Annotated in this window: 59 protein-coding genes, 2 tRNA genes and 1 pseudogene (2 of these 62 running past the window's edge); 26 read left to right on the plus strand and 36 right to left on the minus strand. The window is 28.6% G+C overall.

Features of this window, described 5'->3' with window-relative positions; genetic code table 11:
• The 11 genes in view from CVOLT_RS02430 to rpmH are tightly spaced (at most 14 nt apart) and all read right to left on the minus strand, a layout consistent with a single transcriptional unit that may run on beyond the window.
• Positions 1-494 carry the beginning of a methyl-accepting chemotaxis protein gene (locus CVOLT_RS02430; protein ID WP_390621657.1) on the minus strand. Its footprint begins 853 nt before the window's first position, so only the first 494 of its 1,347 coding nucleotides appear in the window; the start codon lies at positions 492-494; the stop codon falls past the left edge of the window.
• Entirely contained in the window at positions 491-739 is a 249-nt protein-coding gene (locus CVOLT_RS08205) for a hypothetical protein (protein ID WP_069106938.1), read from the minus strand. Before CVOLT_RS08205 ends, CVOLT_RS02430 begins: the two co-directional genes overlap by 4 nt.
• Positions 740-749: 10 nt before the next feature.
• A complete protein-coding gene (gene purH / locus CVOLT_RS02435; protein ID WP_039665281.1) occupies positions 750-2,282 on the minus strand; it encodes a bifunctional phosphoribosylaminoimidazolecarboxamide formyltransferase/IMP cyclohydrolase in 1,533 nt (510 codons plus the stop codon).
• Positions 2,283-2,284: 2 nt separating this feature from the next.
• Positions 2,285-3,058, minus strand: a complete 774-nt coding sequence (locus CVOLT_RS02440) for a molecular chaperone DjiA (RefSeq protein ID WP_039665282.1) — start codon at positions 3,056-3,058, stop codon at positions 2,285-2,287.
• A gap of 3 nt (positions 3,059-3,061) precedes the next feature.
• A complete protein-coding gene (purL, locus tag CVOLT_RS02445; RefSeq protein ID WP_039665283.1) occupies positions 3,062-5,239 on the minus strand; it encodes a phosphoribosylformylglycinamidine synthase subunit PurL in 2,178 nt (725 codons plus the stop codon).
• Positions 5,240-5,253: 14 nt separating this feature from the next.
• On the minus strand, positions 5,254-6,582 hold the full coding sequence (mnmE, locus tag CVOLT_RS02450; RefSeq protein WP_039665284.1) for a tRNA uridine-5-carboxymethylaminomethyl(34) synthesis GTPase MnmE: 1,329 nt from the start codon (positions 6,580-6,582) through the stop codon (positions 5,254-5,256).
• Complete coding sequence (locus CVOLT_RS02455) at positions 6,579-7,418, minus strand: Jag N-terminal domain-containing protein (RefSeq protein ID WP_039665285.1); 840 nt, start codon at positions 7,416-7,418, stop codon at positions 6,579-6,581. The genes mnmE and CVOLT_RS02455 overlap by 4 nt, the downstream gene beginning before the upstream one ends.
• Positions 7,402-8,985: a membrane protein insertase YidC gene (gene yidC, locus CVOLT_RS02460; RefSeq protein WP_084059201.1), complete on the minus strand. Its 1,584-nt coding sequence runs from the start codon at positions 8,983-8,985 to the stop codon at positions 7,402-7,404. The genes CVOLT_RS02455 and yidC overlap by 17 nt, the downstream gene beginning before the upstream one ends.
• Positions 8,949-9,329, minus strand: coding sequence for a membrane protein insertion efficiency factor YidD (gene yidD / locus CVOLT_RS02465; RefSeq protein ID WP_084059202.1), 381 nt, complete (start codon positions 9,327-9,329; stop codon positions 8,949-8,951). The genes yidC and yidD overlap by 37 nt, the downstream gene beginning before the upstream one ends.
• Positions 9,317-9,643: a ribonuclease P protein component gene (gene rnpA / locus CVOLT_RS02470; protein WP_039665287.1), complete on the minus strand. Its 327-nt coding sequence runs from the start codon at positions 9,641-9,643 to the stop codon at positions 9,317-9,319. The genes yidD and rnpA overlap by 13 nt, the downstream gene beginning before the upstream one ends.
• On the minus strand, positions 9,640-9,774 hold the full coding sequence (rpmH, locus tag CVOLT_RS02475) for a 50S ribosomal protein L34 (RefSeq protein ID WP_039665288.1): 135 nt from the start codon (positions 9,772-9,774) through the stop codon (positions 9,640-9,642). The genes rnpA and rpmH overlap by 4 nt, the downstream gene beginning before the upstream one ends.
• A 139-nt stretch (positions 9,775-9,913) precedes the next feature.
• Here rpmH and CVOLT_RS02480 point away from each other — a divergent pair, with 139 nt between their 5' ends.
• From CVOLT_RS02480 to CVOLT_RS02490, 3 genes are read left to right on the plus strand one after another with little or no spacing between them, the layout of a single operon-like run.
• A complete protein-coding gene (locus tag CVOLT_RS02480) occupies positions 9,914-10,384 on the plus strand; it encodes a GNAT family N-acetyltransferase (protein ID WP_039665289.1) in 471 nt (156 codons plus the stop codon).
• On the plus strand, positions 10,384-10,995 hold the full coding sequence (locus tag CVOLT_RS02485) for a uracil-DNA glycosylase family protein (protein ID WP_039665290.1): 612 nt from the start codon (positions 10,384-10,386) through the stop codon (positions 10,993-10,995). The genes CVOLT_RS02480 and CVOLT_RS02485 overlap by 1 nt, the downstream gene beginning before the upstream one ends.
• Positions 10,992-12,200 carry a hypothetical protein gene (locus tag CVOLT_RS02490; RefSeq protein ID WP_039665291.1) on the plus strand — a complete coding sequence of 403 codons (1,209 nt, stop codon included), beginning with the start codon at positions 10,992-10,994 and terminating at the stop codon, positions 12,198-12,200. Before CVOLT_RS02485 ends, CVOLT_RS02490 begins: the two co-directional genes overlap by 4 nt.
• Here CVOLT_RS02490 and CVOLT_RS02495 read toward each other — a convergent pair.
• The 4 genes and pseudogenes from CVOLT_RS02495 to CVOLT_RS02510 form a co-directional block, all read right to left on the minus strand.
• A complete protein-coding gene (locus CVOLT_RS02495; protein ID WP_039665292.1) occupies positions 12,187-12,567 on the minus strand; it encodes a YbgC/FadM family acyl-CoA thioesterase in 381 nt (126 codons plus the stop codon). The two genes, CVOLT_RS02490 and CVOLT_RS02495, sit on opposite strands and share 14 nt — an antisense overlap.
• A gap of 11 nt (positions 12,568-12,578) precedes the next feature.
• Positions 12,579-14,153, minus strand: a complete 1,575-nt coding sequence (locus CVOLT_RS02500; protein WP_039665293.1) for a bacteriocin-associated integral membrane family protein — start codon at positions 14,151-14,153, stop codon at positions 12,579-12,581.
• Between the two features lie 10 nt (positions 14,154-14,163).
• A complete protein-coding gene (locus CVOLT_RS02505) occupies positions 14,164-15,948 on the minus strand; it encodes a pentapeptide repeat-containing protein (protein WP_149104684.1) in 1,785 nt (594 codons plus the stop codon).
• Positions 15,948-16,151: pseudogene (locus CVOLT_RS02510) on the minus strand (hypothetical protein); the annotation flags it as partial. The pseudogene CVOLT_RS02510 and the gene CVOLT_RS02505, both read right to left, overlap by 1 nt.
• 278 nt (positions 16,152-16,429) lie before the next feature.
• Between CVOLT_RS02510 and CVOLT_RS02515 the strand changes: the two are divergent.
• Positions 16,430-17,080: a thiol:disulfide interchange protein DsbA/DsbL gene (locus CVOLT_RS02515; protein ID WP_052243159.1), complete on the plus strand. Its 651-nt coding sequence runs from the start codon at positions 16,430-16,432 to the stop codon at positions 17,078-17,080.
• Between the two features lie 86 nt (positions 17,081-17,166).
• Positions 17,167-18,996: an aryl-sulfate sulfotransferase gene (locus tag CVOLT_RS02520; RefSeq protein ID WP_390621658.1), complete on the plus strand. Its 1,830-nt coding sequence runs from the start codon at positions 17,167-17,169 to the stop codon at positions 18,994-18,996.
• 22 nt (positions 18,997-19,018) lie between these two features.
• On the opposite strand, the gene CVOLT_RS02525 is transcribed toward CVOLT_RS02520, so the two are convergent.
• A complete protein-coding gene (locus CVOLT_RS02525; RefSeq protein ID WP_039665296.1) occupies positions 19,019-20,416 on the minus strand; it encodes an anaerobic C4-dicarboxylate transporter in 1,398 nt (465 codons plus the stop codon).
• 119 nt (positions 20,417-20,535) lie between these two features.
• On the minus strand, positions 20,536-21,804 hold the full coding sequence (locus CVOLT_RS02530) for a M20/M25/M40 family metallo-hydrolase (RefSeq protein WP_039665297.1): 1,269 nt from the start codon (positions 21,802-21,804) through the stop codon (positions 20,536-20,538).
• Positions 21,805-21,848: 44 nt separating this feature from the next.
• Between CVOLT_RS02530 and CVOLT_RS02535 the strand changes: the two genes are divergently transcribed.
• Both CVOLT_RS02535 and CVOLT_RS02540 read left to right on the plus strand, forming a co-directional pair.
• Positions 21,849-22,379 carry a thermonuclease family protein gene (locus CVOLT_RS02535; RefSeq protein ID WP_039665298.1) on the plus strand — a complete coding sequence of 177 codons (531 nt, stop codon included), beginning with the start codon at positions 21,849-21,851 and terminating at the stop codon, positions 22,377-22,379.
• Position 22,380: 1 nt separating this feature from the next.
• The gene (locus CVOLT_RS02540; protein ID WP_084059203.1) at positions 22,381-22,575 is read left to right on the plus strand and encodes a hypothetical protein; all 195 of its coding nucleotides are present in this window, start codon (positions 22,381-22,383) and stop codon (positions 22,573-22,575) included.
• On the opposite strand, the gene CVOLT_RS02545 is transcribed toward CVOLT_RS02540, so the two are convergent.
• From CVOLT_RS02545 to abc-f, 8 genes are all read right to left on the minus strand, one after another.
• Positions 22,543-23,106, minus strand: coding sequence for a hypothetical protein (locus CVOLT_RS02545; protein ID WP_039665299.1), 564 nt, complete (start codon positions 23,104-23,106; stop codon positions 22,543-22,545). The genes CVOLT_RS02540 and CVOLT_RS02545 overlap by 33 nt on opposite strands.
• 1 nt (position 23,107) lies before the next feature.
• Positions 23,108-23,983, minus strand: coding sequence for a tRNA 5-methoxyuridine(34)/uridine 5-oxyacetic acid(34) synthase CmoB (gene cmoB, locus CVOLT_RS02550; RefSeq protein WP_039665300.1), 876 nt, complete (start codon positions 23,981-23,983; stop codon positions 23,108-23,110).
• Between the two features lie 36 nt (positions 23,984-24,019).
• Positions 24,020-24,769 (minus strand): flagellin, encoded by a 750-nt coding sequence (locus CVOLT_RS02555; RefSeq protein ID WP_039665301.1) that lies wholly within the window; start codon positions 24,767-24,769, stop codon positions 24,020-24,022.
• Between the two features lie 28 nt (positions 24,770-24,797).
• On the minus strand, positions 24,798-25,268 hold the full coding sequence (locus tag CVOLT_RS02560; protein WP_039665302.1) for a DUF4149 domain-containing protein: 471 nt from the start codon (positions 25,266-25,268) through the stop codon (positions 24,798-24,800).
• A gap of 34 nt (positions 25,269-25,302) precedes the next feature.
• Positions 25,303-26,103 (minus strand): HemK/PrmC family methyltransferase, encoded by an 801-nt coding sequence (locus CVOLT_RS02565; protein ID WP_039666250.1) that lies wholly within the window; start codon positions 26,101-26,103, stop codon positions 25,303-25,305.
• Complete coding sequence (locus CVOLT_RS02570) at positions 26,103-27,290, minus strand: M48 family metallopeptidase (protein WP_039665303.1); 1,188 nt, start codon at positions 27,288-27,290, stop codon at positions 26,103-26,105. The genes CVOLT_RS02565 and CVOLT_RS02570 overlap by 1 nt, the downstream gene beginning before the upstream one ends.
• 110 nt (positions 27,291-27,400) lie before the next feature.
• Positions 27,401-29,539: an autotransporter outer membrane beta-barrel domain-containing protein gene (locus CVOLT_RS02575; protein WP_039665304.1), complete on the minus strand. Its 2,139-nt coding sequence runs from the start codon at positions 29,537-29,539 to the stop codon at positions 27,401-27,403.
• A 114-nt stretch (positions 29,540-29,653) separates the two neighbouring features.
• Positions 29,654-31,585: a ribosomal protection-like ABC-F family protein gene (gene abc-f / locus CVOLT_RS02580; RefSeq protein WP_039665305.1), complete on the minus strand. Its 1,932-nt coding sequence runs from the start codon at positions 31,583-31,585 to the stop codon at positions 29,654-29,656.
• A 69-nt stretch (positions 31,586-31,654) separates the two neighbouring features.
• On the opposite strand from abc-f, the gene CVOLT_RS02585 reads away from it, so the two are divergent.
• Both CVOLT_RS02585 and CVOLT_RS02590 read left to right on the plus strand, forming a co-directional pair.
• Positions 31,655-32,785, plus strand: a complete 1,131-nt coding sequence (locus tag CVOLT_RS02585) for a metallophosphoesterase (RefSeq protein WP_039665306.1) — start codon at positions 31,655-31,657, stop codon at positions 32,783-32,785.
• Positions 32,786-33,595: a phosphatidylserine decarboxylase gene (locus CVOLT_RS02590; RefSeq protein WP_039665307.1), complete on the plus strand. Its 810-nt coding sequence runs from the start codon at positions 32,786-32,788 to the stop codon at positions 33,593-33,595.
• Here the strand turns inward: CVOLT_RS02590 and CVOLT_RS02595 are convergent.
• Genes CVOLT_RS02595 through CVOLT_RS02625 form a run of 7 tightly spaced genes read right to left on the minus strand, consistent with a single transcriptional unit; the run spans position 33,570 to position 39,429 of the window.
• On the minus strand, positions 33,570-33,860 hold the full coding sequence (locus CVOLT_RS02595; RefSeq protein ID WP_039665308.1) for a FlhB-like flagellar biosynthesis protein: 291 nt from the start codon (positions 33,858-33,860) through the stop codon (positions 33,570-33,572). The two genes, CVOLT_RS02590 and CVOLT_RS02595, sit on opposite strands and share 26 nt — an antisense overlap.
• 2 nt (positions 33,861-33,862) lie before the next feature.
• A complete protein-coding gene (locus CVOLT_RS02600) occupies positions 33,863-35,890 on the minus strand; it encodes a flagellar hook-length control protein FliK (protein ID WP_039665309.1) in 2,028 nt (675 codons plus the stop codon).
• Complete coding sequence (locus CVOLT_RS02605) at positions 35,880-37,076, minus strand: MFS transporter (protein ID WP_039665310.1); 1,197 nt, start codon at positions 37,074-37,076, stop codon at positions 35,880-35,882. Before CVOLT_RS02605 ends, CVOLT_RS02600 begins: the two co-directional genes overlap by 11 nt.
• The gene (locus CVOLT_RS02610) at positions 37,070-37,558 is read right to left on the minus strand and encodes a hypothetical protein (protein ID WP_052243160.1); all 489 of its coding nucleotides are present in this window, start codon (positions 37,556-37,558) and stop codon (positions 37,070-37,072) included. Before CVOLT_RS02610 ends, CVOLT_RS02605 begins: the two co-directional genes overlap by 7 nt.
• Positions 37,542-37,814 (minus strand): AtpZ/AtpI family protein, encoded by a 273-nt coding sequence (locus tag CVOLT_RS02615; protein WP_039665311.1) that lies wholly within the window; start codon positions 37,812-37,814, stop codon positions 37,542-37,544. The genes CVOLT_RS02610 and CVOLT_RS02615 overlap by 17 nt, the downstream gene beginning before the upstream one ends.
• Positions 37,811-39,088, minus strand: coding sequence for a glutamate-1-semialdehyde 2,1-aminomutase (gene hemL, locus CVOLT_RS02620; protein WP_039665312.1), 1,278 nt, complete (start codon positions 39,086-39,088; stop codon positions 37,811-37,813). The genes CVOLT_RS02615 and hemL overlap by 4 nt, the downstream gene beginning before the upstream one ends.
• Positions 39,088-39,429 carry a c-type cytochrome gene (locus CVOLT_RS02625; RefSeq protein WP_039665313.1) on the minus strand — a complete coding sequence of 114 codons (342 nt, stop codon included), beginning with the start codon at positions 39,427-39,429 and terminating at the stop codon, positions 39,088-39,090. Before CVOLT_RS02625 ends, hemL begins: the two co-directional genes overlap by 1 nt.
• Before the next feature lie 81 nt (positions 39,430-39,510).
• Here CVOLT_RS02625 and folD point away from each other — a divergent pair, with 81 nt between their 5' ends.
• From folD to CVOLT_RS02650, 5 genes are all read left to right on the plus strand, one after another.
• Positions 39,511-40,359, plus strand: a complete 849-nt coding sequence (folD, locus tag CVOLT_RS02630; protein WP_039665314.1) for a bifunctional methylenetetrahydrofolate dehydrogenase/methenyltetrahydrofolate cyclohydrolase FolD — start codon at positions 39,511-39,513, stop codon at positions 40,357-40,359.
• Positions 40,356-41,204: a signal peptidase I gene (gene lepB, locus CVOLT_RS02635; protein ID WP_039665315.1), complete on the plus strand. Its 849-nt coding sequence runs from the start codon at positions 40,356-40,358 to the stop codon at positions 41,202-41,204. Before folD ends, lepB begins: the two co-directional genes overlap by 4 nt.
• Positions 41,205-41,362: 158 nt before the next feature.
• Positions 41,363-42,529 (plus strand): pyridoxal phosphate-dependent aminotransferase, encoded by a 1,167-nt coding sequence (locus tag CVOLT_RS02640; protein WP_039665316.1) that lies wholly within the window; start codon positions 41,363-41,365, stop codon positions 42,527-42,529.
• Between the two features lie 72 nt (positions 42,530-42,601).
• Positions 42,602-43,723: a tRNA guanosine(34) transglycosylase Tgt gene (gene tgt / locus CVOLT_RS02645; protein WP_039665317.1), complete on the plus strand. Its 1,122-nt coding sequence runs from the start codon at positions 42,602-42,604 to the stop codon at positions 43,721-43,723.
• Positions 43,717-44,484, plus strand: coding sequence for a CorA family divalent cation transporter (locus CVOLT_RS02650; RefSeq protein ID WP_039665318.1), 768 nt, complete (start codon positions 43,717-43,719; stop codon positions 44,482-44,484). Before tgt ends, CVOLT_RS02650 begins: the two co-directional genes overlap by 7 nt.
• Here CVOLT_RS02650 and CVOLT_RS02655 read toward each other — a convergent pair.
• Positions 44,485-44,561 (minus strand) — tRNA-Arg (locus CVOLT_RS02655).
• A 115-nt stretch (positions 44,562-44,676) separates the two neighbouring features.
• Between CVOLT_RS02655 and CVOLT_RS02660 the strand changes: the two genes are divergently transcribed.
• The 6 genes from CVOLT_RS02660 (at position 44,677) to CVOLT_RS02685 (ending at position 50,137) form a co-directional block, all read left to right on the plus strand.
• The gene (locus CVOLT_RS02660) at positions 44,677-46,119 is read left to right on the plus strand and encodes an acetyl-CoA carboxylase subunit A (RefSeq protein WP_390621656.1); all 1,443 of its coding nucleotides are present in this window, start codon (positions 44,677-44,679) and stop codon (positions 46,117-46,119) included.
• Complete coding sequence (locus CVOLT_RS02665; protein WP_039665320.1) at positions 46,119-46,382, plus strand: hypothetical protein; 264 nt, start codon at positions 46,119-46,121, stop codon at positions 46,380-46,382. Before CVOLT_RS02660 ends, CVOLT_RS02665 begins: the two co-directional genes overlap by 1 nt.
• The gene (locus CVOLT_RS02670) at positions 46,379-47,095 is read left to right on the plus strand and encodes an arginyltransferase (RefSeq protein ID WP_039665321.1); all 717 of its coding nucleotides are present in this window, start codon (positions 46,379-46,381) and stop codon (positions 47,093-47,095) included. The genes CVOLT_RS02665 and CVOLT_RS02670 overlap by 4 nt, the downstream gene beginning before the upstream one ends.
• Before the next feature lie 18 nt (positions 47,096-47,113).
• Positions 47,114-47,920, plus strand: a complete 807-nt coding sequence (locus CVOLT_RS02675) for an adenylosuccinate lyase (protein WP_039665322.1) — start codon at positions 47,114-47,116, stop codon at positions 47,918-47,920.
• 107 nt (positions 47,921-48,027) lie between these two features.
• Positions 48,028-49,191 carry a putative lipid II flippase FtsW gene (gene ftsW, locus CVOLT_RS02680; protein ID WP_039665323.1) on the plus strand — a complete coding sequence of 388 codons (1,164 nt, stop codon included), beginning with the start codon at positions 48,028-48,030 and terminating at the stop codon, positions 49,189-49,191.
• A gap of 187 nt (positions 49,192-49,378) precedes the next feature.
• On the plus strand, positions 49,379-50,137 hold the full coding sequence (locus CVOLT_RS02685; protein WP_039665324.1) for an amino acid ABC transporter, permease/substrate-binding lipoprotein: 759 nt from the start codon (positions 49,379-49,381) through the stop codon (positions 50,135-50,137).
• On the opposite strand, the gene CVOLT_RS02690 is transcribed toward CVOLT_RS02685, so the two are convergent.
• On the minus strand, positions 50,138-51,403 hold the full coding sequence (locus CVOLT_RS02690; protein WP_039665325.1) for a cysteine sulfinate desulfinase: 1,266 nt from the start codon (positions 51,401-51,403) through the stop codon (positions 50,138-50,140).
• 225 nt (positions 51,404-51,628) lie between these two features.
• Between CVOLT_RS02690 and CVOLT_RS02695 the strand changes: the two genes are divergently transcribed.
• From CVOLT_RS02695 to CVOLT_RS02715, 5 genes are all read left to right on the plus strand, one after another.
• A complete protein-coding gene (locus CVOLT_RS02695; protein ID WP_235362406.1) occupies positions 51,629-52,312 on the plus strand; it encodes a DUF234 domain-containing protein in 684 nt (227 codons plus the stop codon).
• Between the two features lie 2 nt (positions 52,313-52,314).
• The gene (locus CVOLT_RS02700) at positions 52,315-53,331 is read left to right on the plus strand and encodes a fla regulon two-component system sensor histidine kinase FlgS (protein WP_039665327.1); all 1,017 of its coding nucleotides are present in this window, start codon (positions 52,315-52,317) and stop codon (positions 53,329-53,331) included.
• Positions 53,332-53,378: 47 nt separating this feature from the next.
• Positions 53,379-53,455, plus strand: a tRNA-Arg gene (locus CVOLT_RS02705).
• A gap of 86 nt (positions 53,456-53,541) precedes the next feature.
• Entirely contained in the window at positions 53,542-54,771 is a 1,230-nt protein-coding gene (locus CVOLT_RS02710; RefSeq protein WP_039666252.1) for a restriction endonuclease subunit S, read from the plus strand.
• A 24-nt stretch (positions 54,772-54,795) separates the two neighbouring features.
• Positions 54,796-55,263, plus strand: a complete 468-nt coding sequence (locus CVOLT_RS02715; RefSeq protein ID WP_039665328.1) for a tRNA (cytidine(34)-2'-O)-methyltransferase — start codon at positions 54,796-54,798, stop codon at positions 55,261-55,263.
• Here CVOLT_RS02715 and CVOLT_RS02720 read toward each other — a convergent pair.
• Together CVOLT_RS02720 and CVOLT_RS02725 are read right to left on the minus strand one after the other, a co-directional pair.
• Positions 55,260-55,988, minus strand: a complete 729-nt coding sequence (locus tag CVOLT_RS02720; RefSeq protein ID WP_039665329.1) for an amino acid ABC transporter ATP-binding protein — start codon at positions 55,986-55,988, stop codon at positions 55,260-55,262. The genes CVOLT_RS02715 and CVOLT_RS02720 overlap by 4 nt on opposite strands.
• Positions 55,981-56,733 (minus strand): amino acid ABC transporter permease, encoded by a 753-nt coding sequence (locus tag CVOLT_RS02725; protein WP_039665330.1) that lies wholly within the window; start codon positions 56,731-56,733, stop codon positions 55,981-55,983. Before CVOLT_RS02725 ends, CVOLT_RS02720 begins: the two co-directional genes overlap by 8 nt.
• A 227-nt stretch (positions 56,734-56,960) precedes the next feature.
• Between CVOLT_RS02725 and CVOLT_RS02730 the strand changes: the two genes are divergently transcribed.
• Positions 56,961-57,671, plus strand: the beginning of a protein-coding gene (locus CVOLT_RS02730) for an alanine/glycine:cation symporter family protein (protein ID WP_039665331.1). It continues 732 nt past the right edge of the window; only the first 711 of its 1,443 coding nucleotides appear in the window; it begins with the start codon at positions 56,961-56,963; its stop codon lies off the right edge, out of view.

Raw genomic sequence — 57,671 nt, forward strand, 5'->3', positions numbered from 1 at the left:
TTTTCGATAAATTGGTTGATATATCCGCAAGCTTGACCTATCTCATCTTTGCTTTTTATGTTAATTCTTGCTCGTAAATCTCCATCGCCACTTGCTAGTTCTTTTGCGTGTTTTAAAAGATTATTAACAGGGGTTCCAACTACTAATTTTAATATATAAAGCACTGCAAAAACAGTAAAAATCAATGCAATGGTAAATATCACAATATAAGTTTTAGCAGAATTTCTTAAGTCATCATCAATGTATTTTAAGTCATTATACATATCCATAACCCCTAAAACATCACCTTCTTTTGCATTAGCATGACACGCAAGACAAGATTGATCAGCCACTAAAGGCCTAATTAGTCTTAAATAATGACCATTTGTATCAGTAATTTCTAGTGTTTTAATACTTGGATTTGAAAATTGTTCGAGTATAACTTGTTCATTACTTTTTGCAAATTTTTTAATCTCAAAAAGCTCTATGGTTTTATCAGATGGATAAATTTTTATACTTTTAACCCTTGTATTTGTCCAGCTTCTTTAATGGCTGCTTCTATGATGCCTGGATCACCTAAATTCATAGCCATTCTTAGTGTTTGGAAAATAGAAGTACTAAGTGTGTCTAAATTTGCTCGACTAATTCTATTGGTTGTTTCTTGAGAATCTTTTTGCAGTATCATTTGCATGATGATAAAACTTATTAATAAAGTCAAAACCATTGCTAATGATATTTTTACACCAATGCTTTTAAACATCCTTAACTCCTTAATGTAGAAAATGTCTTACGCCACTAAAATAAAGTGCTATATTGTGTTCATTTGCAGCTTTTATCACTTCATCATCTCTTATGCTTCCCCCAGGTTGCACGATAGCTTTTACTCCTATTTTGCTTGCTTCATCTATACTATCTCTAAAAGGAAAAAAAGCTTCACTTGCTAAAACACAACCTTGTAAATTAATTTTCATTTCTTTGGCTTTAGCAATAGCAGCTTTAGCAGCATCAATGCGACTTGTCATACCCATACCAATTGCGACCATAGCTTTGTTTTTAACATAAACAACATTGTTTGATTTGGTAAAAGCTGCTATTTTTAGAGCGATTTTAAGATCTTGTAATTCTTCTTTGCTAGCTTGTTTTTGACTTTTTAGTGTTAAATTTTCAATTTCTACATCACTAATTTCATCGCTATTTTGATAGACAAAGCCCCCATCAATATGTTTAAAATCATATTTATCATAAGCTTTAATTAAAAATGGAGATTTTTGAGTGAAAATTTTTATACGCTTTTTGTCTTTAAAAACCTCTAAAGCTTGTTCATCGACATTAGCTGCTATGATGACTTCAATATAAATTTCATTAATTTTTTTTGCAAGTTCTTCATCTAATGTCCCATTAATGGCCACTACGCCTCCATAAGCACTTACACTATCGCATTTTAAGGCTTCAATATAGCTTTGTAATAAATTTTCTTTTATAGCAAAACCACAAGGATTACCATGTTTTATAATAGCAACAGCTGGAGCTTGATCAAAAGCACTTGCTAAATTTAATGCTGCATTGATATCGGTTAGATTATTAAAACTTGCTTCACCTTTTAAAGCGATGAAATTATTGGTAAAAAAATCATCAAATTCATATAAAGCTCCATTTTGATGAGGATTTTCACCATATTTAGTATCAAAAACTTTGCGTCCTACTATGAATTTATCATTTCCAAAGCCATTATTAAATCGTTCATTCATATAATTTGCTATATAAGCATCATAGTTTGCTGTATGCTCATAAGCTTTTATCATCAAATTTAAGCGAAATTGTTCATTATTTTTATGTTCTTTTAAGGCTAAAATTATATGTTCATAATCATTTGGATCACACACGACTATCACATCTTTGTAATTTTTAGCAGCACTTCTAATCATAGCAGGACCACCAATATCGATATTTTCAATGATTGTATCAAAATCATCACTCATTATGGTAGTTTTTTTAAAAGGATATAAATTTACACACACTAAGTCTATGCTTAAGATATCGTGTTCTTTAGCTTGTTGGATATGGTTTTCATTGCTTCTTTTGTGTAAGATTGCTCCATGAATTTTTGGATGTAAAGTTTTTACGCGTCCTTCAAAAAGTTCAGGGCTTTTTGTAAAATCACTAACTTCTGTTGCTAAAATACCATTGTCTTTTAAAAGTTTAAAAGTTCCACCTGTTGATAGAATTTCAAAGCCTAAATTTTGAAGTTCTTTAGCAAATTCGACTATACCTTCTTTTTCGCTTACACTTAGTAATGCTCTCATAATCATCCTTTTTCTAAATATTTTTTAATTTTTTCATACGCTTTGTTAATTTTTTGAAATTTTTCTACGCCTTGTTTTATTTCTTCTTCACTGACATTGTTTGCATTTAAGATATCAGGATGGTATTTTTTGGCTAATAATCTATATTGTTTTTTAACTGCATTTAAATCAGCAGTATTTGAAAGCTCTAAAATGCCAAAAGCCTCATCAAGACTCATTTCTTTTTTTGAAGATTTTAAGTTAGATAAATTTTGTATAAAAGAGATAAGCTCAGCTTTTGCTATGTCAAAAGCTTTGGCGATTTGTTCTAAAATTTCTTGTTTTTTTGGAGTTAGTTCTCCATCAATTAATGCCATAAAAACAAGCACCCTAAGCACATTAAATCTTTCGCTTTTTGGAAGCGGAACTTCTTTTATAAAATCTTTTGCTACATAAAAAGCATCATTTAAATTTTCTTTGTGTTCGTTAAAGCTGGTTTTTAAAAATTTTCTTTCTCTATCATCTTTAGCATTTGCATCTAAAATTTGACTGATCATATCAGCTTCTTCTTCACTAACGCGTCCATCGCTTTTAGCTATTTTAGCCAAAAGTGCTATGGTGTAATAATTCATTTTTCTTTTAATTTCTTCTATTCTTTCTTCCATCATACCGCGAGCAAAACCTTTTGCAAAACCCTTTGCTCCACGACTTGCTGAATTTAAAAAATCTTGTTTACCCCAAGTTTTATAATACCAATAAAACACCAAAATTGCTAAAACTAAAATCACAAAAATCATTTTTTATCCTAAATACTCTTCAAATTTTTTAAAATAAATTTCTTGTAGTTTATCTAAAGAAATTTTTATATTATCTAAAATAAATTCTTTTTCGTTGATATTTCCGAGTTTGTTTATTTTAAGATTGAAATGTTTTATAAATTCTAAAAATTGCACTTCATTTTTCACGCCCACTATCACACGAGTTGGACTTTCTTCAAAAATAAAACTTTCATCATTAAAATAGCTTTTTGCATCGATGCCTAAATTTGCTTTTGCACTCATTTTGGCCAAAGTTATAGCAATGCCACCTATACCAACACTATTAGCACAATCTAATAAATTCAATTCATTAGCTTTAAATAAAAAATCCCATAAAGTTAATTCTTTACCAAAATCAATTTCATCAAGTTTTCCTGCTACTTTTTGATCTAAAACTTTTGCGATTAAAGAGCCGCTAAAATTTCCTTTAGTATCACCTATGAGATAAATTGCTTGAGTGTTTTTGCTAAAAAATGACTTTAAAACTTTATTAGCATTTTCATTAACCCCCGCACAAGCTATAGTCGGACTAGGAAAAATACTAATTTTATCAGTTTCATTATATAAAGATACATTACCGCTTACAACAGGAGTGTTAAGTTTTGCACAAGCTTGTTTTATACCTTCACAGCCCATTGCAAATTGCCACATAACTTCGGGATTTTGCGGATTACCATAATTTAAACAATCACTAATTGCTAAAGGCTTTGCACCCGAACATGCTACTTTTCTACCAGCACTTGCTACGGCCGCTGAAGCTCCTATTTTAGGATCAACATAGTTTAATCTTGAATTACATTCAATTGCTACTGAAAGCAAACATCCATTTTCTTTTACTCTTATGCAGCTTGCTCCAAGTGCTCCATCGCTTTTTAAGGTATTTGTTTGCACGCTAGAGTCAAATTGCTCATAAATATAAGCCTTATCGCTTACATTTTCATTAGCAAGTAGTTTTTCAAAAGCTTCTTGAGCGGGAATTTTTAATTTAAATTGATAATTTTGAATTTCTTCTAAATATTTTGGTTTGGCAATAGGTCTATTTAATATAGGTGCTTTTTGACTTAAAGGTTCAATCGGTATTAATCCTACTAAATTTCCATGCCAAAAAAGCTCCATTTTTCCTGTGTCGCTAACTTCTCCTATAATAGCTGCATCAAGCTCCCATTTTTTAAAAATTTTAATAACTTTTTCTTCGCAACCTTTTTTTGCACAAATTAGCATTCTTTCTTGAGATTCACTTAGCATGAGCTCATATGGAGTCATTCCTTCTTCTCTCATAGGGGTTTTATCTAAGAAAAGTCTCATTCCACTACCTGTGCGTCCTGCCATTTCAAAAGAACTTGAAGTAAGCCCAGCTGCACCCATATCTTGAATACCTATAATATAATCAGTTTTAAAAAGCTCTAAACAAGCTTCCATTAAAAGTTTTTGAGTAAAAGGATCGCCAATTTGCACTGTAGGTCTTAAATTTTTATTAGCTTGATTGAAACTATCACTAGCCATCACAGCTCCACCAAGTCCATCTCTACCGGTTTTTGAGCCTACATAAATTACAGGATTTCCCACGCCTTGAGCTTTTGCATAAAATATATCTTTTATTTTGCAAGTACCAAGCGCAAAAGCATTGACTAAAATATTACCATTAAAGCATTCATCAAAAGCACATTCTCCGCCTATGGTCGGCACTCCCATGCAGTTTCCATAGTGTGAAATTCCTTTTACCACACCTTTAACTAAGTATTTTTGATGTTTGGCAATTTTTTCATCATGGATATTTCCAAATTTTAAAGAATTAAGTCCTAGTACAACCCTTGCACCCATAGTAAAAACATCACGCAAAATTCCACCCACACCTGTTGCAGCTCCTGCAAAAGGCTCTATAAAACTTGGATGATTATGGCTTTCTATTTTAAAAACTGCCCCCATACCTTTACCTATGTCGATAACTCCTGCATTTTCTCCAGGTCCTTGTACCACCCAAGGAGCTTTTGTGGGAAAACCACTTAGGTATTTTTTGCTTGATTTATAAGAGCAATGCTCGCTCCACATAGCAGAAATAACCCCAAGTTCGAGCAAATTTGGTTCTCTTCCTAAGATATTTAAGATTTGTTCATATTCTTCATCGCTAAGTTTGTGTCGAGCAATAATTTCTTTGTCCATACTTTTTCCTTTTTTTATTTACCTAAACAAAAATTACTAAACATTTCTTCTAAAATTTCATCTCTTTCAAATTTGGTTGTAAATTTGGATATTTCTTCTATGGCTAAATTTAACTCAAACGCAAAAAGCTCCAAAGAACTTTCTATGAGTAAATTTTTAGCTCGTAAAATTGCTTCACTTGCGTTTTTGCAAGCGTTTAAGATTAAGGTGTTGCTTATTAGCATATCATCTCCATCTAAAGTATTTAGATAATCATTTAAAGCATCTTTTATAGCTGAGCTTGATTGCTTTGCGCAAATTTTTATACACGAATTTTTAATTTCATGATCGAATTTATATTCTAAATCGCTTTTATTTAAAACATAAAGAATTTTTTTATCAGTATTTTTTAAAGCTTTTAAAATTTGCTCATCTTCATCATCAAATTTTCTTGATCCATCAAAAACTACTATGATAATATCTGCTTCATTAATGCTTTCATAGCTTAAATTTACGCCTATTTTTTCTATCTCATCGCAAGTGTTTCTAATACCTGCTGTGTCGATTATTTTGATTAAATGAGAACCGATTTTTAAATTTTCTTCTATGCGATCTCTTGTGGTTCCTGCTATGTTTGAGACTATGGCTCTATCGTAAGCTAATAATGAATTTAACAAAGAGCTTTTTCCTGCGTTGGGTTTTCCAATGATCGCTATTTTAAAACCTTCAATCAAGCCTTTTTTTCGCAAGGAAATATCTACAATTTCGCTCAAAAGTGTTGAATTTTTTTCACACATTAAGATGATTTGATCTAATAAATCCTGCGGCAAATCATCATCTGCATAATCAATGCTAGTTTCTACAAATGCTAAAGTTTTAACCAAATCAACTCTTATAGTATTTAAAAATTTATGCAAATCACCTTTTAAATTTTTTGCGATAATACTAGCAGCACTTGCTGATTTTGACATGATAAGTTCTTGTGTGCTAATAGCTTTTAAAAGATCCATTTTTCCGTTTAGACAAGCTCTTTTACTAAATTCTCCAGGTTGTGCTAAACGGATGTTTGAGTTAATTAGTTCATCTAGTAAAATCTCACTCAATGCAAAACCACCATGTAGATGAAATTCTACTACATCTTCACCTGTAAAAGAAAAAGGAGATTTGAAATAAAATACTAAAGCTTCATCCAAAAATTCGCCATTATTTTTGTAGATTTTACACAAGTGTGCATAACGCGGAGTGAGTTCTTTTTTATGAGTAAATGCAAGAGCAATTTCTAGTGCTCTTTGCCCGCTTACTCTAATTATACTAATAGATCCTAAGCCATGTGCTGTAGCTATGGCTGCTATGGTTTCATTCATTCATTTTTCTTCAAGAAATCATTAACAATGATATATCTTTGCTCATCGTTATTTTTAATCGCCACATATTTATCAGGGAAGCGTTCTCTAAGTTTTTCTAGTATAAGTTTTAACCAAATTCCTTCAAGTGGTTTTGTTTGAACTCTTCCTGTGTTTTCTACTTTTTCTATGAGAATTTTTAAGTAATTTTCTATAGCTTGGGTTTGATTTTCTAAAAATTGTGCAATTTCAAGCCTTGGTTGAATTTTGTATTTTAAATTTAGCCAATTATAGAGCAAATAAGAAAAAGCTTTGTATCTATGAGCTTCCTTGCCTATAAGCAAAGCTGCATCTTGTCCATCTAGTTTTATCAAAACACAATTTTCATCCCAAACACTCACTTCAATCACTTTAATATCAAAATCAAAAGTAGAAAGTAGTTTTTCAAGTGAAATTTTTATCTCATCAATATACAAAGATATATCTTTTTTTTCATTAGCTTCTTTGTGAAAAGAAGTAAAGATGTCATCGTCTTTGACTTTATAGTGCTCTTTTTGTGGAGTTTGATGAGGTTTTGTAGAAACAGTTTCTTTGTATTCTTTTTTTATTTCATTTTTTTCATAATTTTTATTGTGAGTGTGTTTAGTTTTTTCATTAAAATTTTTCTTATTTTTATAATCTTGTGAAGGGCTTTTTTTATGACCTTTGACAAAAATCACTGCATTTTTTTTAAATAAGCCAAAAAATCCAGTTTTAGAATGCTGAATTACTTCATATTCTAAGTCTATGACAGAGCACTCAAAGTGTTTAGATGCTTCTATGAGTGCTGTTTGTAAATCTTTAGCTTCTATGTTCATGTTTAGCTATTCCCTCTTGTTTTTGGTTTTTAAAAAGCTTATTAACAATTACTTGTTGGATTAAAGAACAAATATTATTTACACACCAATATAGTGTTAATCCAGCAGGGAAAGTTAAAAAGAAAAATGTGAAAATCAAAGGTAAAAATTTCATAATTTTTTCTTGCATAGGATCTTGTATGGCCATTGGAGTTATGAGTTGTTGCAAGAACATTGTAAGTCCCATAAAAATTGGCAATATAAACCAAGGATCCATCACTGATAAATCTGTAATCCAAAAAGCCCAAGGAGCAGCTTTTAATTCTATAGCGTTAAGTAAAACTCTATAAATAGCAAAAAATATTGGAATTTGTATCAATATAGGCAAACATCCACTCATAGGATTAGCGCCGTGTTTTTTATATAGTTCCATCATATGTAAATTCATTTTTTGTGGATCGCCTTTGTAGCGTTCTCTGATTTCTTTCATTTTTGGAGCTAAATCTTTGAGTTTATTCATAGATATCATTGATTTATAAGTTAATGGGAAAAGAATAATACGCACAATCAAAGTCATAACTACTATAGCCCAACCCCAATTTCCCATATATCCATGCAAGAAATTTAAAAATTCAAACATAGGCTTTGCTATAAAAGTAAACCAGCCATATTCAACCACATCATCTAATCTTGGATCAATACTTCTTAAAACATCATGTTCTTTTGAGCCTATGTAGCCACTTGCTTTAAAATCCCCATTAGCACTTGCAAAAACGATAGAATTTTCATTGCTATCTTTTGTTACTACTGCATTGAGTGGATTTTCGAAATTGTAAAAGAAAGCACTATAATAGCGATCAAAAGCTGACATTAAAGTAACATTTGAAAAACTTTCGTCATTTTCTACATCACCATCTTCTAAGATGGTTATTTTGTCTTCTTTATTAAGGATTAAAGCACCATGGACAGTGTAGCTATCTACTGCTATATTTGGACGATAACCAGGGGTTATAAAATATGGTATTTCTTTGCTTAATTGCACTTGTATATCGTAATTTCCATATTTATAAAATGTAAGTTTTTTAGTAATTATCACATCATTTAAATGCTGAGTTAATATAAGAGTATTATTTTCATCACTTACTTGAATTTGTTTTTGATTTGCTGTATAGGAAGTGTTAAAAGCTTCTTGGTTGATTTTGCTATCGCTAAATCTTATTTCTAATGGTAGTGGTGATAAAGAAGTATCTACTAAGTTGATATTGTTTCCATTTTCATCTTTATATTTTTCATCACTTAAATAAAATTTAGCAATTCTACCTAAAGAATCAATGTGCGCTTCAAAATGCTCACTTTTAACAACAGCTATTTGTTCTTTTTGATTGACGCTTAATTCTGTTTTTGGTGTTTGTTTGGCACTGGTATTAACCGAAGCTTGTGGGGCTGAATTGTTTTGTTCTATTTGTGTTGTATTTTGTTCTACGATAGGAGTTTTTGGGATGAAAAAATAATCATAAACTACAAAAAATAAAAATGATAAAACGACAGCAATTAATATGCGTTTTTGTTGAGATAAATTGTCTGACACGGATTGTCCTTTGAAAATATAATCTTAATGAGAAAAAATTGATTATCCTTACAAGGGATATATAAATATTTTAGTTGTTTTAAGGCATTGATTTTAGGTTTGAAGCAAATACCTGAGTCAAAATGTTTGCTAATCTTTGGATAATCAATGCCACCTTTAAAAAACGGATTACATTTTAAGATTCTTAAACAAACTGCACCAAAAGCTTTGAAGATATTATTTTTTTTAAACTGCCATAAAGCATATTCAGAGCAACTAGGATAATACCTACAACATCTTGGTTTTAAAGGGCTTATGAAGAGTTGATAAAATCTGATGAGTTTAATACAAATTATTTTATGCATCCTATTTTTTTAAAACCCCATTTTAAATTTTTTTCCAATTTCGAAAAAGAAATCTCATCAATACCTGTTTTAGCAACAAGTATGTATTTTCCGTTTTCAACTTGATTTCTAAGCTGAAAAAAAGCTGATCTTAGCAGTCTTTTAGCTCTATTTCTTACCACAGCTTTTCCAACTTTTTTACTAGCTACTACAGCGAATTTTTTTTCTAGGCTAGGGATATAAAAGATAATCACACCCTCACAATGCCACTTTTTACCATCTTTATAAATCGCTGCAAATTCGCCTAAGCTATTAATACTTAGAAAATTTTTTATACAGCTAATCTTTTTCTACCTTTAGCGCGTCTAGCATTGATAACTTTGCGTCCGTTTTTTGTTTTCATACGCACACGAAAACCGTGAGTTCTTTTTTTAGGAGTATTGTGCGGTTGGTATGTTCTTTTCATATTTTTTCCTTAAACTTAAATTAAAAACAAATAATAAAGCTCATATGCTATCAAATTCTTACTTAAATCTGCTTTTAATTAAGAGTTGTTTTTAAAAGTTTTTGATAAATTTTTGCGTTTATTTTTTGGAGGTTTGAAAATGGGATTTGAAATTTGTGAAAGCAAAAAAGAAGATTTAGAGCAAATTTTAGAGCTAATCAAAGAGCTTGCAATTCATGAAAATATGCTTGAAGATGTAAAGTGTAGTGTAAAAGATTTAGAGCAGTCTTTTTTTGAAAATAACTATGCAAAGGCTTTAAGTTTAAAAGTAGATGGAAAAATCATAGGCTATGCAATGTATTTTTATACTTTTTCATCTTTTTGGGGTTTTGGTGGATTGTATTTAGAGGATATTTATATACAAAAAGATTATAGAAAAAAAGGTTATGCAAAGGCTGTATTTAAGTATCTTGCAAAAATTTGCAAAGAAAAAAATCTCAAACGCTTAGAATGGGTATGTTTAAATGATAATGATTTGGGTATAAATTTTTACACAGCTTTAAATGCTAGACATATGAACCAGTGGAGAACTTATCGTTTAGAAGGAAAAAATTTAGAAGCTTTATTTTGATGGATAAAAGAAATTTACATTATCTTAAAGCCTTTGGTTTTGAGTATATAGAAGAAATTAAAGATATTGAAAGATTAAATTTAAGTTTTAAGCAATTGCAAAATGCAGTTAAAAAATGCACTCTTTGTAATTTTTCAAAATTAAGAAAACATTCTTTAATGGAAAAAGAAGTTAAAAAGGCTAAAATTTTGATTTTTCAAAATTATGCCGATAAAGAAGAAAATGAAAGTGGAAAGCTTTTTGCTTCCAAGCTAAAGCAGGATTTTTTGCATAATTTTCAAGAAATTTTAAATTTAAAAGAAGAAGAAATTTATTTTTCTTATATGTTAAAATGCTTTAGTAATTTTAAATTTGATGAAAATGCTGTGAAATTTTGTTTGCCGTATTTTTATAATGAGCTTGAAATTATAAATCCTAAGATGATTTTTTGTTTAGGCGAAGAAGCTTTTTTAAGTTTGGGATTTGAAAATTTTAAAGTGCATATTGGACAATGGATTAGGTTTAATCGATATTTTATCATGCCACATTATGATTTAAATTATTTGAGTAAAAATCCTAGTTTGTATGCAAATTTTATAGAAGATATTAAGAAAATTAAGGGTTGTTTATGAAAAGAATTTTTCTTTGTATGATGGTGAGTTTTACGCTAGTTTTAAATGCTTTTTCAAAAGAGCAAAAACTTTCTTTTGTGGAGCCAAGTGAGGCGTTTTATCCGAATTTAGAATTTCAAAATTGTGATAATGAGTGTTTATTTACCCTTTTAGAATCAGGGCTTTATTTTAATTTTTTATCAAGATTTAACTCACAAATTAACAATGAACTTTTGGTAAATATCTACACAAAACTTTTAAATTCCATTGTTGATTTTGAAAAAAAGATTCAAAAAAGTGCAAGCATAAAACTTGCTATCATCATACCTGAACAAACTATAAAAAGCTACTCAAATACCATTATAAATTCAAGTATAGCTTATCTTTTAAGACAAAGAGCACAGATTAAAGTCAAGGTATTTTTAATAGGCACTGAAGAAGATGGCAAAATCGCAAAAGCTTTAGATGAAATTCAAAGCGAAAAATTTAATTATGTCATCGCAGGTTTTACAGAAAAAGGAGCAGGTATCTTGCTTAAGCAAGATTTGCCAATAAGTATCAAATTTTTCATCCCTACAACCCATAAAAAATACTTTGATACACAAAAAGAAAATGTTTATTATGGAAGCATAGATTATCAAAAACAAATTCAAAAACTTTTAGAGTATTCTAATGGTAGAAATATCATTTTTTCAGATGGCACTAATCTTGCAAATCGTCTTGATGAAGAGGTTTTAAATGCAGGAAATGGTAATGAAAAAATTTACACTGTAAATACTTCTAAATTTGATTTTAGAAGTGTATTGCATAGAAATAAAAGTTTTAACAATGCAAGTGTATTTTTAAATACTTCCTTGATTAAAACAGCTTTGATTAGCTCTCAAATTCGAAGCTATGATTTAGAACCTTATGTGCTTTTATCTACTCAGATAAATTATAATCCTGTGTTATTAAGCTTAACTCAGATTAATGATAGAAAAAAGCTTTTACTAGCTAATTCTATATCTAATGAAGATCAAACCTTGTCTTATCTAAATGAGCTTTTTTCGCAAAATATTAATTATAATTGGATAGCTTATGCAACTAGTGTAGGGCTTGATTATTTTTATACACAATTTTTAGAAAAAGACGCTCAAAGCATTTTTGAAGAAAAGCTTAATGAAAATCAATTTGACTATAAAGTAAAAATCATTAGCTCTAAAGGATTAGGTTTTAATCCTTTATAAAAGCACTTAGAATTTTTATAAATTTATCTTCGATGATGGCTACTTTACCAGCTTTGATAAAAGCAAGAGTAAATTCAGCTTCGAAGATTTTGTCTTCATTTTTGTAAATTTCTTGTTTGATGATCATAGAAGCTTTTTTTAGTTTGACAAGATGGGTTTTTACTTCTAAGATATCACCTAAAAAAGCTGATTTTAAAAAATTACAATTAGCCTTTGTCAGCAAAAAGTGCCCTAAATCTTTGTCAAAAATTTGCGTATCATTTTGAAAAAAAATCTCACTCCTAGCCCTTTCACAAAATTTTAAATAATTACTATGATAGACTACTCCACCTGCATCGGTATCTTCATAATATATGCGTATTTTCATAAAAACTCCTTTTATTTTGGAATGATAGTGTTTTTTCTAGCAGTTTTTTGCAATGAAAAAATCACCAAAATAACAAATACAAAATACATCACCGAAAAACTAAGCATTAAAGGATAGTCTCCTTTGATATTTTTTTCTAATAAATTTCCAAAAATTGGTATTAGCAAACTAGCTTTAGTCAGTAGTATAAAAACAAAACAAATATAAGCACAAAGCACAACAAAAATTCTTGTAAATTTTTCTTTGTTCTCATCAAGCATGGCAAAGGTCAAAATAAAAGCCATTAAAAGAATTATCATCAAAATATGTGCAAACAAGCTTGATAAATTTAAAAAATCAAACACTAAAAAGCATACATTGCTAAATAAAAATAATTTCACAAAAATATCAAAACGCATTAAAATCATCAAAAAAATCAAAGCACTTATAACAAATGTATTTATAAAAATTTTATTTTTTAAAAAGAATTCTAAATTGGTAAAATCTTTTCTTATGTCAAAATTCAAAAAATTATAAGTGGTTTTGTTTGCGTCTTTGATAAGATATGTTGTTTCATTAGAGATGGTGCTGATTATGTTGTATTTGGTTTGTTCTTGGGGTGGTGGGGTTTTAAAATGATTAAGTGTAAAAGAAAAAATTCCAAAAAGCATAAAAACTATCAATAAATTATGAAAAACTTTTAATAAATCTGTGTGATGATCACAAAGTTTTCTATAAAACACTAATTGCAATAAGTCTATTTTTTCTTTTGAGGTTTTGTCTTTTTTGGCTAAAAGTTCTATTTCTTTGCAATAAAGCTCATATTTGTGAAATTTGGAAGCATCTAGGAGATTGTTATCTTTTATGAGAGCATTTTTAAAGGTTTTAAAAGAATCTCTAAAATCATTAGCTCTATACTCGATTTTAGAATTTAAATGGATATTGTTTTGATTATAGATATTTTCTTGTAGTTTATCAAAGGTAAAATCTAAATTAGTATTTGTAGTGTTTAAATTTTCTTTGATATTGTTTTGAAAAAAAACAAAGCATTGTGAAAATATACAATTATAAAAAGATAAAGATTTTTCAAAAGAATTTTTAAAAAATACACATTCTTTCTCAAAATTATTTTTTGCAAAATAGGCATTTTCTTTGAAGATATTGTTGTAAATGCTAGTATTTTTTACTTTATTTTCTTCAAAACAAAAATTTAAAAATTGATTTTCAAATATAGAAACATTTTGGAAGTTATTTTGTCCGATGTATATTTTGTGTAAAGGTTTTTCTACCCATAAAATTTGAAAGTCTTTGTAAAATATACTATCTTTTATGATTACGCTACCACTGAAATTTTTCCTTATCAAAAAGCTATCTTTAAATTCGCAAAGTTTAAATTCTATAAAGTGTATAGGGTTTTCTAAAATGAAATTTTGTATTTGGCAATTATAAAAAAATAAATGATATTTTTCAAAAATTTCTATGTTTGTTTTTTTGATAGCACAATTTGTGATTTGATATAAATCAGAATGTTCTATATATGAAATTTCATTTTTAGATATGTCTAATTTTTGTGCGATTTCTTCTTTGATTTGCTCGTGATTTTGCATTATTTTCCTTTTAGTTTGGCATGATGGAATTTTTTCGTGCGGTTTTTTGGAGTGAGAAAAGGATTAAACCAACTATTATAGTATAAATCGTAATCAAAAGATTTTCGTAAATATTATAGTTGTTATCGCCAATAAGATTTGCAATACCAAAAATTATTTTAGGTTTATAGCAAATCACCCAAAAAATGATTATTAGATTGACACACACAAAGGCTTTCATTTTTTCTAAACATTTAAAAAAAGCTAAGACAAATAAAAGAAAACAGCCTAAAGAACTCGCATATATCCCATAAGTGTTAAATATATCTAGTATGTTAATTCCGTATTTGTTTATTTTTATTATGAGAAATATACTTGCAAAAATGCCTAAGGTTATCACTAGCCATTTTAAATTTAAAAGCAAATTGGTATGATGATCGCAAAGTTTGCGATAAAAGAAAAGTTGCCATTTGTCCATCCACTCTTTAGAAAACATTTTAGGCTTTTTCTCTTCTAACTCTATCTCTTTACAATAAAGTTCATATTTATGAAAATTTGAAGCATCTAAAGCATTATTATCTTTTACCAAAGTGCTCTTAAAAACTCTAAAAGAATCTCTAAAATCATTTGCAAATTCATCCAAAGGTTTTTTATCTTGTTTTTGCGTATTTCTATTAAAATCTTTATATTCTTTTTCTATTTGCACTTTTAAATCGTCAAAATAAAAATTTGAAGTAATATTTAAAGCATTAAAATTATCCTTTAAAACAACTTGAGAAAAATTTGGAGCTTTATCAAATGTAACCCCATAAAAACAAGCTGTTTTTTCAAATTCACACGCATGAAAATCAGCATAATCTTTGAAATGAGAATTAGTAAAATAAACACCATTGATAAATTTAGAGTTATGAAAATCAACTCTATTTTTAAAAATACAATTTTCAAATATGGTATTTTGTTCATTATTATAATACTTACTATCAGGTAGTGGTGAGCCTGATACAAATCGTTTAAAATTTATTTCATCTTCAAAAATACAATTTGTAAAATCTATACCATTAAAAAAGGTAATTATATTATTGCTACCATCTATACGATGTAAAGAAACTTTGGATTTGAATTCGCAATTTGAAAAATATAATCTTTCAAAACAACTATAGTTTATATAAACTTCTTTTTTAAAAATACTTTTATAATTTTTTCCTTCATAACCGTAATCATTTTTTAAATTTTCTAATTCAATTTTAGGAATAGTGGCAACATCCCCTATTATCTCATAAGAAAAAAAGCAATGAGACAAAAAAGCTTTCGCTTCTTTTAATTTTTTTAATTTTTTTAATTTTTTTAATTTTTTTAATTTTTTTAATTTTTTTAATTTTTTTAATTTTTTTAATTTTTTTAATTTTTTTAATTTTTTTAATTTTTTTAATTTTTTTAATTTTTTTAATTTTTTTAATTTTTTTAATTTAATCGTATCTATGTCTTTTTGTATATTTCCTATAAAAGCATGCAATATTAATCCAAAATTAAAATTATAAATAATATTATTTTCATCTTCTACTTTCTCTATAATTTTTATGCCATTAAAGTTATTTATGTGATTTTCTTCTAAAGTTTTGTAAATAATATATGGATTTAACGGTTTAGCTAATTCTCCAGCATCTAACTTATCACCTAAAGATATTATTTTATCTCCATAAATTTGAATAAACCTAGCCAAATCTAAAGAAATAGTTAGTTTTTCATCATCTAAACCCTTTATAAAAATACCACTATTTGGTATCTCTAGTTCGATATTATGTATATTTCTTTTCATTACTTTCCTTCAATGATTTTTATTTCTTCTTCAGTTAAATTGTAAAGTTTATAAACTATAGAGTTTATTTTGTTTTCTTGTTCTTGGGTGTTTGCGTTTTTGTTTTGCCCTTTGGCTTTTAAAATTTCATCGACTAGACTTACTAGCTCATTTGCTAATTTTTCATTTTTGGAATTTATTTTTGGTATAGGAAGTTTTTCTAAAAATGCTTTTTTATATATAAACCCATCTATGGTGTTTTTTGGTGGAATTTTTATAGAGTATTTTTTGATGAATTCTTTGAGTGTTAAACGATTAAAATGCATAATTTTCCTTGATTTAAATCAATAAATATTTTATCTAAAATGCTATAAGAAAATCATAAAATTAATTTTATTTAGAAATATAGTTTAAATTTTATTTATTTTAGTTTATTTTGTGGAAAAATTTCTATGATATGTTAAAATTATATTTTTATTAAATTTTTTAAGTAAGGAAAGCAATGAAAATGTTTAAATTTTGTTTTAAATTTGTGGCTATTTTGGCTTTTGTTTTTAGTGCGAGTGCTCATGCACTTAGCGAGGGTAAAGAATATATAGTGCTAAAAAATCCTATACCAAATGCACAAAATTCTTTGATAGAAATTTTTTCTTATCGCTGTGTGTATTGTTACAATCATCATCAGTTTAATACCCTAGCTCAAGTGAAAAAAGCTCTTCCAAATTTAAGATATGAAGTGTTTTCGGTAAGCTCTATGAGTGAAAATGGCGAGGCTTTAAATGAGATGTTTGCTTTGGCTTCTTCTAAAGAAAAAGCTTTAGGTAAAGATAGTGGTAGCGATGATAGTTTGACTCATAAATTAGCTGATGTGTATTTTGTAAGTCATTTTGAGCAAAAGCAAAATTTAAGCGATGTGGAATTTTTTTACAAATTAGGCTTAAATGCAATTGGTGCAAGCAAACAAGAATTAGATGAGTTTTTACAAACACAAGAGGCTAAAGAAATCTTAAATGCCTATGCTTTAGCAAATGAAATTTCAAGAAATTATGGAACTCCCGCATTTGTAGTAAATGGAAAATATCAAATCAACCCTGAATACATCACTTCTTTAGAAGAACTCGTTAAAATCGTAAAAGAACTCTCTGCTAAATAATACCCTTAATTTTAAGGGTATTTTCGAAATTTTTATTATAATTTATTTTTAAATTTCCAAAAAGGAAAAATATGAAAATATCTAAAATGTTTAATACAAGCTTGATTGTAACTACTATAATGATACCTAGTGTGGTTTTTGGGATAGGCGGAGCTAGTGGGACTAAAACGGATTGGCAAATTCAAGGACAAATTGGGGCTGTTAAGTTAAATCCTTATGGCAAGGCTCCTTTAACTGCGGTTATTTTAGATGGTGGTTATGTTTTAAGTGATGTTAGAGTAAGTGTATTGTCAAAAGATAAAATTAGCGAACTTAGCTATAAAGTAGATGATAATAAACTTAAAACTTATGGCGGGATACCAATTTTTGGTTTATATCCTTCATATTTAAATACAATTAAGGTAAGTTATACTAAAAGCCTTTTTGGAAAAAGTGAAAAAGTTGAAAATGAATATTATAAAATCGCTACTTCTGGAGTAAATATAAGACCAAGTGGTAATACTCTTCAAAGAGGTATTCCGTTTGAAAAAATAGAAATTTTAAAAGTAGAAAAAGAATTTGAAGATAGACTTTATTTGATCAATAACGCACCTGGTAAATTTAATGGCATAAGCTCTTTAGCTGTATGGAATAATCCTGTAGGCGGAGCTTTAGAATGGGATGAGAGTTCTAATGCTTTTATCATTGATACCAAAGGTGAAATTCGTTGGTATTTTGATAGTGATAAATTGATGGATTATGATAATATTTATAATCGTGGTATTATGATGGGCTTTCGTCAAAATAATGATGGTGCTTTGACTTGGGGTTTTGGTCAAAGATATGTAAAATATGATTTAATGGGAAGAGAAATTTTTAATCGTATTTTACCTTCTTCTTATATAGATTTTTCTCATTCTATGGATAATATGCAAAATGGAAACTACCTTTTAAGAGTAGCTTTGGCTAATGTTAAGCGTCCTGATGGAAAAAATGTGCGTTCTGTGCGTGATGTGATCGTTGAAGTGGATAAAGATGGAAATGTAGTTGATGAGTGGAGACTTTTTGAAATTTTAGATCCATATAGGGCTAATGTTATCAAAGCATTAGATCAAGGTGCTGTGTGTTTAAATGTAGATACTTCTAAAGCTGGTCACACTTTAAGTGATGAGGATTTAGTTAAAATGGATACAAGTGATATTTTTGGAGATATTGCTGGAACTGGAGTAGGTCGTAACTGGGCTCATGTAAATAGTGTTGATTATGATCCTAGCGATGATAGCATTATCATTTCAAGTCGTCATCAAAGTGCTATCATAAAAATAGGGCGTGATAAAAAAGTTAAATGGATCTTAGGAGCTCATAAGGGTTGGGGTGATAAGTATAAAAAAGCCCTTTTGCAACCTGTGGATAAAAATGGTAAAAAAATTATATGTAAAGATGAATATAGTAAGTGCGATGTAAGCACTAATGGTGGGTTTGATTTTCCTTGGACTCAGCATACTGCTTTTAGAATAGATGAAAAATCTAGTAAAAGATATATTTATATTAGTGTTTTTGATAATGGCGATGCAAGAGGATTAAGTCAACCGCCTTTTGCAAATTTAAAATACTCAAGAGCAGTGGTTTATAAAATAGATCAACAAAATAAAACAGTAGAGCAAATTTGGGAGTATGGTAAGCAAAGAAAAAATGAGTGGTTTTCGCCTATTACTTCCTTAGTGGAGTATCATAAAGATAAAAATTCTATTTTAGTTTATAGCGCAAGTGCTGGTATGAGTTTTGATTTAAATAAAGGCATTGCTTTAGGGGAGCCAAAACCTGAAATAGATGAATTTAAATGGGGCGCTAAAGAACCATCAGTGCAAATTAAATTTAGTGGCGGTGGAGTAGGGTATCAAGCTATGCCTATAGATTTGAAAAAAGCGTTTGAGTGAAAAAGGGCTTTAAGCCCTTTTATTATAAATATCCTGCGCTTAAAGCTAAGAAATATCCTGCTATACAAGATACCACAACTCCTATTAAGCCTGGTAATATAAAACTATGATTGATTACATATTTGCCTATTTTTGTAGTGCCTGATCTGTCAAATTGTATAGTAGCTAGATCGCTTGGATAAGTTGGTAATATATAATAACCATAGCAAGCTGCTGCAAAAGCTATAATAATACCTGAATCTACACCAATGCCTAAAGCAAGTGGCACAAAAGCTGATATAGCTGCTGCTTGAGAATTTACAAATTTAGATATAAGCAAAAGCATCAATGCATAAGTCCAAGGATGTTCTTTTACAATATCCCCTAAGGCTTGTTTCATCATAGGTGTATGCACTGCAAACATAGTATCTGCCATCCATGAAATTCCAAAAACCGCAACAAGTGCTATCATGCCTGATTTGAAAATTTCATTTTTAGCGATTTTACTAGGATCTAATTTTGTAAAAATTATTAAAGCTGAACCTGCTAAAAGCATAAACATTTGTATAGTAGCAACCATACTCATAGGTTTAGTTACGCCTTTTGCGTCTGTAAATTGCGGTCTAAGTTCTGAAAATGCACCCAAAATAGCTACTACAACAATAGCACCTAAAAATATCCACATAGCAAGCCATTGAACTTTAGGTAATTGTTGCCCAAGTAAGGTTTTGCTTTCTCCATAGATGTATTTTTTAGTTTCTGGATTTTGTAATTTAGCTAAAAATTCTGGATCCTTATCTAAATCTTTACCCCTAAACCATGAAAAAATTCCAATAGCCAAAACCCCAATTAGCGTAGAAGGTATAGTAATAGCTAGTAAATCCACATATCCATCAAATCCTGCCAAAGGGTGTTTGTTGATTTCTGGATTTAAAAGTAGGGCTGTCAAGCTAACAACTGCTACTGAAACTGGACTTGCTATGATACCAAGTTGGCTTGAGATGCTTGAAGCTGCCATTGGTCTTTCTGGGCGAATTCCGTTTTTAATAGCTATGTCATAAATAATTGGCATCATGGTATAAACTACATGGCCTGTTCCACAAAGCATAGTCAAAAAGCAAGTGGTAAATGGTGCTAGGATGGTTAAAAATTTTGGGTTTTTTCTCAAAACTTTTTCGGCTATTTGAAGCATCACATCTAAACCGCCGCTTGCTTGTAAAGTTGCACTTGCAACAACTACTGCTAAAATAGTAAGCATTACATCAATAGCAGGCTTTCCTGGTGCCACAGCAAAACCAAAGCTTAGTATCAATAACCCTATACCGCCTAATAAACCCAAAGCAATTCCACCTTTTTTTGCTCCATAAAAAAGGCAAATCAAAACAACAGCTAGTTGAATGCTAAATTGCATACCCTCGCTAAGACTAGTTAGCACTTGCATTTTTACTCCTTGACTTGAAATGAGTTAAAGTATAATGCAAGAAATATTAAGAGTAAATAAAATATAAATTATTTTAAATATATATTTACCAATATTTATGATAAATATTGGTAAAAAAGTTATTGGTATTTTTTTAGGATATTTTTTAGAATTTTATCGATCTTTTCAATTGATGCTATTTCGCATTTTTCATCTGTAGAATGAGGGCTAAAAATATTTGGCCCTATGGAGCAACATTCTAAAGGTTGTTTAGTGCTTAATATACCACATTCTAAACCCGCATGGATGGAATAAAGTTTAGCATTAACATTTTCTTCTTCAAAGCATTTTAAAATTTCTTCAGCAAATTTAGTGTCTGTATTTTCCCAAGGAGGGTAAAAATTTGCACTGCTGATTTGACAATTTTGCATTTTAAAATAAGTTAAGGTTTCAAATTCTATATTTTTTAATTCTTCAAGATTGTTTGATCTTGCAAAAAGTTCAAAATGAAATTTACCTTCTTTTTCATAAGCTAAAGAAAGATTAATACTAGTTTGAACTAAATTTAATTGAGAATTAAAACTCCTAACACCTTGTGAAAAAGCATTGATGAGGTTTAGAATATCTTTTGAATTTTTGTAGAATGTTTTTTTGATTTTTCCTAAATTTTTGATTTTAAAATGCTCATTTTCTTGTGGTTGATTTTTAAAAAATGCAACAGCTTTTGTGTGTTTTGGGATGGAATTAATTCTTTCTCCACCACTAAATTCACAAATTTCACCATCATTTTCACTAATAAATTTAGCCATTTCTTTTATGGAATTTTTTATATTTTTGACTATATCAATTCCTGAATGCCCACCTTTAAAATTAATCGCTTCAATCTCATAGCAATTTTCTTCTTTTTCATCAAAAATGATGGCTAAATTTGCAAAAATATCCACTCCACCAGCACAAGAAATGACGATTTCGCTATCGTTTTCATGATCTAAGTTTAAAAGTTTTTTTGAAAGGAGTTTTAATTCTAAATTATTTGCCCCATTTAGCCCAACTTCTTCATCATTTGTAAAAAGACATTCTATATTTTCGCAATCTTTTAAAGCTTGCATCATCAATGCTACGCCTATGCCATTGTCTGCCCCAAGACTTGAATTTTTTGCTTTTAAAAATCCTTGTTCTTCATAAACTTCTACATTAGGTGCTTGTCCCATACACACCATATCATAATGACTTTGTAAGCAAATTTGTGGTTTGCCTTTGTAAGCTTGGATGTTACCCGCTTTATCTACATTGACAATACAATTTTGCTCTTTTGCATAAGAAATTAAAAAATCTTTCAATTGTTCATTTTCATAGCTACAATGTGGTATTTTAGAGATTTGCTTAAAATTTTGTATAATTTGCGTCATATTTTCTCCTTTTTTGGATATTATGACATATTTTTGGATATAAAATGAAAATTTCAAAAAAACAATTAAAGCTTATATTGGATTTTGCAAAAGATCCTAAAAAATTTTTAATTATAGTCTTTTTGGCTCTTTTTTCTTATGTATTAAATTATGATCCAAATTCATATATAAATGCAAAAATTATCAAGGTTATTGATGGTGATACTATTGAAGTGAAAACAAATGATAAAGAAATTATTGTGAGATTGTTTGGTATAGATGCACCAGAAAAAGATCAATCTTATGGTCAAATGTCGCAAAAATTTTTAAATGCTATTGTTTTAAATAAAGAAGTGGTTTTGGGTGTGAAAGATGAAGATAAATATGGTAGAATTTTAGCCATAGTTTATCTTAATGATAGAGATATTAATCAGGTTATGGTTGCAAATGGTTATGCTTGGGCATATGAGCACTATAGTGATTTATATGTTAAGGATCAGCAATTAGCTCAAAATGCTAAAAAAGGATTATGGGAAGAAAAAGATCCTATAGAGCCACATAAATGGCGTAAGCAAATAAGATTTAATCAGGAATGAGATGCTAAAAATAAGTTTGTTGGTAGTGATTGGGTTGTTTTTAAGTGGATGTTTTGTTAATGAAAGAGGTATTTCAAATCGTTTTTATGATGATTGTAAAGAATACTATGATGCTAGTGGGACATATCATAAAGAATGTCCGCAAAATTGGGTTGATTTGCCATTAACCCCCGAGGCTCTTAAGGACGGCATTTAATTCTGCTTGAGAAGGGTCTTGCTGAGGAGCTTCTTGGGCTTGTTGTGTGCTAGTGCTTGAATTTGTTTGGGTTTTTAGTTTAAAAATATGCTCTTCGGTGGTGATTACTTGAAAAGAAGCATCAAAGATTTTAATTTCATTAACAAAACCGACTACTTTTACTTCTCTTTTTTTAGAATCATCGCTAAATAAAGCACTTGCTTCAAGATTTAAAATATCTCCGACTTTTAAAGGTGCATAAAAAAAGCTTCTTGAGCCTATTAAAACACTAAATTCTTTATTTATCGCAGCTTGTGCGATATAGTTTGCAGCATTAAAAACAAAACCACTATGAACCAAACCAAGCTCATCTACAGCCATATCTCCAGTAGTGATCAATATACCTTTGGCAAAATTTTTTTCTATATGAGATATACTTCCTGCTAGGTTATTATTAATACTTGGACAAGTAATGAGCTCAGTTTTGATACGATTTAATTCTTCAGGATCTATTAATTCTTCTATATTAACTATACTTGCACTTTTTGCCATTTTAAACCTTTAATCTTACATAAATTCTTTTGGGTGCTGGATAGCCTTCGCAAGTTAAATTTGAATCTTTTTCATCTAAAAACTGATCTAAAGAATAAGAATCAATCCATTGAGTTTTTCTTTGTTCTTCTAAATCTGTTTGTTTAGTAGCTAAAATTTCAAATTCGCTAAAACCAGCCCTTTGGCACCAATTTCTTAAACCCAATATCGACGGAATGAAAAAAATATTTGGTATTTTTGAGTAAGTTTTTTTAGGAATGAGTGCAATTTCTCTTTCATCTTCTATATACATAGTGTCTAAAAAGACTATGCCATTTTTATTTAATGATTGTTTGAGTTGTTTAAGCATCATTATAGGATCACTTCTGTGATAAATCACTCCAAGACAAAAAATCACATCAAATTTTATAGGATAATTTGGCACATCGCTAACTCCTAATAATTCATATTTTACAGGAGTTTTTGCTAAAGAATTAATCAATAAAAATTGCAAAAAATATTTTATAGATGGATCAAAACCAATGATTTTAGTAGGATTAAATTCAAGCATTTTAAACATATAATATCCATTATTGCACCCAATATCTGCTACTATTTTATTTTCAATGCAATGCATATGTTCTTTTAAGATATTAAATTTTATAAAACTTCTCCACTCAGTATCTATAAAAAGATCATTGATTTTAAAAGGTCCTTTACGCCATGGTTTAAGTTCAAGAGCTATATTTTTAATTTCTTCGTTAAATTTTTCATCACAAAATATATCAAAACTATCATTAATTTCTATCATTGAGTTTGAAATTTGATGATATAGATTTTGAATTTTTTGATAAAGTGGATGATTTTGAGCTTGTTTAAGTAAAGTATTTTCTTGCATTTTGTGTATGGTAAAAACTCCAAAAAGGAGTTTTTATTATTGAAGTAAGCTTGCGATTTTGGTTTGTAAAACTACATTTGAGTGAGCATTAGCAAATAAATATGCATTTTCTTTTAAGTAGTTTGCGTTAAAATCATTTACATTTTGAGCTAAATCATTGTTTTGTAACTTACTTTCAGCTTCTTTTGTATTGATACTAGTTTGTAAAGATGAATTGATATTGGAATTAATAGCATTGATCCCAGCACCTATATCTGCACGCAAGCTTCCAACTTGATCAAGAAAATTACGAATTCCATCTTGATTATCAAGATTTAAATTTGTAGTGCTTGGTTGATTTAAATTGATATTTTCTACACCAGAGCCAACTACAAAATCCATACTTTGAAAAACATTTTTTCCATTAAATGTTGCACCTGCAAAAGCATCATTTATAGAATCAACTAATCTTGTAGCTTCAGTATTTAACATACTTTTTTGTCTTTCATTTAAAGCAGTGCTGTTTGAACGCACTGAAAGTTCATTGAGTCTATCTGCTGTGGCTGAAATATTATTTAGCGCTGAATCTGCAATTTGTAATACACCTATGGAGTCATAAGCGTTTAAAATACCTTGATCTATAGTGCTTGATTGGCTTCTTAAAGAATCAGCTATAGCTAAATTTGCTCCATCGGTGCCATCAAGAGCACGGATTGCTGCTATATTTTCTAAAGCTTTTTCTTGATTTTTTTGAGCTTGATTTACATATTGGCTTGCTTGGGTAGATCCTATATCGTTTATTTTCATCTTTGACTCCTTTTAAAGACTTAAATTATTATACTATAGTTTTTTTAAAATTTAGGAAAAACAAAACAACTTGAGCAAACATAATGATTTTCATCACCACTTCACTAGCTCCGTGAATTTTTATAAATTCTTGTGTTTTGGTTGCTTCTTCTCCTAAAGCTTGTGCTTGTAAAACATAAGCACTAAAGTAAAAAACAAAAAGCAAACTTAGTGCCAAAATGATTAAAGACAACATAAATTTAGAAAAATTTATTTTAAAAGTAAAATTTTTATCTTTAAAAGAAAACATTTCTATTAGCAAAGATATGGCACTAATTGCAAGTAAAACATAACCAAATTGCACAAAAATATTTGTCATTAAAAGTCCGCTTTGAAAATGATTTAAAACACCTTCTCCTATGAATTTTTCAGGATAAAAAATGGTAGGAGCTAAAAAAGCACCAATACTAATTTCTATACCAATTAAACTTGCAAGTAAAAATAAATATACAGCTTTCATACTAAAATTCTCCAAAATAAAATAAAATTATAATCTAACATTCTAAATTATATGCAACAAAAGCTCTATCAAAACCATTATAATCAGTAAAAAATTCGCACTTAAATTTATAAAAATTTAAAATTTGATTTAAAATTTCTTTTTGATCAAAACCAAATTCACAAGCTAAAATTTTACATTGTTTTTCTTTTGCAAAGATGATTATTTTTTCTAAAATTTCCCATCCTTTTTCTCCTCCATATAAGGCATTGTGCGGTTCGTTTTTTACCCATTTGTCCAAAGGATAATCATTTTTAATATAAGGAGGATTAGAAAAGATAAAATCATAATTGTTTTTTAAATTTTGAAAATCACAAAGTTGAAAATCAATATTTTTTAAAACTTTATGATATTTTGCATTTTTAATGGCAAGCTCTAAAGCCAAAGGATTAATGTCACAAGCTTGGATGAAAATATTTTTCAATTTTGCTAAAGTGATACTTAAAATTCCACTTCCAAAGCCAATTTCTAATACATTTTTAACATTATTTGTATTTAAAATTTTTATACATTGTTCTAATAAAATTTCACTATCAAAACGAGGGATTAACACGCCTTTTTCAACAAAAAAATCCAAACCATAAAAATTTGTTTTTTTAAAAATATATTCAAAGGGTTCACCATCTAAAAAACGATCAACAAAAGTAAAAAAAATACCTTCATCAATGAGAAAATCCGAATTTAAAAAAATCCAAGCTTTATCTTTTTGCAACAACTCACAAAGTATAAAAATAATATATTCTTTTTGAGAAGGATCTTTTTGATAAGCTAGGTTTAAAGCTTTTTGAATTTGCATCATTGCAAAGCTTTAATCCTATCATCGATACTAGGATGGCTTAGGTGAAAAAATGCATAAATTTTGCTTGTTTTAACAAAGGCTTTGTTTTCTCTTGCTAAAGCTATTAAAGCATTTGTCATATCTTCTTTAGAGCTAAGTTTGGCTCCGTGTAAATCAGCATTAAATTCATTTTTTTGACTCATTTTGTTAATCAAAGGAGAGATAAAAAAGGTAAAAATATTTCCAAATATTAACAACAAAGCAAAAACTCCAGCATTTACGCCATCTAAATGACTTTGTTCATAAAATAAATTTGGCAAATGTGCAAAAATAAAAAATAAAGCAAAGAGCATCAAAGCACTTGCTATAAGCATTTTGATTAAATCTTTATGCACAAAATGTCCAAGTTCATGGCCTAAAACGGCTATGAGTTCATTTTCTTTTAAAGCTTTTAATAGTGTATCAAACAATACCACTCTTTTGCTTTTAAACAAACCTCCAAAATAAGCATTTAATCTCTTATCTCTTTTGCTTGCATCAATAATATAAACTCCATTAGCACTAAAACCACATTTTTGCATTAAATTTGTGATTTTTTCTAATAAATTTTCATCTTCTAATTTTGTCATTTTATTAAAAATAGGTGCGATTAGAGTAGGGTAGATTAGATTAATAACAATAATAATACTAAAGCTTAAAGCAAATGCAACAATCCACCAATAAGCTCCAAAATATTCAAAACAAAAAACCAAAGCATAAATAATCAAAAATCCAAAAATAAGCATCAAAGCTAAAGATTTTAAACTATCTTTTATAAATAAGGCAAAAGTCATATTAGAAAAGCCGTGTTTTTTGTCTTTGACAAAACTTTCATAATACCCTAGTGGTAAATTTAAAACACTAAGGATAAACAAAAACGAAAGTAAAAATAAAGTATTTTCCAAAGTAGAATTTTCATTAATCCAAAATTCTTTTAAGTATAAAAATCCAAAACTTAGCCAAGCTATGTTGATAATGAGATTATAAACATTTGAAAATATTTTATATTTTTCATTTTCTATGGCAATATCTGCAGCATTTTTATACTCATTTTCATCTAAAATTACTGCTTTTTGTTCTTTTTCTTTTTTAAGAAATTTAATTTGCTCATAAGAGATGTAAAGTATAAAAATCGTATAAATACATAAAATAGCTATTAAAGTCATTGCAAATCCAATTAAAAATTTTCTTGCAAGTATTTCACAACAAGGTAAAAATCAGGCAAACAAAATATTTGTTTGCCTAAATGTTAAGAAGAATTCTTTTTATTTAAAAATCAAAAAGAGTATTTAAAACCTATGTTTCCTGTAAAGTATGTTTCATCAGTGTTATCGTCTTTGTTGCCTAAAATTTGTTTAGCACCTAAACTTAAGTCCACTGAAAGATTTTCTGTAATACCAATATTGCTACCTATAAGAAGTTTTCCAAAAGTTTTATCTTTTTCAGCTCCAGATACATGATAGTTCATATCACTTCCTGCGAAGCGACCTTTGAAATCATTTCCACTAGTAGCAAAAAATTGCTCAATTTTTGGAGTTATATAAAAATAGCTACCACCATCAAATCCTTTTCTAAACTCTGCTCCGATTTCAGCACTTGCTGCGAAACTATCCATTGAATAGACTTTTTGAGCCCAAACTCCATTTTCTGTATAATCTGGAGTTTTTCCATAGTAAAGGTTTAATCCAATTAATGGTTTGATAGCAAATTTATCTCCCATATCAAGCACATATCCATATGCACCACTTGCACCTAAGAAAGTTTGAGTGTAATCAGACTTATTATTGGTTCCATTTAAAAATCTTTCTTGGTCTGTATAGCTAAATTGCGCATATGTTTTAATATCAAATTCATGTTGTCCATTGGTTATTCTTGAATATGCACCAAATTGCAAGTTATCTGCATCTTGATTGATAGAGTTATGACTTAATTTAGAGTCAGCATATGTTAAATATGTACCAAAAAGTATAGAATCACTAAATTGTCTATCTATACCTAATGTTATACCATATATAGAATCATTTTCGCTACCTATCATATTTGCTCCACCAAATGCATTAGACCAAATACTGTTTTCACCTTGATTTCTACTTTGGATCATTCTAGTTGATATAGCCATTTCATTTGCTAGGTTGATAACTTGGATAGCACCTTGGCGATTAGAATTATTTGCACTTTCTCTAGCTGAATTTATGACATTTTGAGCTTGTTGTGCTTTGCCTATCATAGCATCAGTTAAAGCACTACCTGCTGCTTGTTGTCTATTTGATGTTAAAAGAGATCCCAACACCGCATCAATTTGACTGTTAAATACTGGAGATTTGCTATCAATGTTAATTGCATTCATTTTTCCGGTTAAATCTTTAATTATTTGTTTATAATCTGCTTTGGTAAATTCTTGTTTGTTTGCTGCTTTTGGTTCTACACCAGGTGCTTCATTCATTAATTTTGTGTATTCTTCAATCATAGATTGTAAAGCTAGTTTTTGTGCTTCTCTAAGTGATTTAGCAAGTCCATCTGTTTTGATGCTATTTTGCCAAGATTTTGTATCCACTTGTGCACTAATATATAAAGAATTTCCTACTACTTTTATTTTATGATCAACACCTTTTATATCTACTTTAATCGAGTCGATATTTTCTTCATATTTTTTAGCTTCTTCTGCACTTAGTCCAAGAGCTTGCGCAGTTGATATAGCGGTGTAAACACCTGCTGTGTTGGTTAATTCAATATCTTTATTAAAACCTTTATCAGCGCTCAATAAAAAAATACCATTTTCGCTTATTGGTGCATTTGTAGCGCTAAAATTTGAATTTCTTATAAATGCTGTGCCAGTTACATGAAAGTTGTGATTCCCGTAAAAATCAAGATTAGCATCAGTGGCTAAGAAATCACCTTTTACAAGCAAAGAACCATTTGCACTTTGACTTCCTAAAGTTCCGTTAGAAATAAAAAGATCAGCGCTGTTAAGCAAGGCTAAATTTCCTTCTATAACTCCAGTATTACCTACATTTAAAGAGGTTTCTTTACCCATACCATCGCTTGCACCATTAAAAATTATTTCTTTTGCTTTAATATTGAAAGAATAAAACTTATCCTTTTCGCCGTCAAAATAATGACCAATTTCTGCATCTTTATCTTTAACGCTGATATTAAAAGTGCTTTTAGCTGCGTCTATATTTAAGTGATTAATATATTTGTTTGTTTTTCCATCGAATGTAGATCCAATGATAGAAGTGATATTGTAAGTAGAACCTGTGTTTTTATCTATAAAAGAATAATTTCCATTTTTATTTTCATCTTTTAGGTTAGTGTCGGAAAACGGATTTCCCCCCCCCGTAACGGCGTGAGCTGAACTAGCTACCATAGTAGCAACACAAGCTGAAAGAAAAATTTTTCTATTCAAATTTTTCATTTTTATTTACTCCTTATTAAAAATATAGAACCAAAATTATAGCAAGATAATGAGTAAAAAATCAAGAATTTTAATAAAAATACCAAACACTGATAAAAATTTTGAAAATAAATATTATATATTTTGAGTTTTTTCTAAAACATTAAAATATTCTTCTTCTAAGATTGTTAATTTTTCTTCTAATTGATTTAATTTTTCATATAAAGTGTTAATCCCTAATTCTTGATAGATTTTAGGATCACTTAAAGCTAGTTTAGTTTCTTTAATTTCTTGTTCTAAAATGGCGATTTTGTCAGGGTGTGAATTTAAAATTTCATTTTCTTTGTAGCTTAATTTTTTGCTTGTTTTTTCTTTGCTTTTGTTTTGAGTTTGATTTTGTTCTAAATTTTTAGAAAATTCTTTAAATTCTTGATATTCTTTTTGAATTTCTAAATACTCACTGTATGAAATTACTTCTATATTTATAGTTGAATTTTCTTCAAATGCATAAAGTTTTGTGGCTATTTTATCTACAAAATATCTATCGTGTGAAACTAGTAAAATAGCTCCTTCAAAAGCAAGTAGGTATTCTTCTAAAATATTAATCGTAGCAATGTCTAAATCATTCGTAGGTTCATCTAAAATCAAAACATCATATTCTTGAGTAAAAAGTAAAGCTAGGGCGACTCTATTTTTTTCACCACCACTTAAAACACTAACACTTTGATCTAAAAATTCTTTTGGAAATAAAAATTGTTTTAAGTATCCATAAACATGCATATTTTTGCCACGCACTTGGATATGATCGCCACCATTTGGGCAAAAAATCTCTAAAAGTTTTTTATCGGTATTTAGCAAACTTCTGCTTTGATCAAAATAGCCTATTTTCACCTCGCCTCTTTTGATCTCACCGCTATCAAGTGGAATTTGATCTAGTAAAATTTTTAAAAAAGTAGATTTTCCACAGCCATTTTTTCCTACTATAGCTATGCGTTCACCTTGTAAAATTCGTGCATTAAAGTCTTTAAAAAGTGTTTTATTTGCGATAGTTTTGGTGATATTTTTAAGCTCAAAAAGCATTTTTTTGCGGTTTTGGCTTTGAGTTTGATTGAAATTTTTACTTGCTCTTTTTATTTCAAGTTCTAAGCGTTTAATGGCTCCTGGATTTTTTTTGGCTTCTTCACGCATTTTAAAAATTCGTTCTTTACGCCCTTCATTGCGTTTAAGTCTTGCTTTTACACCTCTTCTTAGCCATTCTTCTTCGCTTTTTAATTGTTTAAGTAAGGTTTCATGACTTTTAGCCAAAGATGCTAAAATAGCAGCTTTTTTCTCCAAATACTGCGTGTAAGCTCCTTCAAAAACACTTAGCTTACCCGCTTCTATTTCAACGCATTTTTGTGCTATAGCGTCTATAAAATATCTATCATGAGAGATGAAAATTACGCACATTTTTGTAGCTTTTAATCTTTCTTCTAAAAAGCTACTCATATAAACATCTAAGTGGTTAGTAGGTTCATCTAAAAGTAAAATATCAGGATTTTTTAAAAGCAAAGTACAAAGCCCTACGCGTCTAATCTCTCCTCCGCTTAAAGAGCAAAGTGGTCTATCTTTATAATCAAATAGGTTAAATTCTTCTAGTATTCTTTGAATTTTTTGATCTAAATTCCACGCGTCTTTAGATTCAATGAGTAAATTTAGCTCATCTAATCTTTTTAAATATTCTTTATTTTCTGGATCTTTTGCTAATTTTTCATTGTATTTTTCAAATTCATTTAAAGCTTGATAAATTTCTTCTAATTCTTTTTTAATAGCTTCAATCACACTCAAAGAGCTTTCAAAACTAACTTGTTGAGAGAGCATAGCTATGCTTGTGTTGTTTTGTCTTATGATTCTTCCACTATCTAATTTTAATGTCCCCATCAAGGCTTTTAAAAAGCTTGATTTGCCTTCTCCATTTTTACCAATGATGGCTATTTTTTCGCCTAAATTAGCACTAAAATTTGCATTTTCTAAGATAATTTTTGTATTAAATTTTTTATTTGCATCGATTAAATCTATTAAAGCCAAAGATATTCCTGAAAATTTTTTGTGATTTTACTTTAAAAAGTATTAATTTTGCTTAAATAAAATTACACAATGAGAGTTGTTATATTTTTTGGTTTATTGATACTTTTTTTTGCATTAGCAAATTTTTATATTTACAAAAGATTTTTAAAAAGGATTGATTTTTTAAAGCCATATAAAAAATTTTTAATTTTTTTTATGCTTTTTATTTTTTGTATGCAAATGTTTTTTTTCATTAGCATGCGAGAAGACTTTTTAAGTGAAAAAATATATTATATACTTGCTGTTTTTCCGACCATTACTTGTTTTTTGCTGATGTTTGCTGTTATTTTTGAATTAGGCACTTGGGCGTTTTTTAATGAAAAGACAAAAAAACAAGTTTTTAGCACTCAAAGAAGAAAATTTCTTAAGCTTATTTTTGATTCTTGGTTGATTATATTAAGCATAAGTATGATTTTCAAAGGTTTTGCAAATGCTGTTAGTGTGCCTAAGGTTAAAGAAATTGATTTAAAAATTGATAAGCTTAAAGAAGATTTAAATATAGTTTTGATTTCAGATGTGCATTTGGGAAAAAATTTAAGAGAGGAATTTTTAAAAGCTTTGATTGAAAAAATCAATGCCTTAAATGCTGATATGGTTATCATAGCTGGAGATTTAATCGATACAGATATTAATAAAATACACTATTTAGAACTTTTGCAAAATTTTAAATCCAAATATGGCACTTTTTATGTATATGGAAATCATGAGTATTATAATGGTATGGAAGAAATTAGTGCTAAATTAAAAAAATTACAAAATTTTAAAATTTTAGAAGATGAAGGTATAAAATTTGATAATTTTACACTTAGTGGGACTTTAGATCTTAGTGCTGAGCGTTTAGGATATAAAGCTAGTGATATTAATAAAGTAAAACAACATATCAATAATGAAAAATTTAATATACTCATCACCCATCAACCAAAATATGTAAAAACTTATGATGTAACTGGATTTGATTTAATTTTATCAGGACACACTCACGCTGGACAAATTTTTCCTTTTTCTTTACTAGTTTTTTTAGAACAAGGTTTTGTTTATGGTTTGTATGAGCTTGGCAAGAATGCTTTATTATATGTAAGTAGTGGAGCTGGTTTTTGGGGTCCTGCTGTAAGATTTTTAGCACCTAGTGAAATAGCTTTTTTAAAATTAAAAGGAGAATAAATGCCATTAAGCAATAATGTATCAAAAATTTTTGGAATGATAGCTGGATTTAAATTTCCAAAAATGATACAAAAAAATATTAATAAAGCTTATATCAATGCTTTTAATATAGATATGAGTGAATTTAAAAATTATGAAGAATATGAGAGTTTAAATGCTTTATTTACAAGAACTTTGCAAAATGAAAGAGTATTAGAGGATGATTTTATAAGTCCTTGTGATGGAAAAATTTTAGAACTTGGCTCTAGTTTTCAAAATGATTTAAAAGAAAATATTGCTCTTAGTATAAAAGGAACAAGTTATAGTATAGAAGGGCTTTTAAAAGATTGTGCAACCAATTGTGAGTTAGAAAATGGTGTTGATTATGCAAATATTTATCTTTCTCCAAAAGATTACCATCATTATCATGCTCCATGTAATATGCAAATTTTAAGTGCTACTTATGTAAGCGGGGTTTTATTTAGTGTAAGTGAGGCTAAATTAGCAAAGATAGCAAATTTATATGTTAGAAATGAAAGAGTGATTGTAAAAGCTTTAATAGATAATCAATTTATACTTTGGATGGTTTTTGTCGGTGCGTTAAATGTAGGTAAAATGAAATTTGATTTTGATGCTAGCATACAAACTAATGCTGCTAATTTTGATTTTACTCATACTTATGAAAATCTTTTTGTGCAAAAGGGACAAAAACTTGGAAATTTTGAACTTGGATCTACTATAGTTTTAATAGCACAAAAAGGAAATTTAAAATGGACAAAAAAAGCTTATGAAAATGTCAAATTTGCTAAGAAGATGGCTGATTTTCTTTAGTAGTGTCTTCATTAGCTACTTTGTATAAAAATGCAAAAATTTCTGCTACGGCTTTATACATATTAGGCGGGATTTCATCGCCTAGATCAAGTTTGCTTAAAACCTCTACTAAGTCTTTATCTTCTTTTATAGGTATGCCATTTTCTTTTGCTAAAGAAATGATTTTAGAAGCATTTTCACCTTTAGCATTAGCTAAAATTTTTGGTGCATTTTGATCTTCTTTGTTATAGCCTAGTGCAACTGCTTTTTTAATCTTTTTAGCCATATTTATGCTCTTGTATCAAAACCCATATTAAAATCATTGTATTCATCTTGATTTTGAAATTTACTTTTTGCTATATCACTGATGAAAAAATTGGAGCTTAAAAGTCCTACTTTAACCAAAGCTTTTTTTAGCTCATGTGCTCTTTCATATAGTTTTTTTCTAAATTCAAGATTTTCTATCATCATATTTATATCTATATATTTATCGTTACTTAAAGATAAAAATACATTGATTTTACCTAGTTTTTCAAATTCAAGGTTAATTTGTGCATAAAATTTATCTTTTTTTCCGCGTTTAAATACTACATTAGATTTTTCTAAATCATCCCAAAAAAATGGTAAAAAAGTATGTATGCTGTTATTAGCTAGTGATAAAAGTTGATTAAATTCAAGTTGAGCTATAAGTCTATTGGTTTGATTTAAAATGCTTTCGTTGTCTAAACTTTTAGCTAAATTAGAAACTTGTAAAAGAGTAGATTTAATATCTTGTTGTAAATCTGTGCTTATTTGATTTGAGTCTTTTGGGGTGATTTTGTTTAATTCCTTAATGGAAAGTTCTAGTTTTTTTTCTATATTTTTAATATCATCTAAAGAATTTTTAGCTTCATAATTTTTAGGATCTAAAGCTTTTAAAACTTCATTAAGTTTTTTGCTTGTTTGGGTTAGTTCTTTGCTAAGACTACCTAAAAGATCTTCTTGTAAATTCTGAGAAAAATTAAGATTTTTACTCACAGCTTGTTTAAAAATATCTTCAATATTAGCCTTAGTTTCATTTTTGCTTGTAAATATATTATTAGTTTTATTGGTATTTTGTGTATCTAAAGGTTTTGAATCATTTTTTATATCTGAATTTTTTATATCTGTTTTGTTTTCATTTTTTGTATGATTTTCTTCTTTTGTGTTATTTTTAATGTCTTTGGTTAAATGCTGTTCTTTATTTTCGTTTTTAATATCGTTTTTGGATGCATCTTTATTTGTAGGTTTTTTAGGTTCTTCTTTGGGATTATTTTGAATTTTATCTTCATTTTTAGTTTCATTAGGGGTTTTATCATTTTGTGTGTGTTGATTTGTTAGATTGTCTTTTTGTGGTTCTTTTTTAATGTCTTTTGTTTTTTGTGTTTGATTTTTGATATTATTTAAAAAATGGATCAATTCTTTGATATTTTGACTTAGTTCTTTTAAGATATAGGTATTTTGAATTTTAATGTTTTCAGGCTTAGCTAGTTCTTTGTTGATCAAACCAAGATTTTTATTTAAATCTTTAATGAAATTATCTGCTAAATTTTGTATTTTTTCTTTATTGATATTTTGAGAATTTTTACTCAAGTAGTTTTTAAAATTTTCAATTTTATCAAATAGTTTAAATAAAGTTTTATAATTGGTATTTTCTAATGATGTTTTATTATCTTGCTTGTGATTTTGTAGGATATGGACTAATTCTTTTAAGGTGCTTGTTGTGTCTAAATTTTTAAGATCTAGTTGGGCTATGTCTTTTTTTAAATTTTGATTGCTTGTTGATTTTATACTATTTAAAAGATTAAAAAAACTTTGAGGAAGGTTTTGTTCTTTTAAAGAATAATTTAATTTTGCTTCTAAAAATACTCCTGAATTTTTGATTAAAGAAGAAAGATTTTTTGGATTTGCTTCTTTGGCTGGCTTGACTAGTTCTTCTAAAATTTTTAAAAATTTTTCAAATTCAGGGCTTTTGGAAAGTTCTGTTTGGAGTTTTTTTAATTCATTTGCAACATTGGGTGCAAAATTTAAATTTTTGTGATTTTTTAGTACTGCCAAGTTAGGATCTTTTTGGGTTGTGATTTGATCTAAAAGTTTATTGAGTAATTCTTGTAGTTTTTGATCTACTTTGCTCACATAATCTTTTGGAAGCTTAGCTTCAGTTTTAGAAAGAAAAGGATTTTTTAAAGCTTCTTCTAAAGATGTTTTTTTATCTAATTTTTCTTTACCATCTTTATTTACATCTTTTGTGCTTTCATTTTTAGCAAATTGGTTTTGATTGGTAATATTAGTTATCATCGAGCATCACCATATTTCCAGGTTTTCTTTTAAATTTAGTAAAGTTTTTAAATTTAGGTTTATCAATGGCAAAGAGTATTAAAATTCCAAGTAGGCAAATATAAAAATATATAAACCCATAAGCTTCAAAATAATGCATCAAAGTCCCTAGTATAGCAGGAGCAAACAAAGCTCCACTAGAGTAGGTAAATAATACTGCTCTACCAAGCTCAACTCTTTTGCTAGGATTATCTAGCATATCATTAGCCCTTGCAAGAGAAAGTGCATATAAACAACACATCCCCATACCCAATAAAAATCCAAAAAGATATTTAAGATAGATATTTTGACCAAAAAATAATATGCAAATCATTGCACTTAAAGCCGTAAAAGCACATAAAATAATGGCAAATTTTCTGCTGATTTTATCTGAAAGTGTGCCGATGAAAAGTTGAGAGATAAATCCTCCTAGCATGGTGCAAAATATAAATATAGAAGCTTCTTTTGTCCCAAAACCTTGTATAAGTACAAATAATGAAGCCATTGAAAAAAATCCATTTAAAAGCATACCTGCTATAAAACTTGTAGCTAAAGCTAGTGGAACGATATCAAAAATTTTAGGTATGGAAATTTTTGTTTTTTGTGGTAAAACAGGCTCTTTGATTTTAATTAAAAATAAAGGTATAGAAGCAAACATAATAAAACTAGCACTAAGTATAAAAACAGTGTCACTTGGAAAATTAAATGACATTAATAAAATTCCAAAACCAGAAGAAGAATAAAACACAACTTCATAAAATGCTATAACTCTTGATCTTATAGCATTTTTTGCCTTTTCATTTAGCCATGATTCTATAACCATCAAAAGAGCATAATAACAAAATCCTAGTAAAAATCTCAAAACCATCCAAAAATATAAATTAGAATTTAAACTATGAAGCATGGTTGCTATGCCAAAGATAATAGCAAAAATCCCAAAAGATCTTATATGCCCTACTTTTGATACGATTCTATGAGCACTAATTGTGCTAACCATAGCCCCTAAAAAATAGCAACTTCCTATAAGTCCGATATAAAAATTACTAACATCATTTTGTTTAAGAATAATAGCTATAGAATTAACAGTTAATGCACTTCCTATAAAGACAAAAACCATTCCTAAAAACAAAGCAGTTAGTGATTGTATAGTTCTTTTTGAGCTTAGCATTTTCTTATTAAAAAATTATAAATTAACACCGCCAAAGGCGTGATAAACATCGCACAAAACAAGGCAAAAATATCTAGTAAGCCTTGAAACTCTAAAGCTAAAAATCCTAAGATTAAAAATACATATGCTAAAAGCTTAAATACAGAAAAAAAAGCTAACGCATGTTTGAAAATACTTTTAAATCTACTTTTTTCCAAATCGTCTTTTAAAACTATAAATTTTACAATTTTAGGAAAAGAATGTATTTTTTTTGCAAAAATTTGTAAAGGTTTTTGTGTAAATTGGTATGTTTTTGCATTTTTAAAAATAAATTTTTTATAACTCATAAAAGAAAAAAAAATGATTAAATTTTGAGCCAAAAAGCCAAATTCAAAACTTATAAAAGTGCTTAAATTTATACCCTTATAGCTTAACATTCCTACTAGGAAAATTAAATTTAATCCTAGTAAAAGCAAGAGTAAAATTTTAAGCTTTAGTATCATTTTTAAATTCTTTATAGCGGTTTTCTTCTTTAAATTCCTCATAGCTTTTAACTTGAGCTTTATAGGCTTTAAAGACATTTAAAATTGCTGCAGCTACTCCTATAAAAACACCAATCCAAAAAAGCCAAGAAACTCCAAATAAATTTTTTAAAAAATAACCAATCCCAATACCGATTAAAACCGCCACAACCATGGAAATTCCAAGGCTTAATCCATCGGCTGCTTCTATGCTTTTGCGTATGATTTTTTTTCTCATAGGGCTTTAAAACTTTCATGTGCTGCTTGTATGGTTTTATCTATGATTTTTTTATCCATACATTCGCAAATAAAACCTGTTTCAAATTGAGAAGGAGCAAGATAAATTCCTTTACTTAGCATTTGAGTGTGAAATTTTGCAAACAATTTTGTATCAGATTTTAAAGCATCTTGGTAATTATAAACAGGATTTTCACAAAAGAAAAATCCAAACATAGAACCTATATTATTTACTTGTAAAGCAATACCACACTCATTAGCAGCTTCTTTAAAGCCTTGCATTAGTCTAGATCCTAGTTTTTCTAAATTTTCATATAAATTTTCACAAGCTCTTGCTTTTTTAACATTTGCATATCCTGCTGCCATTGCTAAAGGATTTCCGCTTAAAGTTCCTGCTTGATATACTCCACCTAATGGGCTTAACAAATCCATTATCTCAGCTCTTGCAGCAAAAGCAGCAGCAGGCATACCTCCGCCTATAACTTTGCCAAAAGTTACTATATCAGCTTTAATTTGATTTATACCAAAAGATCCAAGATAAGAAGCTCTAAAACCGCTCATCACTTCATCAAATATCAATAAAATTTCATATTGATCACAAATTTTTCTTAATTCTTGTAAAAATTCAATTTTAGCTGGAACCAATCCCATATTTCCTGCAATAGGCTCAATGATGATGCAAGCTATATTTGTATCTTTTTCTACTAAATTTTTAACACTATCAATATCATTATAAATTGCAACAAGAGTATTTTTAGCTACATCTTCTAAGACGCCAAGCGAACTTGGAGTATTAAAAGTAGCAGCCCCACTTCCTGCACTTACTAATAATGAATCAGAATGTCCATGATAACACCCTTCAAATTTAATAATTTTATCTTTTTTAGTATAGCCCCTTGCAAGACGAATTGCGCTCATAGTAGCTTCTGTGCCACTACTTACAAAACGGATTTTGTCTAAGTGCTCCCAATCTTGTAAAATAAATTTTGCAAGTTTGGTTTCAGCTAGTGTTGGTGCTCCAAAGCTAGAGCCATTTTTTAAAGCTTTTTTGCAAGCTTTTTCTATATCTTCATCACAATGCCCAAAAAGCAAAGGGCCCCAACTTTGAACATAATCAATATAAATATTATCTTCAATATCAGTAATGTAAGCACCTTTGCCTTGTTTGATAAATAAAGGATTGCTTCCTACACTTGCAAAAGCACGAACAGGGGAATCAACCCCTCCTGCGATAAACTCACAAGCTTCTTCAAAAGCTTTTTTGTTATTTTTCATTATTTCTCCTTTTTATTGTTTTGTATATACATATAAAGTGATTTGATCTCATCTTCTGTGAGCGAATAAGTAGGCATAATACTTTTTGAGCCTTGTTCTTGATTTAAGACATTTTTAAAATGAGTGTAGTTTATATCTTGAATACTTGGCACGATAAATGGAACCTTTTGTCCATTTTGAATGTAATATCCTAAAATTTGCTTTTGGCCGTTTCCATGACACTTTGCACAGCTTATGCCTCTTGGGTTTTGATAAAGGGATTCTTGATATTCTTTAGGTGAGATAAAATCTTCTGCGAAAATATTTATCACAATTAAAAGCAAAATAAATATAAATTTCATTAAGCACCTTTAACAAAAAAGAAGTTTTGTTATGATACAATTTTTTAAGTTAAACAAAGCTATAAAAGTTTAAGGAAAAAAATGACACTTTTAGATGGTAAAAAATTAAGTAGTCAAATAAGAGAAAATTTAAAAGATGAGGTTTTAAAGCTCAAAAACAAAGGCATAGAACCTTGCTTGGCTGTAATTTTAGTTGGAGAAGATAGTGCAAGTGCTACTTATGTATCATCTAAGGCTAAAGCTTGTGAGCAATGTGGTATTAAATCACTAGTTTATCGACTCGATACAAATACTACTCAAAATGAACTACTTGCTTTAATTAATACTTTAAATCATGATGATAGCGTAGATGGAATTTTAGTCCAACTTCCACTTCCTAAGCATATTAATAAAGATATTATTTTAGAAAGTATTAATTTTAATAAAGATGTCGATGGTTTTCATCCTTTTAATGTAGGAAATTTAAGCTTAAATTTAAAAGGAGGTTTTTTACCTTGCACCCCTTTAGGAGTAATGAAAATTTTAGATTTTTATGATATTAAATTAAAAGGAGCTGATGTTGTAGTTATAGGTACTTCAAATATAGTCGGTCGTCCTATGGCTACAATGCTTTTAAATGCAGATGCTAGTGTGAGTATCTGTCATATTTATACTAAGGATTTAAAAGCTTATACAAAAAATGCAGATATTGTTATAGTAGCTGCAGGTTGTCCTAAGCTTATCAAAGAAGATATGATTAAAGAAGGTGCTGTAATTATAGATGTAGGCATAAATAGAGTAGATGGTAAAATAATAGGAGATGTTGATTTTGAAAATGTTAGTAAAAAAGCTAGTTTTATCACCCCTGTGCCTGGTGGAGTAGGGCCAATGACTATAGCAATGCTTTTGGAAAATACAATAAAATCTGCTAAAAATAGGATACAACTATGAATTTTTTAAAGAAAATTTATAAATTTATTCAATCTTGGACTGGAACCTTAGTCGTAGTTTTATTAGTGATGTTCTTTTTTATACAAGGTTTTACCATTCCAACTGGATCTATGAAAAATACTTTACTTGTGGGGGATTTTTTATTTGTAAAAAAATTCTCTTATGGTATTCCAACCCCACATCTTCCTTGGGTTGAAATTCCATTATTGCCTGATTTTAACAAAAATGGACATTTAATTAGCTCAGAAGGACCAAAAAGAGGTGATATAGTTGTTTTTAGATATCCTAATGAGCCTAGAATTCATTATGTAAAAAGATGTGTTGCCAAGGGTGGAGATGAAGTTGTAGTAGCTAATAAAACTTTATATGTTCGTATGGTTGAAGGCGATGAATATATGAAAGATTTTTACCCAAATAAAACCAAAATCATTAATGGTAAAATGTATGTAAAAGAGCCTTATATCAAAAAAGGTATCCATTATGATAGTAGGGTAGATATTGAAAGTACATTTTTTAAATATTTGCAACTAGGCCAATTTGCTATGAAACCTATGTCTTTTAAAGAATTAGGACCTAATAATATTTATGGATACAATGCATATTATTTTAAAGTTCCTGAAAATGAATACTTTATGATGGGAGATAACCGCGATCATTCTAGCGATAGTAGATTTTGGGGAAGTGTTGAATATAAATACATTGTTGGACAACCTTGGTTTATCTATTTTTCTTTAGATGAAAATAAAAAAGTAAGATGGGAAAGAATAGGGCGTTTAATAGACACTTTAGAAAATGATGAAAAATATATCCATCATAGCCCAAGCGATATAGATGCTTTAGAATGATTACTGAAAGAAACAAAATATTTTAGTGTAGAAAAATTTGTATAGTTTCTACACAAATTTTTAAAAATACTTTTTTATAAACTTCTTAGTATATTTTTTTAAGCTCCAAGCTGTAACAATTACTAGGAAAAATTTAAAGACACACAAAAGGATAAAAAATGCTAAGTCAAAGATCTCAAAATCTTGGAGAATCTCTAACTTTAGTTATGACAGATATTGCTAAAAATTTAAAAGCAAGTGGTGAAAAAGTCATTAGCTTTTCAGCAGGAGAGCCTGATTTTGATACTCCTAAGGTTATAAAAGATGCAGCTATTAAAGCTATAGAAGATGGTTGTGGAGCTTATACACCTGTTATAGGGATTAAAGAAGTAATTGATGCTATTAAATATAAATTTAAAACAGATAATAATCTTGATTACAATGCTAGTGAAATTATTACTAGCGTAGGAGCAAAACATTCTTTATTTAGTGCAATACAATGTTTGGTTGAAGAGGGTGATGAGGTAATTATCCCAAGTCCTTATTGGGTTAGTTATCCTGAAATGGTGAAATTTGCAGGTGGAACTCCAGTATTCATAGAAGGAGAAGCTAAGAATGGTTTTAAAATCACCCCAGAACAGCTAAAAAATGCAATTACTCCAAAAACTAAGGTTTTGATGTTTAATTCCCCTTCAAATCCTACAGGATCTATATACTCTAAAGATGAAATTTTTGCTTTAGCTAAGGTTTTAGAAGGAACTAAGATTGTTGTTTTAAGTGATGAGATTTATGAAAAATTAGTGTATGATGGAGAATTTTGTGCTTTTGCACAAGTTAGCGAAGATGCTTTAAATAGAACAGTAAGCATAAATGGACTTAGTAAATGTGGGGCTATGCCAGGATGGCGTTTTGGGTATATGGCTAGCAAGATGAGTGAGTTTAATAATGCTGTAAAAAAACTTCAAGGTCAAAGCACTTCAAACATTTGCTCCATAGTTCAGTATGCTGCTTTACCTGCATTGCTTGGAAAAGCAAATGAAGATATTGAGATGATGAGACAAGCATTTTTAAAACGCAGAGAGTTAGCTTGTGAAATTTTATCTCAAAGTTCCAAATTAAAATTAGAACAAATTCCTCAAGGAGCTTTTTATTTGTTTATTTCTTGTCAAGAAGTTGATCAAGATTCTATGAGATTTTGTAAAAGATTATTAGAAGAAGAAAAAGTTGCTTTAGTTCCTGGTATAGGATTTGGCATGGAAGGGTATTTTAGACTTTCATATGCTACCAATGAAAAAGATATCCAAGAAGGTTGTCAAAAAATTGTTGATTTTGTCAAAAGATATTAAACCGCTTTAATAAAGACATTTTTTAATAAGCAAGCTTTTGATATAATTTTGTAAAAAATTATAGGAATTTAAATGGAATTTAAAGTTGAATATAAAAGTTCCAATGCAAGAGCTTGCCGCATTAAAACTTCTCATAGTGAAATTTTAACTCCTATTTTTATGCCTGTTGGGACTTTGGCTGCTATCAAAAGCTTAGATGCGATTGATATGAGTGAAATTTTAGATGCAAAAATAATTCTGGCAAATACATATCATTTGTATTTAAGACCAGGTTCTAAGATTATCAAACAAATGGGTGGTTTGCATGGCTTTAGCAAATTTGATAGATCTTTTTTGACAGATAGTGGAGGATTTCAAGCTTTTTCTTTGAGTAAAAATTCTAAACCCGATGAAGAAGGGATTAAATTTAAAAGCCATATCGATGGGAGTTTGCACTATTTTACTCCAAAAAGTGTTTTAGATGCTCAATATGATTTTAATTCAGATATTATGATGATTTTAGATGATTTGGTTGCTTTGCCAGCTTCTAAAGAGCGCATAGAGCTTTCTTTAAAAAGAACGATAAAATGGGCAAAAGAGGCTATTGACTATCATAAATTAAAACAATCTCAAGGTATAGGTATAGGACAAAATATTTTTGGCATTATACAAGGTGGAACAGATTTTGAAGCTAGAAAAATTTGTTCTCAAGCACTTTGCGAAATGAGCTTTGATGGCTTAGCCATTGGAGGTTTAAGTGTAGGCGAAGAAAATGAAGCTATGTATGATACGGTTGAAGCTATGATGCCTTATGTGGATGAGAATAGACCAAGATATTTAATGGGCGTTGGCACACCAGAAGATTTAGTAGAAAATGTTTCAAGAGGTGTAGATATGTTTGATTGTGTGATGCCAACTAGAAACGCAAGAAACGGAACCTTATTTACAAGTTTTGGTAAATTTAATATTAAAAAAGCTGAATTTATCACTGATAATTTACCTATCGATTTAAAATGTTCTTGCTATACTTGCAAAAATTTTTCTAGAGCTTATTTAAATCATTTATTTAAAGCAAAAGAGCTTACTTTTTTTAGACTTGCAAGTTTGCATAATTTACATTATTATTTGGATTTAGTAAAGCAAATGAGACAAGCTATAATAAAAGATGAATTTGAAAATTTTAAAAGAGAATTTTATAGGCAAAGAACATGCTAAATGAAGCTTTAAAACAATTTATTAATAGTATAAATATTTCCAATGCTTATTATGAATTTGAAGATAGCGATATTTTTATTCTTGATAATGAGGATTTTAAATATATTTTTGTTTTTGAAAATGAGCAAATTTACTCTTATAAAGATAACGAAATGATTTTGTTTTCAAAAAATGATTTTATAGCTGTTTTGAAAAATGTTTTACAGGCTGAAAAAGATAAAATTAATTCTATTAATTTATCTATAGAAAAAAGAGAAATGTTAATTTTAGAAAATAAAAGAGTCAAAAATTTTCTTATAAAATATTTTATGTTGAAAGTTAAATTAGGAAAGAGTCATAAATTTGTTTCATCGATTTTGGAATCTTGTAAAATATGCTATAGCAAACAGCATTTTTTAAAAAAGAATTTAAAAACTATTCTTATAAATTTGGGTAATTTAGAAAGAAATATCAAAGAAAATATCACACGCCTTGAAAGCATATATGCTTATATCAATACAGTAAGAAACGAAAAAATAAACAAAAATATATATTTTTTAAGTATTATGTCTGCTATTTTTTTACCTTTAAATTTAATTGTTGGTTTTTTTGGTATGAATACGAAAAATTTATTTTTATCTGAAAACGACTATGGGACTTATTATATTTTAGGTGTAATTTTAACGATATTTTTTATTTTATTTTTATGGTATCAATTTAAAGACAAAAAAGAATTGGACTTAGATGAATTTTCTACCAAAGTGAGAAAAAAGAAAAAATAGTGGTACGCCCAAGAGGATTCGAACCTCTGACCTTTTGAACCGCAATCAAATGCTCTATCCAGCTGAGCTATGGGCGCAAAAATCAAAATTCTATCAAAAAAATCTTAAATTTAGCAAAAATAAAAACTTTACAGAATTTTTATATTTTTATGCTAATCTTTTCTAAAATAAAATCAGCATAAATAAGGCAAGATGATGATACATAAGATTTTAATAGCCAATAGAGGCGAGATAGCAGTTAGAGTGATTCGTGCTTGTAGGGATTTACATATAAAAAGCGTGGCTGTTTATACTGAGCCTGATTATGAGTGTTTGCATGTAAAAGTAGCTGATGAAGCTTATAGGATAGGTACTGATGCTATTAGAGGATATTTAGATGCTAAGAGAATAGTAGAGATTGCAAAAGCTTGCGGAGCTGATGCTATACATCCTGGATATGGATTTTTAAGTGAAAATTATGAATTTGCAAAAGAATGTGAAGAAGCTGGGATTATTTTCATAGGGCCAAAATCAGATGTTATCCGTAAAATGGGAAATAAAAATATCGCAAGATATTTAATGAAAAAAAATGGAATTCCTGTGGTTCCAGGTACTGAAAAGCTTAATCATTGCACTTTAGAAGAAATAAAACTTCAAGCATTAAAAATAGGCTATCCTGTGATTTTAAAAGCAAGCGGCGGCGGCGGCGGTAGAGGTATCCGCGTAGTACATAAAGAAGAAGATTTGGAAAAATCTTTTGAAGCTTGCAAAAGAGAAGCACTTAGCTTTTTTAAAAATGATGAAGTTTTTATGGAAAAATATGTAATCAACCCAAGACATATTGAATTTCAAATTCTAGCGGATAATTATGGTAATATTATCCATCTTTGTGAAAGAGATTGTTCTATACAAAGAAGACATCAAAAAATCATTGAAATAGCTCCATGCCCTAGTATTTCTGAAAAACTAAGAAAAACCATAGGGGTTACTGCTGTTGCTGCTGCTAAGGCTGTTGGATATACCAATGTTGGGACGGTTGAGTTTTTGCTTGATGATTATAATAAATTTTATTTTATGGAAATGAATACAAGAATTCAAGTAGAACACCCAATCACAGAAGAAATTACAGGAATTGATCTTATCACAAGGCAAATTCGTATAGCAAATGGTGAAATTTTAGATCTTGAACAAAGTGATATTAAACCAAGAGGCTTTGCAATTGAAGCAAGGATTACAGCTGAAAATGTGTGGAAAAATTTCATTCCAAGTCCTGGAAAAATTACAGAGTATTTCCCAGCTTTAGGCCCTTCAGTGAGAGTGGATAGTCATTTGTATAAAGATTATACCGTTCCGCCTTTTTATGATTCTTTACTTGCTAAGCTTATTGTTAAAGGATCAAGTTATGATAGTGCTGTTAATAGACTTGAAAGAGCTTTGAAAGAATTTGTAATCGATGATATTAGAACCACGGTTCCATTTTTGATTGCGATTACTAAAATTAGAGAATTTAGAAGAGGATATTTTGATACTTCATTTATAGAAACGCATATGGAAGAGCTTTTGGAAAAAACAGAAGATAGACACCAAGAAAATAAAGAAGAGGTTATAGCTGCTATTGCGGCAGCATTACAAAAAATCAAAGAAAGTAGAGAATAATGAGTTTTTTAGATGAATTAAAAGATATAAAAAAAGAGCTTCAAAAAGAGCAAAATTTAAATAAAAAACAAAAAATAAAATCTAGCAAAAGTGGTGTGAGTTTAAAAAACGCTGATTTAAATTCGCTTAAAAAAGAATTATCATCAAAGAATGAAGAAAAAAAACAAGATCAAGAATTTGAAAATATATTTTTAAAACAAGAGCGTCTTGTAGATGAATTTATGGATTTTATAAAAAATAGTGATATTAAAAAGATAAAATGAATATTATAGGTTTTTGTACCTTGGAGGAAGAATGTCCTTATCTTAAAGATAGGATGTGTAGAAATGAGTATAATTATATCCCTTTGATTACAAAAGAGCAAAATCAAGAATTGGTTTCAAGGGGTTGGAGACGCTTTGGGTCGTATTTTTCAAGACCTATTTGTAATGATTGTAATGAGTGTCAAAATTTAAGAATTTTAACCCAAAATTTTCATTTTAGCAAAAGCTATCGCAGAGTTTTAAAAAAAAATATAGCAACTAAAATCATTTTACAAAAACCATCATTAAGTGATGAACATTTGTTGCTTTATGAAAAATACCACCATCATCAAAAAAATAAAAGATCATGGAAAATTTATGATTTAAATTTTAGAAAATATTATAATCTTTATGTGGATAATGCTCGAAATTTTGGTTATGAACTTGATTTTTATGTGGATAATAAATTGGTATGTGTGGATTTGATCGATATTTTAGATGATGGAATTTCTAGTATTTATTGTTTTTATGATCCTGATTTTTCGCATTTAAGTCTTGGAAAATATTCTCTTTTGACAGAGATTAAACTTGCTCAACTTAAGAAATTAAAATACATTTATTTGGGATATTTTATAAAGAAGTGTCAATCTTTATCTTATAAAGCCGATTATAGTCCAAATGAAATTTTAGAATACACTAGTGCTTTAAATGAACAAGCATTTTTGTGGCGTTAATTTTATCGAGAGGATTTTATGCAAGTTGTTCAAACTTTAGAATCAGTTAGTGTTAATACTGATGATTTTTTAATGTTTAAATATTTCCAAGATCTTATCCGTAAAAATTTTTCTAAAGTTATAGGAAATAAAAATAAGACTTTATCTTTTTTTGTTGAAAATGAAATTCCTCAAAGAAGGTATTTTTTAAAACTTGTAAATCATAGATACAAAAAAGATACAGGAAATCAAATCGATAATCTTGCGTTTGCTCATTATAAAACCTTTAAATTAAATTTAGCTCAAGCAAATACTTTAAGACCAGTGATTTTTGCAAAGATTGGTTTTGCTCAAAAAAATATTTTAATCACTTTAAGTTCTAATGAAAAATTATTTGCTGTGTATTTAGAGCAATATTTTAAAGATCACAAAAGTTCATACGATGAGAAAAATTGTATTTTTTCAGTAGAGTATCAAGATGATAATACTTTAAATTTATTAGAAATTTTAGCTAGCGTAAATGAACATTTGAAATATTGTGTTGATTTTACTATCAATGAAACGCAGCTTTTAGATTTTAGAAATAAAATGAAAAATAAAACTAGCAATAATTGGAAATTTAATTCTTTGGCAAAACTTTTTGAAAATTATTTCCAAACTTTAGGATGTAATAGTAATGATGATTTTTCAACGATTAGACAAAATTATCTTAATCTAGTAAAAATTTACCATCCTGACAGACATCAAGGTAAAAGTAAAATCGAACAAGCCTATTGTAGAGAAGAATTTGAAAAAATTCAACTTGCTTATGAGAGTTTAAAATCTTTATATAAAAACAATACCTAAAAATGATTTATAAAAATCATTTTTTATATTTATCAGCAAGTAAAATAACATCATTTTAAGTTGGAATTTATTAAAATTAAATTTTATTCTAAATTCTAGGAAAATGTTTGGTTGCTGATAGAAGATTATTTTTTTTAAGTTGTATTTTAATCACTATAGGGATACTTTTTTCTTATTCTTTAAGCGCCTTCACTGTGCTTTATTTAGAATATAACGAATTTCATTTTTTTATCAGGCAGCTTTTTTTTGGACTTAGTGGTATTGGTATTATTTATTGTATTTCAAGATTAAACCCAGATAGTAAGCAAGCTCATTATTTAATGATGGGTATTTTGTTAATTTCTTTCGTGTGTATTGCTATTTTGCCTTTTTTACCTAATTTTTTAGCTACTGCTGCAGGTGGTGCTAAACGATGGATAAGACTAGGACCTCTTTCTATTTCTCCGGTTGAGTTTTTTAAAATAGGTTTGATTTATTTTCTTGCGTGGTCTTATACTAGAAGGATTGATGATAGTAAAAAGGCTATTAAACATGAAATTTTAATACTTATTCCATATTTTATACTAGCTAGTATTGTTATTGGTTATATTTATATGACGCAAAATGATTTAGGACAAAGTGTTATTTCGTTTTTTTTGGTGTTTGCGTTAGCCTTTTTTGCAGGAGCTAGCAAAAGACTTTTTGCATTTGGTATTGTTATAGTTGGTATGATTGGTGTTTTGGTTATTTTAAGTAATCAAAGAAGAATTCAACGCATCGCAGCTTGGTGGGGAAATATTCAAGATGCTTTTTTGCCTTTGTTTCCTGATTGGATGGCAAATGCTTTAAGGGTTGGACACAATAGCGAGCCATATCAAATTTCACATAGTTTAAATGCTATTGCCCACGGAGGTTTTTTTGGAGAAGGGCTTGGGCTTGGTACTTTTAAATTAGGATTTTTAAGTGAAGTGCATACAGATTTTGTATTATCTGGTATAACAGAAGAAATAGGCTTATTTGGTTTAGGAATAATTTGTCTTATTTATCTACTTGTGATACTTAGAATTTTTAGAATAGCTGGAAGATGTGAAAATAAAGTTCATTTTTTATTTTGTTCTGGCGTTGCTTTGTTGTTATTATTTTCATTTTTTATGAATGCTTTTGGAATTATTTCTTTAACTCCTTTAAAAGGAGTTGCTGTGCCACTTTTAAGCTATGGTGGTAGTTCTATGTGGTCTATTTGTATCGGTATAGGTTATGTGCTGATGATTAGCAAAAAAGTAAAAATTTAAAAATATTTATAAAAATATATAAAATTAACCTTAAATAAAATATTTTTTATTTTATCTTTACAAAATACATTTTTTTGATATAATTGTGTAATTTCAATACAAAGGAGAGATCATGGAAAAATACAGGCGTTTAAGCATACTATAATCTATAAAATTTTTAAAAATATTATTTTAAGGAAAATAAAAAATGAAAAAAATATTATATGTTGTTTTAGCATTATTTAGTATGTTGGCTTTAGGTGCTTGTTCAAGCGAAAAAAATCAAACTAGTGCTTCTGAAGAAAAAGTTTATAAAGTAGGTATAGCGGCTAATTATCCTCCTTTTGATTTTATAAAAGATGCAAAAATTACAGGTTTTGATGTAGATTTGCTAGAAGAAATTGCAAAAAGAGAAAATTTAAAACTTGAATGGGTAAATATGAGTTTTGATGGTTTAATTCCTGCATTAAAAGCTGGTAAAATAGACATGATAGCTTCTGCTATGAGTTCTACTCCACAAAGATTAAATAGTATGGATTTTAGTAATACTTATTTTAATACTAAAAATTTATACTTAAAATTAAAAACAGATTCTAGCATCAGTGACAAACAAAGTTTAGAAGGTAAAAAAATAGGTGTTCAGCTTGGAACCATACAAGAAAGTGCTGCTAAAACTATACCAAATGCTCAAGTGGTTGCTGGTGAAGAGATGTTAGCTGCAATTTTAGCTTTAAAAGCTGGTAAAGTAGATGCAGTTTTAACAGATAAAGATATCGGTAAAGGCTATTTAAAAACTAATGAAGAACTTGAAGCGTTTTTAGAAGAAGATGATGGAAGTTCAGGCTTTTGTATAGCTTTTGATAAAGGTAAAGATGCAGAACTTGTTCAAAAAATCAACTCAGGTTTAGAAAAAGTTAAAGCAGATGGCACTTATCAAACACTCATAGAAAAATACGATTTACAATAATTAACTTAAAGCCTTGATACTCATTTTCAAGGCTTTAAAAAAATAATCTATATCTTCTTTTGTATGTGTATAATGAAATCCCACTCTTAGCCAACCTGGTTTAAAATTTAATTTTTGATTATCTTTTAAATTTAATAAATCATGTCCATATGGACCAGCACAAGCACATCCTGCTCTTGTTTCTATTTTGTAGCTTTTGCTTAATTTATAGGCTAAATCAAACGGCGAAATTCCTTTGATATTAAATGCAAATATAGGTAATCTTTGAGTGATGTTTTTTGCATATAAGATTATATTTGGAATTTCTTGCGTTTTTTGAAAAAAATAATCACACAATATCTTTTCTTGCTTTTGAATTAATTTAAGTCCGATATCTTCACGCACTTTAAAAGCAAAACTTGCTCTAATTAATTGGATTATGCCAGGAGTCCCACCTTCTTCTAAATTTTCAATATTGCAAAGATATTCTTGAGAGCTTCTTGAAACATACCCCACAGTTCCCCCAGCTGCAAAGCTAGGTTTTTCTCCGCATAAATGTTTTTTTATCACCAATAATCCACAAGATCCAACACCACCAAGTAGTTTATGCGGGCTAATAAATATTGCATCGTAAAAATTTGGATTTAAATTTGCATAAGGAGCTAGTGTTGATACATCAAAAGCGACAATTCCATTATATTTTTTAACTAAGGTATAAATTTTTTTATAATCACTAATAATGCCAGTGACATTAGAAGCTGCATTAAAACTTGCAATGATTTGTCTATTTTGAGATTTTTCAAGGCAGTTTTCTAAAAAAATAAAATCAATCTCTCCATCGGAATTTAATGGTACTCGCAAGCACTCGCATAAAGCTTCCCTAAAAGAAAGTTCATTAGAATGATGCTCATATGGCCCTACTATCACTAAAGGTAGTAAAGATTTATCTATGGATTGAAAATATTTTTTTTTAACAAGTGGTGGGATGTATAATCCTAATAATTCTTGAAATTTTTTAATAGCTGCTGAAGAGCCACTTCCACATCCAATCAAGGCAAAACTTTCATCAAGTAAAAGATATTTTTTTAAATTTGCTCTTGCATTTTCATAGTGTTGTTGGGTTATAAAAGAATTTAAAGAACTATCTGAATGGGTGTTGGCATAGGTTGAGAGAATTTTTTTTATTTCTTTTTCTATGCTTTTTAAAGCTAAAGCACTAGCTGTAAAATCAAAATAATATGTATTTTTTCTTAAAATAATATCTTTTTTTAATTTTTCAATATCCAAAAAAATCCCCTAAAAATTTGTTAAAATTATAGCATAAGTAATAATTTAAAATAAGGATAGAAGATAAAATTTAGTGATTTTTCAAAAAAATGTTTATATTTTGATATTGCTAAAAAATTTGATTTTTATAGTGTTTTTGATGAATTTGAGTTTGATGTTGATAAAGATTTATACTCTAATATTTTAAAAATTTTTATCAAGCAAAGTGATTGTATATTAAAACAATTGAATTTAGATGAGCATTGTTTAAAAGCTTTACATATTTTAAGTAAAAACGATAGAAAAAGATATTCTGTTAATAAATTTATCCCGCATTTTAAAGCTTTAGGTGTAATTAATAAACTTTTAGAAAAAGAAATTTTGATTTTAGAAAAAAGCCAAGAAAAACCTTTGATAAAAAATAAAAGACAAAAAATCAAAAAAGAGTTAAGAAAATATAATATTCAAGATAAACTAATTTTTAAAAACCAAGGATTGAGATTTTTCTTTTATTTTATTTATCCAAATTTGGCTTTGATATATCAAAATAAACACGAAGAACTATTAAAAATCATTCATTTAAATTTAGAAAATTATCAAGGATTTACTTTTGAGCTAGTGTGTAAAGAATTTTTGGCAAAAAAATTACAAGTAGAGCAAGTTTTTGGCTTTTGGAATTATTATTGTGAGATAGATCTTTATTATAATGAAGGTAATTTTTATGTCATAGGGGAAGCTAAATTTAAAGATAGAAAAATATGCAAAAATGTGTTAAATATTTTAAAAAACAAAGCAAGAGAATTAAAAATAAAACCAAATTTATATGTACTTTTTTCAAAAAGTGGCTTTAGTAAAGAAATTATTGTAAATAAGGAGCGTAATTTGCTTTTATATACTTTAGAAGATTTTATTTTTTTAACAAAAGGGTAAAAATGGATAAAAATATTTTAAAAAGCTTAGATTCTAGTGAAAAAGAAGACTTGCAAAAAGGATTGAAATTTCTTATAGAACAAACTTATGTGGTGGAAAATGCTTATAATCAATTAAATGAAAACTACACAGCTTTAATGCAAACAATGAATGAAGTTATAGAAGTTTTGCCTATGGCTTTGTGGATTTTAGATACTAACAAAAAAATCACACTTCAAAACAATTTAGCCAAGCAACAACCACAGCTTTTAGAAAATATTGATCTTACAAAAACTCATTATGAATTAGAATTTGAGCATAAATTTTATCTTATAAAGGTTACTTCGCACGCTGATAAATTGATTGTTAATGCAACAGATATTAGCGATGAAAAGCGAAATGAAAGACTTGCCAGTATGGGAACTATTGCAGCGCATTTAGCTCATGAGATAAGAAATCCAATTGGTTCTATTTCTTTATTGAGTTCGACTTTGTTTGAAAGAAGTGAGTTAAAAAACAAACATATCGTTTTAGAAATTCAAAAAGCAATTTCTAGGGTAGAGCGTATAGTAAATTCTACTTTGCTTTTTACAAAAGGGGTGCATGTAAATTTAAATCATTTTAATTTAACAGAGCTTGAAGAAGAATGTGAACAGGCTATTAGTGCTTACAATTATTTGGCTAATATTGAATTTGTTTTTAAATTTTTAGATGTGAGAATTTATGCGGATAAGGCTTTGCTAGCTTTGGTTTTGCAAAATTTGATCTATAATGCAATTGATGCTATCGAAGAAGATGATAAAGAAAATGGCGAGATCAAAATCATATGTGAAGAATGTGAAGATAAAATTTTTATCAAAGTATATGATAATGGGATTAAAATTAAAGATAAAAACAATGTTTTTGAAGCCTTTAAAACAACTAAATTAAAAGGTAATGGTTTAGGACTTTCTTTATCAAAACAAATCATTGATGCTCATGGTGGAATTTTAGGATTTTATAGCGAGCCAAAGTGCTTTTTTATCGAGCTTAAAAAATAAGCTTGATAAGATAAATTTTAGTTTAAATAACTATAATTTTTATTTTCGTCCTCATAGCTCAGCTGGATAGAGCACAGAATTCCTAATTCTGAGGTCGCAAGTTCAAACCTTGCTGGGGACACCATAGATATTTGAATATAAATCAAGTAAAAAATATTGATAAATAAATTTAAAATTTCTAGAAATAAAAATTTAAATCAAGATGATGTAATGACAAATTTACCACAGGATTGGGAAGTTAAAAAGCTTGGTGATATTGCTGAAATTTCAAGTGGTGGAACACCATCAAGAAATAAAAAAGAATATTGGGAAAATGGAATTATACCTTGGGTAAAAATAAAAGACATTAAGGAAAATTTTATTTCTACCACTGAAGAATTTATTACTGAAGATGGCTTAAAAAATTCTTCAGCAAAATTATTTAAAAAAGGAACTTTGCTTTATTCTATTTTTGCTACTTTGGGTGAGGTTGCTATTTTAGATATAGATGCAACAACAAATCAAGCTATTGCGGGAATAAATATAAAAGAAAATAACGCAAATAGTTTATATTTAATGTATTTTTTAAAAAGTATAAAAGATGAAATTTGTAACAAAGGACGCGGAGTTGCTCAAAATAATTTAAATTTATCTATATTAAAACAAATCCAAATCCCGCTACCACCACTCAAAGAGCAAGAAAGGATAGTGGGAATTTTAGATAAGAGTTTTGCAAATATAGATAAAAGTATAAAAATTTTAGAGCAGGATTTGCTAAATTTAGATGAGTTAATGCAAAGTGCTTTACAAAAGGCTTTCAATCCTTTAAAAGACAATGCTAAGGAAAATTATCAACTTCCACAGGGTTGGGAATGGAAAAGCTTGGGTGATATTGCAGTTACTAGCAGTGGTGGAACTCCGTTAAGAAATAAAAAAGAATATTGGGAAAATGGAACAATTAAATGGTTAAAAAGCGGAGAATTAAATGATGGATATATTGATTTTACAGAAGAAAATATAACTCAAGAAGCTATTAAACATTCATCAGCCAAGATATTTTCTAAGGGAACATTGCTAATTGCTATGTATGGAGCTACAGCCGGAAAATTGGGTATTTTAGATTTAGATTCAGCCACAAATCAAGCAATTTGTGCATTTTTGCATAAAGATAATGAAAATATTAAATTTTTTGAAAAATTTCTTTTTCACTTTTTATTTTTCATAAGAGATAAAATTATCAAAGATTCTTTTGGTGGAGCTCAACCTAATATAAGCCAAACTTATATAAAAAATTTACAAATCCCCATACCACCTTTACAAGAACAAGAGCAAATCGCATCATATTTAGATGAGCTTTCTTTAAATATAAAAGATTTAAAGCAAAATTATCAAGCACAGATAAAAAATTTACAAGAGCTTAAAAAATCATTGCTAGATAAAGCTTTTAAAGGAAGATTGTGAAAAAATATCGTTTCAAGGATAAATATGTTTCATATAGTTTTAGTTGAGCCTCGTATTCCTCAAAATACTGGAAGCATAGGTAGAATGTGTTATAATGCAGGATTTAGTTTGCATATTATCAATCCTTTATTTAGCATAGATGAAAAAGCTGTAAGAAGGGCTGGACTTGATTATTGGAAAAAATTAAATCCGATGTCTTGGGAATGTTTGGATGATTTTTTAAATGAAAATATAAAATTTCAAGATAGATTTTTCTTTGCAACTACAAAAACAAATCAAGCTTATTTTGATGTTCAATTTCAACAAGGTGATTTTTTATTTTTTGGAAGTGAAAGTTTTGGTTTGCCAGAGCAACTTATGCAAAAAAATTGGCAAAATGCTATCACTATACCTATGAAAGATTGCGGTAGAAGTTTAAATTTAGCTACTAGCGTGGGTATTATAAGCTATGAAGCATTAAGGCAAAATTTTCACTCTTTTAGTAAAAACTAATGATTTAAAACTTGATTTAAAAATTCTTTTAAACGCTCGTTTTTAGGATTTTCAAAGGCTGTTTTAGGATTTTCATCTACTGCTATAATTCCTTTATCCATAAAAAATATTCTATTGGCTACATTTCTAGCAAATCCCATTTCATGAGTCACTACAAGCATAGTAAGACCTTCTTTTGCCACTTCTTTCATAATGCTTAACACTTCTCCAATCATTTCAGGATCTAGTGCTGAAGTTGGTTCATCAAATAAAATTACATCAGGATTCATCATCAAAGATCTTGCTATAGCAATGCGTTGTTTTTGTCCGCCTGATAGCTTATGCGGGAAGTAATTTTCTTTATCGCTTAGACCTACTTTTTTTAATAAATTTCTAGCTTTTTTTACTGCTTCTTCTTTGTTCATTATTTTAGTTTGTATAGGAGCAAGACATAAATTTTCTAGGACATTTTTATTATTGAAAAGATTAAAATGTTGAAATACCATGCTAACTTTTTGGCGAATTTGATTGATATTTGTTTTTTTATCAAGTATATCAACATTATTTATAAAAATATTCCCACTATCTGGAGTTTCAAGTTTGTTTAAACAGCGCAAAAAAGTACTTTTACCGCCACCGCTTGGTCCTATGATAGCTATGATATCACCTTTGTTTATAGTCGTGCTGATGTTTTTTAGTACTTCTAAATTTCCGTATTTTTTTACTAAATTTTCTATTTTAATCATGTTTGTTTAATCTTTCTTCTATGATTCTTGCAAAAAGAGTAAAAATCTTAACGCTAACATAATACACAAGCCCTGTAAATATGATAGGTTTAGGGTTGTAATATATTGCTTGTAAGCTTTTGCTTTGCATGGTTATATCCATAACGCTAATATAACCTACAATAGAGGTTTCTTTAAATAAAGAAATAAATTCATTCATTAAAGAAGGGAGTATGTTTTTAATTGCTTGAGGAAAAATAATCATTCTCATTGAAGTAAAATAGCTAAGTCCCATAGCTCTAGCAGCTTCCATTTGTCCTTTGTCAACACTTTGTACACCACTTCTTACGATTTCAGCTACATAAGCTGAGCTGTTTAAACCAAGAGCGATGATTGCAACATAAAAATTATCACTCCAAGTAGCAAATATAACAACGGAAAAAATTAATAATTGTAAAAGTATAGGTGTGCCGCGTATGATGTCTATGTATTCATCTATAATAAAATTTAAGCTACTAATTTCTAAAAATCTTAAAAAAGCGATTAGAAAACCAAGCACTATACCTATGCAAATACCTCCTATAGTAAGCCCTAAGGTAGTAAGATAACTTTTAACATAGGCTTGAGCTTCTATAGTATATGCTAATTCTCCAGTGGCTAAACCATTTTGATCTTTAATTTGTAAAATTTCTATAGGAAAAGAAAAATAAGCCCAAAAAATAATAATTGTAAAAAATACAAATAATTTCATCGTATTTTGCTTCAAAATATAACCTTATTTTGTGAAATTTTAAAATTAATAAGTGTATAAAAATAAAGTTTTCTTTTTACTTAAAAGAAATTTTATAGAAAAAATAAAGAATATTTTGAGTTAAATTTTCACATAGCTATAAAAATAAAAATAAAAATAAAATAAATTTATATTTTTTGATGACAAATTCATTTTTTTATGTTAAATTTAATTTGCTTTAAAAATAACATAAGGAGTTGGTTATGGATTTAATATCTCAACTGATTGATTTAATTAATGATAGGTATTATTCTATTTTAGTATTTTTACTTATTATTACAGGCTTTTACTATAGTTATGTAACAGGTTTTGTGCAATTTCGTATGTTGCCTTATGTATTTGATATTTTGACTGAAAAACAAGAAAAGCATGAAAAACATCATATATCACCTTTTCAGGCTTTGATGATTTCAACAGCTTCAAGGGTAGGTATAGGAAATATCGCAGGTATAGCAGTGGCTATAGTTTTAGGTGGTCCAGGTGCTTTATTTTGGATGTGGGCTATGGCATTTTTTGGTGGAGCTTCAGCTTTTGCAGAAAGTACTTTAGCACAAGTTTATAAAAGTCGCGATGGAAAAGGCTTTAAAGGTGGTCCAGCTTATTATATTAGTAAAGCTTTAAATTTAAAATGGCTAGGTGCTATTTTTGCTGTGATTTTAATCATTACTTATGCTTATGGCTTTAATGGTCTTCAAAGTCAAACCATGACTTCAGCTTTTGAATTTTATTACAAAGGTATGGCTGAAGCAAGTGAAGTGAGTTTTGCTCAAAGTTGGTGGCCGATTGTTATAGGTGGAATTTTAGCTATATTTGCAGCCTTTATGTTTTTTGGAGATCATACAAAAATTGGTAAAGTAAGTTCTATAATTGTCCCAGTGATGGCTATGATTTATATTGGTCTTTCTATTATTGCT

The sequence above is a fragment of the Campylobacter volucris genome, assembly GCF_008245045.1.
In the GTDB taxonomy this organism is placed as follows: domain Bacteria; phylum Campylobacterota; class Campylobacteria; order Campylobacterales; family Campylobacteraceae; genus Campylobacter_D; species Campylobacter_D volucris.

Bases quoted from the DNA above. Each gene is read 5' to 3' on its own strand.
- CVOLT_RS08205 (WP_069106938.1), bottom strand. From the start codon at position 739: ATGTTTAAAAGCATTGGTGTAAAAATATCATTAGCAATGGTTTTGACT.
- purH (WP_039665281.1), bottom strand. From the start codon at position 2,282: ATGAGAGCATTACTAAGTGTAAGCGAAAAAGAAGGTATAGTCGAATTT.
- CVOLT_RS02440 (WP_039665282.1), bottom strand. From the start codon at position 3,058: ATGATTTTTGTGATTTTAGTTTTAGCAATTTTGGTGTTTTATTGGTAT.
- purL (WP_039665283.1), bottom strand. From the start codon at position 5,239: ATGGACAAAGAAATTATTGCTCGACACAAACTTAGCGATGAAGAATAT.
- mnmE (WP_039665284.1), bottom strand. From the start codon at position 6,582: ATGAATGAAACCATAGCAGCCATAGCTACAGCACATGGCTTAGGATCT.
- CVOLT_RS02455 (WP_039665285.1), bottom strand. From the start codon at position 7,418: ATGAACATAGAAGCTAAAGATTTACAAACAGCACTCATAGAAGCATCT.
- yidD (WP_084059202.1), bottom strand. From the start codon at position 9,329: ATGCATAAAATAATTTGTATTAAACTCATCAGATTTTATCAACTCTTC.
- rpmH (WP_039665288.1), bottom strand. From the start codon at position 9,774: ATGAAAAGAACATACCAACCGCACAATACTCCTAAAAAAAGAACTCAC.
- CVOLT_RS02480 (WP_039665289.1), top strand. From the start codon at position 9,914: ATGGGATTTGAAATTTGTGAAAGCAAAAAAGAAGATTTAGAGCAAATT.
- CVOLT_RS02485 (WP_039665290.1), top strand. From the start codon at position 10,384: ATGGATAAAAGAAATTTACATTATCTTAAAGCCTTTGGTTTTGAGTAT.
- CVOLT_RS02490 (WP_039665291.1), top strand. From the start codon at position 10,992: ATGAAAAGAATTTTTCTTTGTATGATGGTGAGTTTTACGCTAGTTTTA.
- CVOLT_RS02495 (WP_039665292.1), bottom strand. From the start codon at position 12,567: ATGAAAATACGCATATATTATGAAGATACCGATGCAGGTGGAGTAGTC.
- CVOLT_RS02500 (WP_039665293.1), bottom strand. From the start codon at position 14,153: ATGCAAAATCACGAGCAAATCAAAGAAGAAATCGCACAAAAATTAGAC.
- CVOLT_RS02505 (WP_149104684.1), bottom strand. From the start codon at position 15,948: ATGAAAAGAAATATACATAATATCGAACTAGAGATACCAAATAGTGGT.
- CVOLT_RS02515 (WP_052243159.1), top strand. From the start codon at position 16,430: ATGAAAATGTTTAAATTTTGTTTTAAATTTGTGGCTATTTTGGCTTTT.
- CVOLT_RS02520 (WP_390621658.1), top strand. From the start codon at position 17,167: ATGTTTAATACAAGCTTGATTGTAACTACTATAATGATACCTAGTGTG.
- CVOLT_RS02525 (WP_039665296.1), bottom strand. From the start codon at position 20,416: ATGCAAGTGCTAACTAGTCTTAGCGAGGGTATGCAATTTAGCATTCAA.
- CVOLT_RS02530 (WP_039665297.1), bottom strand. From the start codon at position 21,804: ATGACGCAAATTATACAAAATTTTAAGCAAATCTCTAAAATACCACAT.
- CVOLT_RS02535 (WP_039665298.1), top strand. From the start codon at position 21,849: ATGAAAATTTCAAAAAAACAATTAAAGCTTATATTGGATTTTGCAAAA.
- CVOLT_RS02540 (WP_084059203.1), top strand. From the start codon at position 22,381: ATGCTAAAAATAAGTTTGTTGGTAGTGATTGGGTTGTTTTTAAGTGGA.
- CVOLT_RS02545 (WP_039665299.1), bottom strand. From the start codon at position 23,106: ATGGCAAAAAGTGCAAGTATAGTTAATATAGAAGAATTAATAGATCCT.
- cmoB (WP_039665300.1), bottom strand. From the start codon at position 23,983: ATGCAAGAAAATACTTTACTTAAACAAGCTCAAAATCATCCACTTTAT.
- CVOLT_RS02555 (WP_039665301.1), bottom strand. From the start codon at position 24,769: ATGAAAATAAACGATATAGGATCTACCCAAGCAAGCCAATATGTAAAT.
- CVOLT_RS02560 (WP_039665302.1), bottom strand. From the start codon at position 25,268: ATGAAAGCTGTATATTTATTTTTACTTGCAAGTTTAATTGGTATAGAA.
- CVOLT_RS02565 (WP_039666250.1), bottom strand. From the start codon at position 26,103: ATGCAAATTCAAAAAGCTTTAAACCTAGCTTATCAAAAAGATCCTTCT.
- CVOLT_RS02570 (WP_039665303.1), bottom strand. From the start codon at position 27,290: ATGACTTTAATAGCTATTTTATGTATTTATACGATTTTTATACTTTAC.
- CVOLT_RS02575 (WP_039665304.1), bottom strand. From the start codon at position 29,539: ATGAAAAATTTGAATAGAAAAATTTTTCTTTCAGCTTGTGTTGCTACT.
- CVOLT_RS02585 (WP_039665306.1), top strand. From the start codon at position 31,655: ATGAGAGTTGTTATATTTTTTGGTTTATTGATACTTTTTTTTGCATTA.
- CVOLT_RS02590 (WP_039665307.1), top strand. From the start codon at position 32,786: ATGCCATTAAGCAATAATGTATCAAAAATTTTTGGAATGATAGCTGGA.
- CVOLT_RS02595 (WP_039665308.1), bottom strand. From the start codon at position 33,860: ATGGCTAAAAAGATTAAAAAAGCAGTTGCACTAGGCTATAACAAAGAA.
- CVOLT_RS02600 (WP_039665309.1), bottom strand. From the start codon at position 35,890: ATGATAACTAATATTACCAATCAAAACCAATTTGCTAAAAATGAAAGC.
- CVOLT_RS02605 (WP_039665310.1), bottom strand. From the start codon at position 37,076: ATGCTAAGCTCAAAAAGAACTATACAATCACTAACTGCTTTGTTTTTA.
- CVOLT_RS02610 (WP_052243160.1), bottom strand. From the start codon at position 37,558: ATGATACTAAAGCTTAAAATTTTACTCTTGCTTTTACTAGGATTAAAT.
- CVOLT_RS02615 (WP_039665311.1), bottom strand. From the start codon at position 37,814: ATGAGAAAAAAAATCATACGCAAAAGCATAGAAGCAGCCGATGGATTA.
- hemL (WP_039665312.1), bottom strand. From the start codon at position 39,088: ATGAAAAATAACAAAAAAGCTTTTGAAGAAGCTTGTGAGTTTATCGCA.
- CVOLT_RS02625 (WP_039665313.1), bottom strand. From the start codon at position 39,429: ATGAAATTTATATTTATTTTGCTTTTAATTGTGATAAATATTTTCGCA.
- folD (WP_039665314.1), top strand. From the start codon at position 39,511: ATGACACTTTTAGATGGTAAAAAATTAAGTAGTCAAATAAGAGAAAAT.
- lepB (WP_039665315.1), top strand. From the start codon at position 40,356: ATGAATTTTTTAAAGAAAATTTATAAATTTATTCAATCTTGGACTGGA.
- CVOLT_RS02640 (WP_039665316.1), top strand. From the start codon at position 41,363: ATGCTAAGTCAAAGATCTCAAAATCTTGGAGAATCTCTAACTTTAGTT.
- tgt (WP_039665317.1), top strand. From the start codon at position 42,602: ATGGAATTTAAAGTTGAATATAAAAGTTCCAATGCAAGAGCTTGCCGC.
- CVOLT_RS02650 (WP_039665318.1), top strand. From the start codon at position 43,717: ATGCTAAATGAAGCTTTAAAACAATTTATTAATAGTATAAATATTTCC.
- CVOLT_RS02660 (WP_390621656.1), top strand. From the start codon at position 44,677: ATGATGATACATAAGATTTTAATAGCCAATAGAGGCGAGATAGCAGTT.
- CVOLT_RS02665 (WP_039665320.1), top strand. From the start codon at position 46,119: ATGAGTTTTTTAGATGAATTAAAAGATATAAAAAAAGAGCTTCAAAAA.
- CVOLT_RS02670 (WP_039665321.1), top strand. From the start codon at position 46,379: ATGAATATTATAGGTTTTTGTACCTTGGAGGAAGAATGTCCTTATCTT.
- CVOLT_RS02675 (WP_039665322.1), top strand. From the start codon at position 47,114: ATGCAAGTTGTTCAAACTTTAGAATCAGTTAGTGTTAATACTGATGAT.
- CVOLT_RS02685 (WP_039665324.1), top strand. From the start codon at position 49,379: ATGAAAAAAATATTATATGTTGTTTTAGCATTATTTAGTATGTTGGCT.
- CVOLT_RS02700 (WP_039665327.1), top strand. From the start codon at position 52,315: ATGGATAAAAATATTTTAAAAAGCTTAGATTCTAGTGAAAAAGAAGAC.
- CVOLT_RS02710 (WP_039666252.1), top strand. From the start codon at position 53,542: ATGACAAATTTACCACAGGATTGGGAAGTTAAAAAGCTTGGTGATATT.
- CVOLT_RS02715 (WP_039665328.1), top strand. From the start codon at position 54,796: ATGTTTCATATAGTTTTAGTTGAGCCTCGTATTCCTCAAAATACTGGA.
- CVOLT_RS02720 (WP_039665329.1), bottom strand. From the start codon at position 55,988: ATGATTAAAATAGAAAATTTAGTAAAAAAATACGGAAATTTAGAAGTA.